This window comes from Lysobacter sp. HA18 (assembly GCF_054057595.1).
This window is the reverse complement of record NZ_JBSRZL010000001.1, coordinates 689220-745698: the sequence shown is the minus strand read 5'-3', so window position 1 is coordinate 745698 and position 56479 is coordinate 689220. Positions and strand designations below refer to the sequence as shown.

The 56479-nt window shown below is 66.7% G+C and carries 52 protein-coding genes, 4 pseudogenes and 1 riboswitch (2 of these 57 only partly in view); of the genes and pseudogenes, 25 read left to right on the top strand and 31 right to left on the bottom strand.

Annotated elements, in window-relative coordinates; translation table 11 throughout:
• On the bottom strand, window positions 1-1668 hold the 5' end (the start) of the coding sequence (locus tag ACVWWW_RS03710) for a PAS domain S-box protein (RefSeq protein WP_051235536.1). It extends 1992 nt beyond the left edge of the window; the window shows 1668 of its 3660 coding nt (coding positions 1-1668); its start codon is at window positions 1666-1668; its stop codon lies beyond the left edge, outside the window.
• Window positions 1669-1757: 89 nt separating this feature from the next.
• On the opposite strand from ACVWWW_RS03710, the gene queD reads away from it, so the two are divergent.
• Complete coding sequence (queD, locus tag ACVWWW_RS03705) at window positions 1758-2120, top strand: 6-carboxytetrahydropterin synthase QueD (protein WP_027083826.1); 363 nt, start codon at window positions 1758-1760, stop codon at window positions 2118-2120.
• A 193-nt stretch (window positions 2121-2313) separates the two neighbouring features.
• The gene (locus ACVWWW_RS03700; protein ID WP_081672277.1) at window positions 2314-2769 is read left to right on the top strand and encodes a phasin family protein; all 456 of its coding nucleotides are present in this window, start codon (window positions 2314-2316) and stop codon (window positions 2767-2769) included.
• Between the two features lie 242 nt (window positions 2770-3011).
• Here ACVWWW_RS03700 and ACVWWW_RS03695 read toward each other — a convergent pair.
• Window positions 3012-6168: pseudogene (locus ACVWWW_RS03695) on the bottom strand (multidrug efflux RND transporter permease subunit).
• Window positions 6169-6174: 6 nt separating this feature from the next.
• Window positions 6175-7359, bottom strand: coding sequence for an efflux RND transporter periplasmic adaptor subunit (locus tag ACVWWW_RS03690; RefSeq protein WP_036143192.1), 1185 nt, complete (start codon window positions 7357-7359; stop codon window positions 6175-6177).
• A 197-nt stretch (window positions 7360-7556) separates the two neighbouring features.
• Here ACVWWW_RS03690 and ACVWWW_RS03685 point away from each other — a divergent pair, with 197 nt between their 5' ends.
• The 3 genes from ACVWWW_RS03685 to btuB all read left to right on the top strand — a co-directional run bounded on the left by ACVWWW_RS03685 (window position 7557) and on the right by btuB (window position 10621).
• The gene (locus ACVWWW_RS03685) at window positions 7557-8045 is read left to right on the top strand and encodes a GAF domain-containing protein (RefSeq protein ID WP_027083828.1); all 489 of its coding nucleotides are present in this window, start codon (window positions 7557-7559) and stop codon (window positions 8043-8045) included.
• Window positions 8046-8048: 3 nt separating this feature from the next.
• Entirely contained in the window at window positions 8049-8414 is a 366-nt protein-coding gene (locus tag ACVWWW_RS03680; RefSeq protein WP_036143195.1) for a TfoX/Sxy family protein, read from the top strand.
• Between the two features lie 33 nt (window positions 8415-8447).
• Window positions 8448-8663, top strand: a riboswitch (cobalamin riboswitch).
• 125 nt (window positions 8664-8788) lie between these two features.
• Window positions 8789-10621, top strand: coding sequence for a TonB-dependent vitamin B12 receptor (gene btuB / locus ACVWWW_RS03675; RefSeq protein WP_027083829.1), 1833 nt, complete (start codon window positions 8789-8791; stop codon window positions 10619-10621).
• A gap of 36 nt (window positions 10622-10657) precedes the next feature.
• Here the strand turns inward: btuB and ACVWWW_RS03670 are convergent, their stop codons facing one another.
• The 3 genes from ACVWWW_RS03670 to ACVWWW_RS03660 all read right to left on the bottom strand — a co-directional run bounded on the left by ACVWWW_RS03670 (window position 10658) and on the right by ACVWWW_RS03660 (window position 13647).
• Window positions 10658-11155, bottom strand: coding sequence for a hypothetical protein (locus ACVWWW_RS03670; protein ID WP_051235538.1), 498 nt, complete (start codon window positions 11153-11155; stop codon window positions 10658-10660).
• 111 nt (window positions 11156-11266) lie between these two features.
• On the bottom strand, window positions 11267-11650 hold the full coding sequence (locus tag ACVWWW_RS03665; RefSeq protein WP_027083830.1) for a GtrA family protein: 384 nt from the start codon (window positions 11648-11650) through the stop codon (window positions 11267-11269).
• Window positions 11647-13647: a hypothetical protein gene (locus ACVWWW_RS03660; protein ID WP_027083831.1), complete on the bottom strand. Its 2001-nt coding sequence runs from the start codon at window positions 13645-13647 to the stop codon at window positions 11647-11649. Before ACVWWW_RS03660 ends, ACVWWW_RS03665 begins: the two co-directional genes overlap by 4 nt.
• Before the next feature lie 106 nt (window positions 13648-13753).
• On the opposite strand from ACVWWW_RS03660, the gene glmU reads away from it, so the two are divergent.
• The gene (glmU, locus tag ACVWWW_RS03655) at window positions 13754-15124 is read left to right on the top strand and encodes a bifunctional UDP-N-acetylglucosamine diphosphorylase/glucosamine-1-phosphate N-acetyltransferase GlmU (protein WP_027083832.1); all 1371 of its coding nucleotides are present in this window, start codon (window positions 13754-13756) and stop codon (window positions 15122-15124) included.
• Between the two features lie 5 nt (window positions 15125-15129).
• A complete protein-coding gene (locus tag ACVWWW_RS03650; RefSeq protein ID WP_036143385.1) occupies window positions 15130-15561 on the top strand; it encodes a GNAT family N-acetyltransferase in 432 nt (143 codons plus the stop codon).
• Here ACVWWW_RS03650 and ACVWWW_RS03645 read toward each other — a convergent pair whose 3' ends face one another.
• The 6 genes from ACVWWW_RS03645 to ACVWWW_RS03620 all read right to left on the bottom strand — a co-directional run bounded on the left by ACVWWW_RS03645 (window position 15562) and on the right by ACVWWW_RS03620 (window position 22886).
• Complete coding sequence (locus ACVWWW_RS03645; RefSeq protein WP_456998637.1) at window positions 15562-16872, bottom strand: sensor histidine kinase; 1311 nt, start codon at window positions 16870-16872, stop codon at window positions 15562-15564.
• 34 nt (window positions 16873-16906) lie between these two features.
• Entirely contained in the window at window positions 16907-18238 is a 1332-nt protein-coding gene (locus tag ACVWWW_RS03640; protein WP_027083835.1) for a sigma-54-dependent transcriptional regulator, read from the bottom strand.
• Between the two features lie 61 nt (window positions 18239-18299).
• Window positions 18300-19523, bottom strand: coding sequence for an FtsX-like permease family protein (locus ACVWWW_RS03635; RefSeq protein WP_027083836.1), 1224 nt, complete (start codon window positions 19521-19523; stop codon window positions 18300-18302).
• A 12-nt stretch (window positions 19524-19535) separates the two neighbouring features.
• Entirely contained in the window at window positions 19536-20846 is a 1311-nt protein-coding gene (locus tag ACVWWW_RS03630; protein ID WP_027083837.1) for an ABC transporter permease, read from the bottom strand.
• Window positions 20847-20856: 10 nt separating this feature from the next.
• Window positions 20857-21576 (bottom strand): ABC transporter ATP-binding protein, encoded by a 720-nt coding sequence (locus ACVWWW_RS03625; protein WP_027083838.1) that lies wholly within the window; start codon window positions 21574-21576, stop codon window positions 20857-20859.
• A 35-nt stretch (window positions 21577-21611) separates the two neighbouring features.
• Window positions 21612-22886 (bottom strand): HlyD family efflux transporter periplasmic adaptor subunit, encoded by a 1275-nt coding sequence (locus tag ACVWWW_RS03620; protein WP_027083839.1) that lies wholly within the window; start codon window positions 22884-22886, stop codon window positions 21612-21614.
• 176 nt (window positions 22887-23062) lie between these two features.
• On the opposite strand from ACVWWW_RS03620, the gene glmS reads away from it, so the two are divergent.
• The 5 genes from glmS (at window position 23063) to ACVWWW_RS03595 (ending at window position 28501) form a co-directional block, all read left to right on the top strand.
• Window positions 23063-24895 (top strand): glutamine--fructose-6-phosphate transaminase (isomerizing), encoded by a 1833-nt coding sequence (gene glmS / locus ACVWWW_RS03615; RefSeq protein WP_027083840.1) that lies wholly within the window; start codon window positions 23063-23065, stop codon window positions 24893-24895.
• A gap of 69 nt (window positions 24896-24964) precedes the next feature.
• Window positions 24965-25735, top strand: a complete 771-nt coding sequence (locus ACVWWW_RS03610) for a MerR family transcriptional regulator (protein WP_027083841.1) — start codon at window positions 24965-24967, stop codon at window positions 25733-25735.
• 107 nt (window positions 25736-25842) lie between these two features.
• Window positions 25843-26856: a hypothetical protein gene (locus ACVWWW_RS03605; RefSeq protein ID WP_027083842.1), complete on the top strand. Its 1014-nt coding sequence runs from the start codon at window positions 25843-25845 to the stop codon at window positions 26854-26856.
• A complete protein-coding gene (locus ACVWWW_RS03600; protein ID WP_027083843.1) occupies window positions 26856-27392 on the top strand; it encodes a hypothetical protein in 537 nt (178 codons plus the stop codon). The genes ACVWWW_RS03605 and ACVWWW_RS03600 overlap by 1 nt, the downstream gene beginning before the upstream one ends.
• Before the next feature lie 116 nt (window positions 27393-27508).
• The gene (locus tag ACVWWW_RS03595; RefSeq protein ID WP_036143198.1) at window positions 27509-28501 is read left to right on the top strand and encodes an aldo/keto reductase; all 993 of its coding nucleotides are present in this window, start codon (window positions 27509-27511) and stop codon (window positions 28499-28501) included.
• 84 nt (window positions 28502-28585) lie between these two features.
• Here ACVWWW_RS03595 and ACVWWW_RS03590 read toward each other — a convergent pair whose 3' ends face one another.
• Window positions 28586-29002 (bottom strand): VOC family protein, encoded by a 417-nt coding sequence (locus ACVWWW_RS03590; protein ID WP_027083845.1) that lies wholly within the window; start codon window positions 29000-29002, stop codon window positions 28586-28588.
• 240 nt (window positions 29003-29242) lie between these two features.
• Here ACVWWW_RS03590 and imuA point away from each other — a divergent pair, with 240 nt between their 5' ends.
• Genes imuA through ACVWWW_RS03575 form a run of 3 tightly spaced genes read left to right on the top strand, consistent with a single transcriptional unit; the run spans window position 29243 to window position 34433 of the window.
• Window positions 29243-29872 (top strand): translesion DNA synthesis-associated protein ImuA, encoded by a 630-nt coding sequence (imuA, locus tag ACVWWW_RS03585; protein WP_027083846.1) that lies wholly within the window; start codon window positions 29243-29245, stop codon window positions 29870-29872.
• A 1-nt stretch (window position 29873) separates the two neighbouring features.
• The gene (locus ACVWWW_RS03580; protein WP_027083847.1) at window positions 29874-31283 is read left to right on the top strand and encodes a Y-family DNA polymerase; all 1410 of its coding nucleotides are present in this window, start codon (window positions 29874-29876) and stop codon (window positions 31281-31283) included.
• Window positions 31284-31286: 3 nt separating this feature from the next.
• Window positions 31287-34433 carry an error-prone DNA polymerase gene (locus tag ACVWWW_RS03575; protein ID WP_027083848.1) on the top strand — a complete coding sequence of 1049 codons (3147 nt, stop codon included), beginning with the start codon at window positions 31287-31289 and terminating at the stop codon, window positions 34431-34433.
• Between the two features lie 80 nt (window positions 34434-34513).
• Here ACVWWW_RS03575 and ACVWWW_RS03570 read toward each other — a convergent pair whose 3' ends face one another.
• From ACVWWW_RS03570 to ACVWWW_RS03515, 12 genes and pseudogenes are all read right to left on the bottom strand, one after another.
• Complete coding sequence (locus tag ACVWWW_RS03570) at window positions 34514-34939, bottom strand: F0F1 ATP synthase subunit epsilon (protein WP_027083849.1); 426 nt, start codon at window positions 34937-34939, stop codon at window positions 34514-34516.
• A 66-nt stretch (window positions 34940-35005) separates the two neighbouring features.
• Window positions 35006-36427, bottom strand: coding sequence for a F0F1 ATP synthase subunit beta (gene atpD, locus ACVWWW_RS03565; RefSeq protein ID WP_027083850.1), 1422 nt, complete (start codon window positions 36425-36427; stop codon window positions 35006-35008).
• A gap of 68 nt (window positions 36428-36495) precedes the next feature.
• Window positions 36496-37359: a F0F1 ATP synthase subunit gamma gene (gene atpG / locus ACVWWW_RS03560; RefSeq protein ID WP_027083851.1), complete on the bottom strand. Its 864-nt coding sequence runs from the start codon at window positions 37357-37359 to the stop codon at window positions 36496-36498.
• A gap of 68 nt (window positions 37360-37427) precedes the next feature.
• The gene (gene atpA / locus ACVWWW_RS03555) at window positions 37428-38978 is read right to left on the bottom strand and encodes a F0F1 ATP synthase subunit alpha (protein ID WP_456998636.1); all 1551 of its coding nucleotides are present in this window, start codon (window positions 38976-38978) and stop codon (window positions 37428-37430) included.
• Window positions 38979-39030: 52 nt separating this feature from the next.
• Complete coding sequence (locus ACVWWW_RS03550) at window positions 39031-39558, bottom strand: F0F1 ATP synthase subunit delta (protein WP_027083853.1); 528 nt, start codon at window positions 39556-39558, stop codon at window positions 39031-39033.
• 13 nt (window positions 39559-39571) lie between these two features.
• A complete protein-coding gene (locus ACVWWW_RS03545; protein ID WP_027083854.1) occupies window positions 39572-40042 on the bottom strand; it encodes a F0F1 ATP synthase subunit B in 471 nt (156 codons plus the stop codon).
• Between the two features lie 86 nt (window positions 40043-40128).
• Entirely contained in the window at window positions 40129-40410 is a 282-nt protein-coding gene (gene atpE / locus ACVWWW_RS03540; protein ID WP_027083855.1) for a F0F1 ATP synthase subunit C, read from the bottom strand.
• Window positions 40411-40490: 80 nt separating this feature from the next.
• Window positions 40491-41324: a F0F1 ATP synthase subunit A gene (gene atpB / locus ACVWWW_RS03535; RefSeq protein ID WP_027083856.1), complete on the bottom strand. Its 834-nt coding sequence runs from the start codon at window positions 41322-41324 to the stop codon at window positions 40491-40493.
• Between the two features lie 9 nt (window positions 41325-41333).
• Window positions 41334-41702 carry a hypothetical protein gene (locus ACVWWW_RS03530; RefSeq protein ID WP_027083857.1) on the bottom strand — a complete coding sequence of 123 codons (369 nt, stop codon included), beginning with the start codon at window positions 41700-41702 and terminating at the stop codon, window positions 41334-41336.
• Window positions 41703-42124: 422 nt separating this feature from the next.
• Window positions 42125-43975 (bottom strand): dihydrolipoyl dehydrogenase, encoded by a 1851-nt coding sequence (lpdA, locus tag ACVWWW_RS03525; protein WP_027083858.1) that lies wholly within the window; start codon window positions 43973-43975, stop codon window positions 42125-42127.
• The gene (locus ACVWWW_RS03520) at window positions 43975-45102 is read right to left on the bottom strand and encodes a mechanosensitive ion channel domain-containing protein (protein ID WP_081672279.1); all 1128 of its coding nucleotides are present in this window, start codon (window positions 45100-45102) and stop codon (window positions 43975-43977) included. Before ACVWWW_RS03520 ends, lpdA begins: the two co-directional genes overlap by 1 nt.
• Window positions 45103-45104: 2 nt before the next feature.
• Window positions 45105-46563, bottom strand: a pseudogene (locus tag ACVWWW_RS03515) (dihydrolipoyllysine-residue acetyltransferase).
• Window positions 46564-46791: 228 nt separating this feature from the next.
• Between ACVWWW_RS03515 and ACVWWW_RS03510 the strand changes: the two are divergent.
• The 3 genes and pseudogenes from ACVWWW_RS03510 (at window position 46792) to ACVWWW_RS03500 (ending at window position 48592) form a co-directional block, all read left to right on the top strand.
• A complete protein-coding gene (locus ACVWWW_RS03510; RefSeq protein WP_027083860.1) occupies window positions 46792-47427 on the top strand; it encodes an OmpW family outer membrane protein in 636 nt (211 codons plus the stop codon).
• Between the two features lie 123 nt (window positions 47428-47550).
• Window positions 47551-47755, top strand: a pseudogene (locus tag ACVWWW_RS03505) (hypothetical protein).
• A 3-nt stretch (window positions 47756-47758) separates the two neighbouring features.
• Window positions 47759-48592 carry a DNA-formamidopyrimidine glycosylase family protein gene (locus tag ACVWWW_RS03500; protein ID WP_081672281.1) on the top strand — a complete coding sequence of 278 codons (834 nt, stop codon included), beginning with the start codon at window positions 47759-47761 and terminating at the stop codon, window positions 48590-48592.
• On the opposite strand, the gene ACVWWW_RS03495 is transcribed toward ACVWWW_RS03500, so the two are convergent.
• From ACVWWW_RS03495 to ACVWWW_RS03485, 3 genes are all read right to left on the bottom strand, one after another.
• The gene (locus tag ACVWWW_RS03495) at window positions 48490-49407 is read right to left on the bottom strand and encodes a hypothetical protein (RefSeq protein WP_456998635.1); all 918 of its coding nucleotides are present in this window, start codon (window positions 49405-49407) and stop codon (window positions 48490-48492) included. The two genes, ACVWWW_RS03500 and ACVWWW_RS03495, sit on opposite strands and share 103 nt — an antisense overlap.
• A gap of 74 nt (window positions 49408-49481) precedes the next feature.
• Entirely contained in the window at window positions 49482-50369 is an 888-nt protein-coding gene (locus ACVWWW_RS03490; protein ID WP_027083863.1) for a DMT family transporter, read from the bottom strand.
• A 35-nt stretch (window positions 50370-50404) separates the two neighbouring features.
• Window positions 50405-50995 (bottom strand): hypothetical protein, encoded by a 591-nt coding sequence (locus ACVWWW_RS03485; RefSeq protein ID WP_027083864.1) that lies wholly within the window; start codon window positions 50993-50995, stop codon window positions 50405-50407.
• 44 nt (window positions 50996-51039) lie between these two features.
• On the opposite strand from ACVWWW_RS03485, the gene ACVWWW_RS03480 reads away from it, so the two are divergent.
• The 4 genes from ACVWWW_RS03480 (at window position 51040) to ACVWWW_RS03465 (ending at window position 52797) form a co-directional block, all read left to right on the top strand.
• Window positions 51040-51522 carry a YajQ family cyclic di-GMP-binding protein gene (locus tag ACVWWW_RS03480; protein WP_027083865.1) on the top strand — a complete coding sequence of 161 codons (483 nt, stop codon included), beginning with the start codon at window positions 51040-51042 and terminating at the stop codon, window positions 51520-51522.
• Window positions 51523-52065 (top strand): DUF1415 domain-containing protein, encoded by a 543-nt coding sequence (locus ACVWWW_RS03475; protein ID WP_027083866.1) that lies wholly within the window; start codon window positions 51523-51525, stop codon window positions 52063-52065.
• 79 nt (window positions 52066-52144) lie between these two features.
• On the top strand, window positions 52145-52573 hold the full coding sequence (locus ACVWWW_RS03470; protein ID WP_027083867.1) for a DUF2178 domain-containing protein: 429 nt from the start codon (window positions 52145-52147) through the stop codon (window positions 52571-52573).
• Window positions 52573-52797 (top strand): helix-turn-helix transcriptional regulator, encoded by a 225-nt coding sequence (locus ACVWWW_RS03465; protein ID WP_027083868.1) that lies wholly within the window; start codon window positions 52573-52575, stop codon window positions 52795-52797. Before ACVWWW_RS03470 ends, ACVWWW_RS03465 begins: the two co-directional genes overlap by 1 nt.
• Before the next feature lie 13 nt (window positions 52798-52810).
• On the opposite strand, the gene ACVWWW_RS03460 is transcribed toward ACVWWW_RS03465, so the two are convergent.
• Both ACVWWW_RS03460 and ACVWWW_RS03455 read right to left on the bottom strand, forming a co-directional pair.
• Entirely contained in the window at window positions 52811-53512 is a 702-nt protein-coding gene (locus ACVWWW_RS03460) for a 16S rRNA pseudouridine(516) synthase (RefSeq protein WP_027083869.1), read from the bottom strand.
• Window positions 53509-54580, bottom strand: a pseudogene (locus ACVWWW_RS03455) (class I SAM-dependent methyltransferase). The gene ACVWWW_RS03460 and the pseudogene ACVWWW_RS03455 overlap by 4 nt, the downstream one beginning before the upstream one ends.
• A gap of 85 nt (window positions 54581-54665) precedes the next feature.
• On the opposite strand from ACVWWW_RS03455, the gene ACVWWW_RS03450 reads away from it, so the two are divergent.
• Complete coding sequence (locus ACVWWW_RS03450) at window positions 54666-54923, top strand: hypothetical protein (protein WP_027083871.1); 258 nt, start codon at window positions 54666-54668, stop codon at window positions 54921-54923.
• 10 nt (window positions 54924-54933) lie between these two features.
• Here ACVWWW_RS03450 and ACVWWW_RS03445 read toward each other — a convergent pair whose 3' ends face one another.
• Window positions 54934-55590 (bottom strand): M23 family metallopeptidase, encoded by a 657-nt coding sequence (locus tag ACVWWW_RS03445; RefSeq protein ID WP_036143204.1) that lies wholly within the window; start codon window positions 55588-55590, stop codon window positions 54934-54936.
• A gap of 116 nt (window positions 55591-55706) precedes the next feature.
• Here ACVWWW_RS03445 and ACVWWW_RS03440 point away from each other — a divergent pair, with 116 nt between their 5' ends.
• Complete coding sequence (locus ACVWWW_RS03440; protein WP_051235540.1) at window positions 55707-56063, top strand: DUF3247 family protein; 357 nt, start codon at window positions 55707-55709, stop codon at window positions 56061-56063.
• A 74-nt stretch (window positions 56064-56137) separates the two neighbouring features.
• Window positions 56138-56479, top strand: the 5' portion of a protein-coding gene (locus tag ACVWWW_RS03435; protein WP_027083873.1) for a PAS domain-containing protein. The gene runs 273 nt beyond the window's last position; only the first 342 of its 615 coding nucleotides appear in the window; its start codon is at window positions 56138-56140; its stop codon lies beyond the right edge, outside the window.

Here is a 56479-nt window from a genome sequence, read left to right as displayed (position 1 = left end):
GGCCGTGACATCGGCGCGCTTGCGATCGGTGATGTCGGTATGGGTTTGCATCACCGACTGCGGCTGGCCCATCGCATCGCGCGTGAGCACCCAGCGCGCGTGGATGATTCGCGGCGCACCGTCCTTGCGGTGGTGAACGACCTCGCCATCCCAGCGCCCGTGCTCGAGCAATACGCGGCCGATCTCGCCGAGCGCCAGCGGGAACTCGGTGCGCAGAAGATCGCGCGCGATGCGACCGATGGCTTCATCCTGCGAAAAACCGTAGAGGCGTGCGGAGCTGTCGTTCCAGTACGTGATGCGGCCATCGAGATCGCGGATCAGGATGGCGTCGCTGGTGAGGTCGAGCAGGCTCGCCTGTTCGGCAAGGCGCCGCGCATTGCGACGCTGCTCGGTAATGTCGTTGATGGTGCCGAGAACGGAAACCGGAACGCCGTCTTCGTAAACAGCACGACCGCGTGCTTCGACCCACAACTCGCTGCCGTCCGGGCGATTCACGCGGAACTGGCTTTCGAACAACGTGTGACGCTCGACCGCATCGGCCAGCGTTGCACGCACGCGTGGCAGATCTTCCTCGTGCAGCAGCGTCGCCGCGCCCGCACGCGTGTGCTCGATCGCGTTCTCGGCGATGCCGGTGATGCGCGCGCATTCGGGCGAAAACGCCATTGCGCCGGTCTGCAGGTCGATCTTCCACAGCCCGGTGTCGGATGCCTCGAGCGCAAGTCGCAGGCGCGTTTCGCTCAGGCGCAGCGCATGTTGCGCGCGGCGCTCGTCGGCGACGACTGCGAGCACCAGCGCCGAGGCCGCCATCACCGCGAGGAATATCTGCAGGTCGACGTAGCGTGCGTGCACGTCGAGCGTGGCGAACGGACCGTAACCAAACGTGGTGCCGACGACTGCGATCATCGAAATCAGGAAGCAGGCCGCGCTCGCACCGCGCAGTCGCAACGACAGCGCGGCCCAGATCAGCGGGCAGTACGCGATGAACGTGTACATGCGCTCGCCGTGGCGCATGAATACGAACGCGGCGATCGCGGCGGATATGACGAGGCAGGCCGCGAACTCGCCCCACCAGCGCGCGGTGCGCGGCCACGTGCCACGCGCCCAGGCCAGCACCATCGTGCCGACGATCAGCACGCCGGTGACGTCGCCCAGGTACCAGTGGCTCCACATCAGCCAGATGCGATCGGCGCCGAGGTGCAGCGGCGCCGCAATGGCGAGAGAGCCGACGGTCGATGAGATCGCGGCGATGGACGCGGCCACGACCGCGAACAGAAGGAAATCGCGGAACGATTCGAAGGATGCATTGAAGCGCGAGCGCTCGAGCGCGACCTGCCCGCTGTAGGTCGCCAGCGCGTTTCCGCCGGCGACGATCAGCAACACCCACCACGCGCTCGGCGAGTGGTTGAGCATCGCGCCGCCAAGGTAGCCGAGCACCACGCCGGGCCACAGATGTCGCCCGCGCAGAACGAACACTGCAAGTGCGACGCCCGCAGCGGGCCAGATCGGCGAGGCGACGCCGCGGGTCATGCCCCAGCGCAGGCCGACGAAGGCCAGCGGCGCGTAGATCGCGGCCAGCGCGAGGATATGGACGACCGTCGGCCAGAGCGGCCGCGGCGGGTGTGCCCGGGTGGGGTCGATCGCAGCGGTACTGGGGACGGAATCGGACACGTGGAATCGGTCGAAGCCGCAACGGCCGTACGTTAGCAGAGGGCCCCGCACGGTCCGCGAGCGCGAGGCTGGCCCTTACAATGACTGTGATGGACATCTTCAAAGTCTTCACCTTGGAAGCCGCGCACCGTCTCCCGAACGTGCCCGACGGGCACAAGTGCGCGCGCCTGCACGGCCATTCGTTCCGGGTGGAGGTCCACGTGTCCGGTGAGCCGGGCGCGGACACCGGCTGGGTGATGGACTTCGCCGATCTCAAATCGGCATTCCGTCCCCTGTACGACCAGCTCGACCACCAGTACCTCAACGAGATCGAGGGGCTGGAGAACCCGACCAGCGAGCGGCTCGCGTCATGGATCTGGGACCGGCTGAAGCCCGCGCTGCCGCTGCTGTCGGAAGTCGTGGTCCACGAGACCTGTACGTCCGGCTGCCGCTACCGGGGCCCGGCTGGCTGACGGCCGCGGCGTTTCCACGCCGCATCTCATGTTGTTTCCGTACCCAAGCGGCAGTGGCTGGCCGCCACGGCATGCTCACGTCCCTGAAACCGTGACAACGACCGATGAGCGGTTGTTGCACTGCACAACGGACAGGCCTATGCTGCAACGCACCATCAACGCTGTATCGGCCTTCAAGGCCAGGAGCCCGCCCATGTACGCACAGTTCAACGAGCAGTTCGCCGCGGCCACCCGTCAGTTCGCCGACACGGCCGCCCGCATCAACCGCCTGACCCTCGAGAATGCCGAGGCCATCTTCGGCCTGCAGCTCGCCGCCATCGAAGAGCGCAGCACCGCGACCTTCGCGTTCCTCGGCGAAGCCGCCCAGGTCCGTGACCTCGACGGCGCCAAGAACCTGTGGCCGAAGGGCGCGCAGATCGCCCGCGAGAACGTCGAGCGCGCGCTGACCACCGGTCAGGACGTCCTCGGCCGCGTCGCCAAGGTCAACGAGTCGGTTGCCCAGATCGCCAAGGGCCAGTTCGAGGCCGCGACCCGCACCGCGAACGACACCGTTCGCCAGGCGCAGGACCAGTTCTCGCAGGCCGCCAACGGCGCCGCCAAGGCGACCGAGCAGACGGTCAACGCCGCTGCCGGCAAGTCCGCGAAGTAAGTTTCTCTCTCCAGTTCCCACTGGAACCGAACCCGGCAGCTCGCGCTGCCGGGTTTTTTTATGTCTGCGTGTTGGTGATGTGCGCCCCAGACGTCCGGGCTGCATCGCGCGAAGTGCCGTGATCGACGCAGACGGGCTCGCGCGATAGCAACATCGCAACCCTGCTCGGCCGGCGTCGTCACGCCGCCAAAAAAGAAGCCCCCGCAATGCGGAGGCTTCGATTTGCAGCGGGTCGACTCGACTCAGAGCGGAATCTGTCGATGGATCTCGTTCGGGTCGAGCTTCGGCGGCTCGTCCAGCTTGTCGCCCAGCAGACGGCGCACGGCTACGTAGAACACCGGTATCAGCAGCAGGCCGAGGAACGTCGCGAACAGCATGCCGCCGATGACGCCGGTACCGATCGCGTGACGCGAGTTCGCGCCTGCGCCCGTCGAGATCGCGAGCGGCATTACGCCCATGATGAACGCGAACGACGTCATCAGGATCGGCCGCAGTCGCAGCTTCGCCGCTTCCACCACGGCTTGGCGCAGCGGCTTGCCGAGCTGACGCTCCGCGATGGCGAACTCGATGATCAGGATGGCGTTCTTCGCCGCAAGGCCGATGACGGTGATCAGGCCGATCTTGAAATAGATGTCGTTCGGCAAGCCACGCATCATCGACAAGACGATCGCGCCCAGCACGCCCAGCGGCACCACCAGCAACACCGACACCGGCACCGACCAGCTTTCGTACAGCGCCGCAAGGCACAGGAACACCACGACGATCGATAGCAGCATCAGCATCGTGGTCTGGCTGCCCGACAGGATTTCCTGATGCGACTGCCCGGCCCAGTCGTAGCCGAAGCCCGGCGGCAGGTCGTTGTTGACGATGCGCTCCATCGACGTCATCGCCTCGCCCGAACTCTTGCCCGGCGCCTGCGAGCCCACAATCTCCACCGCGGCGAAGCCGTTGTATCGCGTGAGCGACGGCGCGGCGACCGTCCATTTCGAGTGCACGACGTTCGACAGCGGCACCATGGCGGCGGTGCCATCGGCCGACGTCATGCCGGGTGCGGGCGTGTAGAAATGCGCCAGCGATTCGGGCCCGGTTCGATACGGCGCGTCGGCCTGCATGGTCACGTGCTTGACGCGGCCGCCCTGAACGAAGTCGTTGACGTACACCGGCGCGAGCATGATCTGGATCGCGCTGTAGATGTCACCGACCGACAGGCCCATCGCCTGCGCCTGCACGCGGTCGACGTCGAGCTTGAGCTGCGGTGACGGCTCGAGCGTATTCGGACGCACGCCGACCAGCGTCTTGTCCTGCCCCGCCTTCGCCAGCAACGTGCCCATCGCCTGCTGCAGCGCTTCACGGCCTTGGCCGCTGCGATCCTGCAGGTACATGTCGAAGCCGCCGAATGCACCGAGGCCGTTCACCGTCGGCAAGTTGATCACGAAGATCTGCGCGTCGCGGATCGGGAACAGGTGCATGTTCGCCTGCTGGATGAACTCCGTCGCCGTCGTCTTGCGTTCGTCCCACGGCTTGAGCTTGATGAACGCCATGCCGACGTTCTCGCCCTGGCCGATGAAGCTGAAACCGGCGACCTGCATCATTCCGGCGTAGCCGTCGATCTTGTTGACCGACTGGCGCACCTGCTCGAACACCGCTTCGGTACGACGCAGCGTCGCGCCCGGCGGCAGCTGCACGATCGCGAGTGCATAGCCCTGGTCTTCTTCCGGCAGGAACGAACCCGGCATGCGCCAGAACAGGAAGCCCGTGAGCACCGCCAGCAGCGCGAACACGCCCATCCATCGCGGCGTGTGCTGCACGGCGCTGCGGATGTGGCCGACGTACGTCGTCGCCATGCGGTCGTAGATGCGGTTGAAGCCGCGGAAGATCGGGTTGCGTGCGTCGTGATGCGCACTCGGCTTGAGCAGGTTCGCGCACAGCGCCGGCCGTGAAACCGAGTGCGAGGAACGCCGAGAACAGCATCGCCATTGCGATGGTCAGTGCGAACTGTCGATACACCGCACCTGCCGAACCGGCCTGCAATGCGCTGGGCACGAACACCGCGGCGAGCACCAGCGTGATCGCGATGACCGCGCCGGTGATCTGCTGCATCGCCTTGTAGGTGGCCTCGCGCGGCGGCAGGCCTTCCTCGGTCATGATGCGTTCGACGTTCTCGATCACCACGATCGCGTCGTCGACCACGATGCCGATCGCCAGCACCATGCCGAACAGCGAGAGCTGGTTGATGGTGAAGCCGAGGATCTTCATGCCCAGGAACGTGCCGAGCAGCGCGACCGGGATGACCAGCGTCGGGATCAGCGTCGCTCGGATGTTCTGCAGGAACAGCAGCATCACCAGGAAGACGAGCACCATCGCCTCGAGCAGCGTCTGCACGACTTCGTCGACCGACACCTGCACGAAGTCCGAGCTGTCATACGGCGAGAACCACTGCACGCCCTTCGGGAAGCTCGGCTGCAACTCGTCCATGCGCTTCTTGACGGCGGCGGCGACGGCGAGCGCGTTCTCGCCCGGTCCAAGCTGCACGGCGAAGCCGGCGGCCGGCTGGCCGTCCCACTTCAGATCGAAGCTGTGCGCCGAACCGGTGACCTCGACGCGCGCGACATCGCGAAGGCGCACGCTGGCGCCGTTCGGATCCGCGCGAAGCAGGATGTTCTCGAACTCCTGCGGCGTGGAGAAGCGACCTTCCGCCGCGACAGTCGCGGTGAACATCTGCGATGCCGGCGACGGCTCGCCACCGACCTGGCCCGCCGAGAACTGCACGTTCTGCGCGCGCACCGCGGCCAGCACCTCGCTCGCCGACAGGCCGTAGGCCTGCAGCTTGTCGGGGTTGAGCCAGATGTGCATCGCGTATTCGCCGCCGAACAGCTGCGTGCCGCCGACGCCGGGAACGCGCGAGATCTGGTCGAGCACGTTGGATGCGAGCAGGTCGGACAGCTGGTCCTTGCCGATCGCGGGATCCGTCGATCGCAGTGCGACAACCGACAGGAAGCCGGAGTTCGCCTTCGCCACCGTGATGCCATTACGCGTGACGTCCGCCGGCAGACGCGGCGTCGCCTGCGCGACCTTGTTCTGCACCTGCATCTGCGCGATGTCGGGATCGACGCCGGGCTTGAACGTCAGGTTCACCGACGCCGAACCCTGGCTCGACGACGCGCTGAAGTAGTCCAGCCCGTCGATGCCCGTGAGCTGCTGCTCGATGATCTGCGTGACCGCGCGCTCGACGGTCTGCGCATCCGCACCCGGATAACTCGCCGACACGCCGACCTGCGGCGGTGCGATGTTCGGGTACGACTCCACGCCGAGGCCGCGGATCGAGAGCAGGCCCGCGAGCACGACCATGATCGCGATCACCCACGCGAACACGGGGTGGTTGATGAAGTAGCGGGACATGGCGGATCAGCCCTTGCGCGCGACGGGCGCGGCAGGCGGCGCAGCACCCGCGGCAGGCGTTTCCGTCCACGGCACCGCCTTCACCGCGGCACCCGGCTGCGCCTTCTGCAGGCCCGAGACGATCACGCGATCGCCCGGTGCGAGGCCGCGATCGACGATCCACTTGCCGTCCTGCTGACGATCGGCGCCGACATCCTTGCGCGTGACCTTGTTGTCCACGCCGACGACATAGACGTACGCGCCCTGCGCATCACGCAGCACGCCGGCCTGCGGCACGAGGTACACGCCGTTCTGCAGGCCCAGCGTCGCGCGCACGCCGACGTAGGTGCCCGGCAGCAGGCGACGGTCGTGGTTCGGAATGCGTGCCCGCAGCGACACCGCGCCGGTGGCCGGGTCGACCACGCTGCCTTCGAAGTCCAGCGTGCCGCGTTCGGCATTCATCGAACCATCGGGCAGCACGATCTGCACGTCGCGATCGGCGGGCTCGCCGCTGGTCTGCGCGCGACGCAGCTGGTCGAGTTCGGCGACCGAGATCGAGAAGTTCGCGTACAGCGGATCGATCTGGTCGACCGTGGTGAGCAGCGTCGCCGTGCCCTGCCCGACCAGCGCGCCTTCCGTCACCTGCGCGCGACCCGCACGGCCGGAGATCGGTGCACGCACCGTCGAATAACCGAGGTTGATGCGCGTGCTCGACAACGCGGCGCGCGCCTGCTGCACGGCCGCCGCGGCGGAACGTTCGGCCGCGAGCGCGTTGTCGACATCGGACTTCGCGATGTACTGCGTCGGCGCGAGTCGGCGCGCGCGTTCGGCGGTCGCGTGCGCGTTGGTGTAGCTGGCTTCGGCCTGTGCGACCGCCGCCTGCGACTGGCCGGTCGCCGCGCGCAGTTCCGCCGGGTCGATCTCGAACAGCGCCTGGCCTTCGCGCACGTCCGCGCCTTCCTCGTACAGGCGACGCTGCACGATGCCCGGAACGCGGGCGCGCACGTCGGCGCTGCGGAACGGCGCGAGTCGACCGACCAGATCCTTGCTCAGCGGCAGCGCTTGCGGCGCGACTTCGACCACGCCCACTTCGGCCGGCGGCATCGCGCCGCCGGGGCCCGTGCCCTGCTGCTGTGCGTCGCCACCCTTGCAGGCAGCGAGGCCGAGCGACAGGACGCCGGCCGCGACGATGAGGCGCGTGTTGAAAGTCATGCGGGGGCTCCGAACGAGGCTGCAGGCCAATTTGTGCACTGCGGAGTATAGCTATGCCCGAAGCGGCTGCCCGGGCGGAAAGTCATGCGCGACCACCGCGACGACGCACGGTCGCCATCGGTCGTTGCATGGGCATGACACAGTCAACGCATGAAAGCGGCGCATCCGGCCGCGGGGCTGCGCGCTAGACTTCGCGCATGACCTTCGCCGCCTCCACGCTCGACGGCACCAAGCCCGAGCAGTACGCGCAATTGCTCGAGCAGGCGCACGGCCTGCTGCACGGCGAGCGCGATCGCATCGCCAACGCGGCCAACCTGTCGGCGCTCGTCTACAACGCGCTGCCTTCGCTCAACTGGGTCGGCTTTTATTTCTTCGACGGCACCGAACTCGTCGTCGGACCGTTCCAGGGCCTGCCGGCCTGCGTGCGCATTCCGCTCGACAAGGGCGTCTGCGGTGCCGCGGCGTCGACGCGCGAAACGCAGCGCGTGCCGGACGTGCATGCATTCCCCGGACACATCGCCTGCGATTCGGCATCGCGTTCGGAAGTCGTCGTCCCCCTGATCGCGCGCGACGGTTCGCTGATCGGCGTGTTCGATCTCGATAGCCCGGAACCCGATCGTTTCGACGCCGACGACCAGCGCGGCCTCGAAGCAATCGCGCACGCCTTCGTCGAATCCCTGGGCTGAGCCATGACCGACGCGCCGAAAATGCTCAACATCGGCGGCAAGTCGGCGGCGTGGCTGCGACAGGTGGGCCTGCGCACCTGGGATGACGTCAACGCGATCGGCGCGGTCGACGCTTACCTGCGCGTCAAGCGTGCGGGCTTCAAGCCCAGCCTCAATCTTCTGTATGCGCTGGAAGGCGCGCTGACCGGTTGCCACTGGCAGCAGGTCGACATCGAGCGCCGCGCGGAACTCACCGCGCTCGCGCAGGCCGGCGTCGCGCTGCTGCCGTCGTCGCGACGCGGCCCGCCGGCGTCCGAAGTCACGACCACGATGGGCGACGCTCACCAGCCCGAACCCGATGTCGAAGCGCCTGATGCGCTTTCGTTCTGAGCGACGCCGCGCGCGGCACCGTGCTTTCCCGTAGACTTCGCGCCGCTTTCGGGTGACCTGCGATTGGCAGGTTGAAACGGGAATCCGGTGACGCGCACTGCGCCAGCCCGGCACTGCCCCCGCAACGGTAAGCGAGTCGATCCGCGGCATCGGCCACTGTGACGTCACGTCACGGGAAGGCGCCAAGGAGGGATGCGAAGTCGGCATCCACTCGCGAGTCCGGAGACCGGCCCGATTGTCGACTGGTTGCGATGCGGAGGGCATTGCGGCGGCTCGCGTCGCCTTGCTGCGCGCCGTCGTCCCGCTTCCGCCTTCTCCTCGCGATTCCTTATGACCGCACGACGTGGGGTCGTGCACGCCGGAGAAGTACCGCAATGACGTATCGCCTCATCACCCTCGCCATCGCTTCGTCGCTGGCGACGCCCGCTTTCGCGGACGACGCGACCAAGCTCGACACTGTCGTGGTCACTGCCAACCGCGCGCCGGTCGCCGTGCGCGACGTGCTCGCGCCGGTCGAAGTCATCGATCGCGCCGAGATCGAACGCAGCCAGGCGCGTTCGCTGCCCGACCTGCTGCGCGGCCGCGCCGGCATTTCGATCGGCAACCAGGGCGGGCTAGGCAAGCTCACCACCATCTTCATGCGCGGCTCGGAATCCGACCACGTGCTGGTACTCGTCGACGGCGTGCGCATGGGTTCGGCGACGTCCGGCCTCGTCGCGTTCCAGGACATTCCGGTCGAGCTGATCGACCGCATCGAAATCGTGCGCGGCCCGCGCTCGAGCCTGTACGGCAGCGAGGCCATCGGCGGCGTCATCCAGATCTTCACCAAGCGCGACACCGGTGCGCTGACGCCGCGCATGTCGATCGGCGCAGGCAGCCGCGATACGTATGAAGCAAGCGCGGGCTTCGGTGGCCGCGTGGGGCGGGGCTGGTTCGGCGCGGATTATTCGCATCAGGAGACGCGCGGGTTTGACTCGTGTCGCGGCGCCGGATTTCCGGTGTTCGCCGGCTGCTTCGCCGATGAACCTGATCGCGACGGCTACACGCGCGATGCGCTGTCGCTGCGCGGCGGTATCGACATCGCCGAGGGCTGGAAGGCCGACGCGAACGCGCTTCGCGCCGAAGGCGACAACGAATACGACGGCTTCTACAACCGCTCGACCGTCGTGCAGCAGGTGGTCGGCGGTGGCGTAACCTGGACGCCGTCGAGCAATGCGTCGCTGCGCCTGCAGGCGGGCCGAAACCGCGACGCGTCGGACAACTTCTCCGGCACCACGTTCCAAGGCGACTTCGCGAGCAATCGCGACACCGCATCGCTGCAGGGCGACTTCACCGTCGCCGCCGGCCAGCGCATGAGCGCGGGGCTGGAATGGCAGCGCGACGAAGTGCAGAGCACGACCAGCTACGTCCTCAAGCAGCGCATCGATCGCGCGGGCTTCCTGCAGTACCAGGGCGACTTCGGCATGTTCGACCTCGAAGCAAGCGCGCGTCATGACGACAACGAGCAGTTCGGTGGCCACTCGACCGGCAACCTCGCCTTCGGCGTCGACTTCGCATCGCAGTGGCGCTTCACTGTTGGCGCCGGCACCGCGTTCAAGGCGCCGACGTTCAACGAGCTGTACTACCCGTTCGGATTCGGCAATCCGGATTTGCGTCCCGAGGGTTCACGCACGATCGAAACCGGCTTGGCATGGAACGCGGCGAACTCGGGTGCGCGCCTGGATCTCTACCAGACCAGCGTCGAAGAATTGATCTCATATAGCGCGAAGTCGCGCCGCCCCGAGAACATCGATCGCGCACGGCTGCGCGGCGCCGAGCTGAGCGGCAATACGACACTCGCGGGCTGGGTGGCGTCCGGCAGCATCAGCTGGGTCGACGCGAAGAATCGCAGCGAAGGCCTGTCCGGCTTCCTGCTCCCGCGCCGTGCACGTGAAAGCGCGCGGCTGGATCTGGACCACGACTTCGGCGCGTTCCGCTTCGGCGTCACCGGTGCGGGCGAAGGCGCACGCTACGACGATCTCGGCAATACGCGTCGCCTCGGCGCCTTCGCGACGTTCGACCTGCGCGCGGAATACGCGTTCACGCCCGCGCTGCGACTGCAGGCGCGGCTGGAGAACGTGTTCGATCGCGCGTACGAAACCGTCGAGTACTACCGTCAGTCCGGCCGCGGCTTGTTCGTGACCCTCCGCTACGCGCCCACGCTGTAACCGCGTCGCGACCGTCGGCAGATGCCGGCGGTCGCGTCAGTGTCGCCCGGGTGCAGGCACCAGTCGTGCGAGCCGTTCGTAGTCGATCGACAGGCCGGTCATGTCGGGTCGCACCGCCCGCAGGGTGCAGACCAGCTCGCCGTAACTGTCGGCGAGTTGTGCGAACAGCGTCGCGTATGCGGTGCGCCCGGCGTCGGCGATGCCGGCGTACGCACTGCGCCCGATGTCGATGAAGTAGCGGACGTCGACGCGTCGTCGCTCCGCAAGCGCGGGATACAGGCCCGCGATCAGCAGGCAGCGGTCGCCGACATCGCGCAATGAATCGTCGCGCGCGCGACCGGTGAGCGACTGCGCATGCAGCCATTCGATCGCCTGCGTGCGCGCGAGCAGGTGGCCGTCGCCCTGGTGCCTGAGCAGCACGAAGACGAGGTAGCTCTCGCGCGATTCGTCGAGCGCGCAACCGGCGCGCTCGCCCGCTTCGTGCACCAGCGTCTGCCACAACTCGGCAGGCGCGCCCCGACGCAATTCGACCATCCCCGGACCTCCGTCGCCAAAGACCCACAACCTGGCTATCGGCCCGCGCGGGGCCGACTGGAGATAAGAATTAACCGGCGTCCGGTGAACGCTTCGAAACCGCGACGGGCGTCAGCGGCGATAGACCCAGTGCCGCGACAGCAGGAAGCCGATCACGCCGAGGATGAACTCGACGCCGGGCTTCGCGATCCATGCCCAGTGCAGGCCGACGCCGCGATCGATCGCGCCCAGCGACCATGTGCTGACGATGGTGGTCGACACCCACATCACCATGTAGCGCGTGAATTGCGGGCCGCCCGGCGCGGTGTCGCCATCGCCGAAGGTGAAACGCCCGTTCATGCGAAAACCGAGCATCGCGCCGGCGATGCGGCCGATCACGTTTGCGACCTCGATGCTCATGCCGGCATGGCTCAGCGCGACCACCACGGCCCAGTCGACCAGCCACTGGATCAGGCCGATGGTGAGGTACGCGCGGCTTTGTCGGCTGAGGCTCATCGTGGACCGGGTTCGGGAAGGCGCCAGCACTCTACCGGGCCGACGGTCAGGATCGGGTGGGCGGCGGTGCGGGCAAGGCCCGCAAGGCGCGCGGGGGTTGCGTCTTGTTCACGCAGGAGCACGACGTCGATGCGGTTCCCGCGCAGCAGCTGGGCCCATGCGGCACCGGTCGGGTCGGCGTCCGCCTGCATCGCCGCCGTATTCAGGCGCGGCGAATACCAGAGCGTCGTGCGCCCGCGGCCGACGAGCTCGGCATGCGCTGCGCCGCCGAGGTCCAGCACCGTGGTGTCAGGCGCGAGCCTACGGAGTCGTGCAATGGCGAGACGCTCGGGCGCGTAGCGCGCAAACAGAGGCGCGTCGCGGCCGCCGGCGACGAGCGCGCGCTTGATGCCGCCGGTATGCAGGATCCATTGCGAGTTGGCTTGGAACGCGAGATCGAGCACGCATAGCGCGATACCCAACAACGCGACCCGGCGCGGCGGCATGACGCGCTGCATCGCGACGACCGCGATCGGAATCATCAACACGATCCCGGGCACGACGTACCGCGCGTAAGCGATCAGCACCATTGGCGCGGCGATAGCGAACAGCGCGCAGACGGCGAGCACGCGGGTGCGACGGTCGATCAATGCAGCGATCGCGGCGCCCGACAGTGCGATGAGCGCGAACCCGATGCCGCCGTTCCAGCCTTCGAGGTGCGCGCGCGTCATGAAGGTCATCGACCACGGAAGCGGCACGTCTGCGACCGTGTGCCAGCGTGGATCGTTGAAGTTGATCGGCGCGAAGCATGGCGAGCGGAAGATGTCGTTGAGTAGCGGCAACACCGGGTTGCCGCAGGTCAGCGTCGCGTAGGCGTAGCTCGATCCGGCGACTGCGAGGAAGGCGAGCGATGCGACGAGCACCGTCCCGAGGCGCATGTCCTTTCGACACCGCCATGCGGCGATCAGCACCAGTGGGGCCGCGGCGAGCAGATGGATGGACTTGAGGCCCGCGAGCAGGCCCGCGAGCATGGCGATTGCGATCAGTCCGCGCGCGCCGCTTTGCGGTTTTGTCGCGAGACATGCCAGCGCGAGCATCACCGCCATCGCCGGCAGCTCGGTCTGCATGCTGCCGGCGAGTGCCGCGATGGGCGGCAGCGTGGCGACCAGCGCGACCGTCAATGCACGCGTTGTCACGGTCGCACCGAGCAACGCCGCAAGCCGCGACGAACCGACGGCGATCGCGAGCAACCACATCGCATCGACGGCACCGCGCGCTTCCTGCCGCGCGATCACCTGCGCGATGCCCTGCAGCACATCGCCCGCCCACGGCGACAGCGCCCACACCTGCTGCGATGCGTCGAGCGTGTAGCGCCGGTGCTCCATCAACTGCCAAGGCAGGCCGAGGTGATAGGCGAGATCGTCGTACTGCAGCGTCGGCAGCCAGGTGCCCGCCAATGCGAGCCCGACGGCAAGCGCGGCGGCGGTCCAAGCACGTGGTGACTCGTCGACGGTCGAACGCCATGCGTCGCTCGTGACACGCAATACGCCGACCAGTGCGCGGCTGCCAAGCGCGACCAACCCGACGAACGCCACGACATACAACCAAAGCGAATGCATCGGTACCGGCAGCAACCAGCCGACGATCCCCGCTATCACCGCGGCGCCGACGCCGAAGGCAGTCGCGATGTCTTCGACGAACCACGTGCCGACCGCGATCGCACCTGCCGCCAGCAGCACGGTCGCGAGTACAGGCGCCGGCCCCGCGATCACGACCAGCGCAATCAACCCGATGAGCCCGACGCCATCCGCCGTACGGCGCCTCGCGACGCGCGCCACGCTCCATGCGATCGCCAGCCACAGCAGCGCAAGCACCAGCGATTCGCCGAACCGCGCAGTCGGGAGCGCCGTCCACATGCGGTGGCCGACGAAGCCCGCCACGCAGGCGAGCGCGCCCGCTTCGACGAGGCGTCGCTGGAGAAGGACGCCGGGCGTCGGGGGCGAAGGCGGTACGGACACGGGCGGGGATGGTAGAGGCTCGCCCGCTGCTTGGGCAGCCGCGCCTGCCGGCCGTCACCGGCGCGACCGTTAGAATCCTGCGTCCACCCTGCCGTCTGTGACCGCCATGTCCGCGCCCCTGCACGTCGTCATCCTCGCCGCCGGTGAAGGCAAGCGCATGAAATCCGCGCGCCCGAAGGTGCTGCAGCCGGTGGCGGGCATTCCGATGCTGCAGCATGTGGTCGACACCGCCCGCGTGCTCGAGCCGGCCGGCATCCACGTGGTCTACGGCCATCACGGGGAGCAGGTGCGCGCCGCATTCGACGGGCAGTCCGACCTCGACTGGGTCGAGCAGACCGAGCGCCTCGGCACCGGCCACGCCGTGCTGCAGGCGATTCCCGAAATCGACCAGGAAGCGCGCGTGCTCGTGCTGTATGGCGACGTCCCGTTGATCCGAACGCACACGCTGCAGACGCTGCTCGAAGCCGAAGGCCGCATCGCGATGCTGGCCGCCGAAGTCGACGACCCGAACGGCTACGGCCGCGTGATCCGTGACGCCGCGGGCAAGGTCGCGCGGATCGTCGAGCAGAAGGACGCGAGCGATGACGAACGCCAGATCACCACGATCAATACCGGCATCCTCGTCGCCGACGCCGCGCCGCTGCATCGCTGGCTGACGCACCTGACCAACGACAACGCGCAGGGCGAGTACTACCTCACCGACGTGTTCGCCGCGGCCGCGGACGAGTTCGGCCCCGCGGAGATCGTGCTGGTCGACGATCCGATCGAAGTCGAAGGCGCGAATGATCGCTGGCAACTCGCGCAGCTCGAGCGCGCCCTGCAGCGTCGTTGCGCGCATGCGCTGTGCGTGGCGGGCGCGACGCTCGCCGATCCGAATCGTTTCGACCAGCGCGGCACAGTGCGCGTGGGCATGGATGTGTCGATCGATGTCGACGTGATTCTCGAAGGCGAAGTGGAACTCGGCGACGGCGTGCGCATCGGGCCGTTCACGCGTTTGAAGGACGTCAAGCTCGGTGCCGGCACGGTGGTGCGCGCGCATTGCGATCTTGAAGGCGTGGTCGTCGATGGCGCCGCGCAGATCGGCCCGTACGCGCGACTTCGCCCCGGCACCGTGTTGGCCGACGGCGTGCACATCGGCAACTTCGTAGAGACCAAGGCGACAACCATGGGCATCGGCAGCAAGGCCAACCACCTCGCCTACGTCGGCGACTCGGTGGTCGGCAGCAAGGTCAACATCGGCGCGGGCACCATCACCTGCAATTACGACGGCGCGAACAAGCACCGCACCACGATCGAGGACGGCGCGTTCATCGGCTCGAACTCGTCGCTGGTGGCGCCAGTGGTGATCGGTGCCAACGCGACGATCGGTGCGGGCTCGGTGATCACCAAGGACGCACCGGCGGGCGAACTCACCGTCGGACGTGCGCGTCAGGCCACGCTGGAAGGCTGGCAGCGCCCGACCAAGACGCCGAAGTGAGCGACGTGTTCGTCGTCAGCACCGATCGTGCATCGGTCGATGTCGACCTGGTGCATCGCTGGCTGTCGACGCAGTCGTACTGGGCGCCCGGCATCCCGCGCGAGACCGTGCAGCGGTCGATCGACAATTCGCTGTGCTTTTCCGGACTGCTCGTTGGGCGGCAGGTTGCGTTCGCGCGCGTGGTCACCGACTTCGCGACGTTCGCCTATCTCGCCGACGTATTCGTGCTCGACGAGGTGCGCGGCCGCGGCTACGGCATGCAGCTGATGGACGCGGTGTTCGCGTATCCGCAACTGCAGGGCCTGCGCCGGTTCATGCTTGCCACCCGGGATGCGCATGCGCTGTACGCGCGCTACGGATTCACGCCGCCGGTGAAGCCGGCATCGCTGATGGAGCGGTACGCGCCCGACGTCTACGTAATGCCGAAGCCGGACTGATCAGGCCGGAAGTGTCATCGACACGCACAGCCCGCCGTCCTGACGATTGGCGAGCGACACGCGCCCGCCGTGCGCCTCGGCGATCTCGCGCACCAACGCCAGCCCCAGCCCTGTGCCGTTGCGCTTGGTCGAATAGAACGGCAGCAGCGCGTTGGCGAGCACGGCTTCGTTCATGCCCTGCCCGCGATCGAGCACGTCGATTCGCCACGCGTCGGGTAGGCGTCGCAACATCAGCTCGACACCGTCATGTGTCGAACCGGATTCGTGCGCGTTCTTGAGCAGGTTGAGCAGCGCCTGCTCCATCTGTGCGATGTCGATACGCGCCACGCCGTCGATGGTCGTCTCGCCCTTGAACGGCACCTGCGCCTGCAGCTGCGCGAGAAAGCGCGACCACTCGACCGTCTCCAGCCGCGGCGCAGGCAACTTCGCGAAGCGCGCGTACTCGCGTATGAAGCCTTCCAGATGCCGCGCACGTTCCTCGATGGTCGATAGTGCGATCGGCAGCCGCTCGTACTGTCCGCGACGCACGAGCTCAGCACCGGAATGCGCGAGCGATGCGATCGGCGCCAGCGAGTTGTTGAGCTCGTGCGAGATCACGCGGATGACCTTCTTCCACGTCTGCACTTCCTGGCGTCGCAGCTCGGCGGTGAGCTGTCGCAGCAGCACGAGTTCGTGTCGACCACCGTTGAGGCGGAAGTGACGACGCGAGAGGTGGTAGATGTCCTCCTCGTCGTCATCGCCGACGGTGAACATCGCGTCGCCGCCGCGCTCGAAAGCATCGCGCAGCGCTTCGGGTGATTCGGCAAGCAGGTCGTCGAACGTGCGACCTTCAAGGCGACGACCTTCGCCGAGCATGCGACGCGCGGCGAGGTTCGCATGCACGACATGGCCGGACGGCCCGACCAGCACCATCGACACCGGCGTGTTCTGCACCATGGTGTCGAGCAGCAGCTCGCGCTGCACGAGCGCGGCGCGTTGCTCGCGCAAAACATCACCGAGTGCATTGTGACTGTCGACGAGTTCCTGCAGCTCGCCGTCGCCGTTCCAGGTGATGCCGAAGCTGAAGTCGCCATCGCGATAGCTGGCCACTGTGCCCGCCAGCGCGCGGAACAGCGAACGCATCGGTGCCAGCACGCGACGCACGTGGTAGGCGAGCAACGGCAGGTCCACCAGCACGCCGAGCAGCATCGACACGCCGAACGCATGGAACACATAGCGATACAAAGCCAGCGCGATCGTCGAGGCGATCAGCGCGTGCAGCGCTGCGAGCAGCGTGAATGCGGCGGTCAGCGGGAGGCGACGCCGGCGCACTTCGCGCGCTCCAACAAGTCGTGGCAATGGCGGCTCATGGCCGCGCGATCCCCAGCCGCTCCATGCGCCGATACAGCGCCTGACGGCTCAGGCCGAGATCGGCCGCGGCCTGCGCGACGACGCCGGCATGCCGCGTCAACGCCGCTTCGATGCTGCCGCGGTCCGGCTCATCGCTCGTGGCGACGGCGACCGGCGTCGGCAATCCGAGATCACGCGCCTCGATCGCATCACCGCGCGACAGCAGCGCCGCACGCTGCACCACGTTACGGAGCTCGCGCACGTTCCCCGGCCATGCATGCGCGACCAGCGCGCGCTCGGCATCGGCCGCAAAACGCTTGCCGCGTGGCAGAAAGTGTCGCGCGAGCGGAATGATGTCGTCGGTGCGCTCGGCGAGCGCGGGCACGCGCACTTCGACGGCATTGAGGCGATAGAACAGGTCCTGCCGGAACTGGCCCGAAGCGATCATCGACGGCAGGTCCGCATTGGTCGCGCTGACCACGCGTACCTTGACCGTGCGCTCGCGATTGCCGCCGAGGCGTTCGAAACGCCCGGTCTCCAGCACGCGCAACAGCTTGACCTGCCCGGCCGGCGACAGCGTGCCGATCTCGTCGAGGAACAGCGTGCCGCCGTCGGCGGCTTCGAACTTGCCTTCGCGTGCTCGCGTGGCGCCGGTGTACGCGCCCGCTTCGGCGCCGAACAGTTCGGCTTCGATCAATTCGCCCGGCAGCGCGCCGCAGTTGAGTGCGACGAACGGGCCGTCCTTCACTGCCGAGTTCGCATGCACGATCTCCGCGAATTTTTCCTTGCCTGCGCCGTTCGGACCGGTGATCAGCACCGGCAATTCCGACCGCGCGACCTGGCAGGCCAACGACAACGCGGCCTCCGTCATCGCATCGGCGAACACGACGTCACGCAGGTCGAACTCGCGCGCGAGTGCTTCGCGACGTCGACGCTCGGACGACAGGCGACGACCGATCTCCTGCCGCGCCTGTGACAGCTCGAGCAGGTTGTTGACCGACGCCATCAAGCGCCGGTCGTCCCACGGCTTTCCGAGGTAATCCGCGGCGCCTGCACGCACCAGATCCACCGCGGCATCCAGATGCGTCCACGCCGTGAGCAGGATCACCGGCAGGTCCGGATGCCGCGCGCGGATCTCGGCGAACAGCGCGCGGCCCTCCTCGCCCGACGTGGTGTCGGCGTGGAAATTCATGTCCTGCACGACCAGGTCGACCATCTCGCGATCGAGCAGCGCGAGGCCATCCTGCGGCGACGACGCCGGCACCGTCTCGATGTCATGCAGCGAGAACAGCACCTCGAGCGCGGTCGCCACCGCGGGGTTGTCGTCGATGACGAGCACGCGGGCCATCAGTGCATCGCTTCCCGGTGCTCGCGTCGATCGTGGTCGGACATGGTTTCCCCTGCAGGCGTCAGGCGCTGCGCGTGGCGATCGCGGGTGGAACCGCGGCTGCGCGCGACGCCGGCCCGTACACCGCCAGTATGCCCAAGCCCCACAGCGTCAGCATGCCGTAGCCGAGATACGGCAGTGGCAGGCGCGGCAGCTCGAGCTTGCTCACCAGCACCTGGTTCAGCGCGAGCGCCAGCGCGACACCGATGACCACGCCGATCGTGGTGATCATCGCGTTCTCGACGAGGAAGTAACGCAGGATGTCGAGCTTCGTTGCGCCCAGCGCGCGGCGCACGCCGATCTGCTTGCGACGCTGCGTCACCCACAGGCTGGCGAGGCCGACGATGCCGCTGCCCGTGACCAGCAACAGGCCGATCGTGACCGCAATGAGCATGCCGGCGACGGCGTGCTCGCTCTGGTAGCGACGCGCGCGATATTCGTCAGTCGACCGGTTGCTGGTCATGACGCGGTCGTTGCGCAGCTTGCCGAGTACGTCTTCCGCCGCACGCATCACGCGATCACGCTGACCCGGTGCGGTGCGCACCGCGTAGCTGCCTTCGCTCACGAGATAACGCACCGGAAGCACAAAACCGCTGTAGGCGTTATCGGTGCGCTGCGCGAACGGCGACATCAGCTGGTCGATGACACCGACCACGCGCAGCGGCACCGCTTCACCACCTGCGCCCAGCGACACCGGGCGGCCGACGTACGACGTCGCGTCGGGCCACAGCTTCTTCGCCATCGTCTTGGTGACGATCACGCTGTCGGCGGCGAGCTGGCCGGTGTCCGGGTCCACGGTGCGCACGTCGTCCGGCGTGAAATCACGGCCTTCGATGATCTTGACGCCGAGCGTCTTGGTCAGCGAATCGGGCGTGAAGTAGGCGGCGCCCGCGGTGCCCGACGCATCGTCCTGCGGCGTGGTGGTGAGGCCCAGGCCCCAGCCGCTCTGCGTCATCGGGAACTGGTTGATCCACGCGGCGTCGACTACGCCCGGAATCGCGCGCAGCGTTTCGACGTCGCGCTTCTGCATCGCTTCCTTGTCGGTGGGCTTACCGATCGTCTGGAAGTCGATATAGAACGTGTTGGCTTCGTCGAGACCGGTGGGCCGGTTCGAACGCGCGACGCGATCGTTCACGATGTACAGCGCGTTGGCGATGATCGCGAGCGTGAGTGCGATCTGCGCGGCGATGAGCACGGCGCCGGTCTTGCTGCGCAGGAGCGCAGACAGAATTGGACGGATTTCCATGATGTTCTCCGCTTACTGCGACTTGAGCTGGACGGCGGGACGCACCTGGCAGGCACGCCAGGTGGGCAGCAGGCCGGCGAGCAGGCTGGCGGCCAGCGACAGGCCGATCGCCGTGCCGAACATCACCCAGTCCATGTGCGCCATCGCCTTGATCTGCGTGGACTGCCGCGACATCAGTGCGAGGATCGCGAACGTCAGCGCGACACCGAGACCACCACCGACCAGCCCGACCACGCCCGACTCGGTGAGGTACTGCTTGAACACTTCGATGCGCGGCGCACCCAGTGCACGACGCACGCCGATCTCGCCGCTGCGTGCGGTGAACTTGGCGAGCAGCAGGCCGATCACGTTGACCAGGCAGACCAGCAGGAAGCCGAACGCGAGCCAGGTCTGCAGGCGGCTGTCGTCGCTGACGACTTCCTGCTTGTCCAGCCATTCGGTGACGTTGTAGATGCGATTGTTGAGCGGGCGCTCGAAACGGCCGAGCTTCTTCTGCTCACGCGAGTAGTCGTCGAGATACTGCTTGTAGCTGGCGCGATCACCGGCGCTCGCGAGCTCGGCCCAGAACTGCACCCACACGCATTCCGAATCCATCAGGCCCTGGTAGCCGGGCTTGATCTCGCCGTTGGAATTGCATTCGACGCTGCCGTTCGGATCCATTTCCTTGCTGATCGCGTTGTTGAACGGGATGAACACGTCCTCGAACGCCAGCGTATTGCCGCCCACGAGCCGGTAGAACTTCGGCAGCGGCTCCCAGCGGTCGATGACGCCGGTGACGCGGTAGTCGCGGTTGTCGAAATGGATGGTGCGGCCGATGGCATTCGCCTCGCCGAACACGCGGCCGGCCAGCGACTTGGAGATCACCGCGACGTCGCCACCGCGGCTGTCGTCGCTCGCGCTCCATGCACCGCCGGCGGCGAACGGCACGTCGAACATGCCGAAGAAGTCGTTGTTGACCGCCACGCCTTCGACGAGTTCGGGACGCGCGTCCGGCTTGTCGCTGGCGACCGCGCCGCCGATACCGAGCACCGCCGTCGAATGCGGCGTCTTGCCCGATGCGCGCAGCGCCATCGCATCGCGATAGGTGAGCTGCGTGGGCGGATCCTTGCTGGGGTTGGGCTGCTGCAGCGGCGCGTTGTCGAGCAGCGGCACGATCAGGCGCGCGGACTTCTGCGGGATGGGATCGCCGCTCATCGCATACAGCAGCGTGAGCGACGACATGCTCGCAGCGACGCCGACGGCGAGCGTCAGCACCATCAATGCGGTGAGCACGGGGTTGCGCCGCAGGTTGCGGACGCCGAGCTTCAGGTAATAACTGAACATGGCGATGTCCTCAGGCGGAAGCCTGCATGTCCGGATGCGTGACCGCGTGCAGCGCGGACGCCGCGCTGATGTCGGTCACCAGTCCGTCCATGATGTGGATGTTGCGCTGCGCACGCGCGGCGAGTTCCGGATCGTGCGTGACCATCACGATCGTGGTGCCCTTCGCGTTGATCTCCTCGAGCAGTTCCATGACGCCGCGCGCCATCTGCGAATCGAGGTTGCCGGTCGGTTCGTCGGCGAGCAGCAGGCGCGGGCTGCCGGCGAGCGCACGCGCGATCGCGACGCGCTGCTGCTGGCCACCCGAGAGTTCCGCCGGGAAATGCTTCATACGCGACGACAGCCCGACCTGACCCAGCGCTTCTTCGATGCGCTTCTTGCGATCGGCCGACGAGAGCTTGCGATAACGCAGCGGCACGTCGACGTTGTCGAACAGGTTGAGGTCGGGAATCAGGTTGAAGCCCTGGAAGATGAAACCGATCTTCTCGTTGCGCAGCTTGCTGCGCTGGCCGTCGTTGAGGCCGCGCGTGTCGACGCCGTCGAGCTTGTAATCACCGCCGGTGAAATCCTCGAGCAGGCCGGCGATGTTGAGGAAGGTCGTCTTGCCCGAACCCGACGGGCCGGTCACCGCGACGAACTCCCCTTCGCGGACGTGGATGTCGAGCCCGCGCAGCGCATGCGTCTCGATCATGTGGGTGCGGTAGACCTTGCTGAGCTGGCTCATGTGGAGCATCGGGACGTCCTCGACTGCGGGATTCGGAAAAGGAATTAGTTGGAGATGGAGATTTTTTCGGCGTCGCCGAACAGGTCGCTGCCGGCGACCACGATGCGGTCGCCCGGCTTGGCGCCGTCGAGCAGTTCGACGGCGGAAATGCTGGTGGCGCCGACGCGGATCGGGCGCTTGGTCGCACTGTTGCCGTCGACGAAATAGGCATAGCGACCGGCGGCGGCATCGACGAACGGGCCACGCTCGACCATCACCACGTTCGGGCGCTCCTCGATCAACACGCGTGCGTTGACGCGCTGGTTCTGGCGCAGGCCCGGCGGCTGCTTGCCGTCGACGAAGCGCACGCGTGCCAGCACTTGGCGGTTCACGACTTCCGGCGAGATCGACGAGATCGTCGCGTTCGCGGTGTTCGCGCCGACCTGCACCTGCGCGGTCATGCCGAGGCCGAGGTCTTCGGCATAGGTTTCCGGCACTTCGAGTTCGACTTCGAGGCGCGACAGATCGACGACGGTGAGCAGCGCAGCGTTCGCGGGCACGACCGCGCGATCAGCAACCAGCGTCGTGCCGATCACGCCATCGATCGGCGCGCGCACTTCGAGCTCATCGACGCGACGCTGCGCTTCGATCACGACCAGTCGCTGGCGCTGCGCTTCCTGCGCGCTGGTCTGAACGCTGAAGCCGGCGCTGGTGCCGGTGAGCTGCGCGGCCTGGATCGCGTTACGCGAGCGGATCTGCGCGGTCTTGAGCGCGTCCTGCGCGCGCAGGTAGTCGATCTCGGCCAGCGCGCCGCCCTTGAAGCCGCGCTCGATGCGCTGCAGGTCGCGTTCGGCGGACTGCAGCGCAATCTGCGCTTCGTCGGCTTCCTTGCGTGCGTCCAGCCGCGAACGCGACGCCGCGATGCGCGCGGTGCCGGTCTGCGATTCGAGCTGCTGCAGCGTCGAACGCTCGCGCGCCAGTTCGCTTTCGAGTTCGGGCGACACCAGCCGGGCGAGCACGTCGCCCTTCTTCACCTTGTCGCCCGCGTGCTTCTCGAACACGACCGTGGATGCCACCGGCGCGTACAGCGTCGGGCTGACCGCGGCCACCACGCGACCGTTGACCTGCGCGTCGCGCACCAGCGTGCCGCGGGTGACCTCGGCGATGCGCAGGCGCTGCACGTCGATCGACCGCGAGCCGGTGAAGCGCGCCGCGACGCCGAAAGCGAGCACGAGCGCGACCACGGCGACGCCGCCGACGAGGTACAGGCGGCGCCGGCCGCGGCCGGGTTCGGTGGTGGAAACCTGCACGTCCTGTGCGGAGGTGTCGCGAATGGCCATGGGATCGACAAAAAAAGGAAGGGCTTTGCCAGCGGCTTTAAGCAGGCATCGTGCCAACCGTAAGCCCTTGATCCGAAACGCTGGATTCCGAACGGACGCCGTCCGCGGACAGCGTCCGCGTCCGCCGGACGGACACCCGGCCGCTACACTAGGCACCTTCTTCGAGGAGCTTCCCCATGTGCGGCATCGTCGGCGCGATCGCGGATCGCGATGTGGTTCCGGTCCTGATCGACGGCCTGAAGCGGCTCGAATACCGCGGTTATGACTCCGCTGGCATCGCGGTGATCGACGGCGACGACGTGCGCCGCGTGCGCCGTACCGGTCGCGTCGCCGAAATGGAGAACGCCGCCGCGCAGGAGAACTTCCACGCGCGGCTCGGCATCGGGCATACGCGCTGGGCCACGCATGGCGGCGTCACCGAGACCAATGCGCATCCGCACATCTCGTTCGGTGAGCTGGCGGTGGTGCACAACGGCATCATCGAGAACCACGAGCAGCAGCGCGATCGCCTGCGCGCGGCCGGCTACGTGTTCGAGTCGCAGACCGATACCGAGGTCATCGCGCACCTGATCCACTTCCACCAGCAGAGCGGCCTCGACCTGCTGGCGGCCACGCAGACCGCCGTGCGCGAACTCGAAGGCGCGTACGCGATCGCCGTGGTGAGCAAGCGCGATCCGGGCAGGCTGGTCGCCGCGCGCGTGGGCTGCCCGCTGCTGGTCGGCCTGGGCGACGGCGAGAACTTCGTCGCCAGCGATGTGTCCGCGATCATCCAGGCCACGCGCCGCGTGATCTTCCTGGAAGAAGGCGATACCGCCGACGTCACCCGCGAATTCGTGCATGTGTTCGATGCCGAAGGCGCGCCGGTCGATCGCGGCGTGCATGTGTCGGACGTTTCGCTGGCGTCGCTGGAGCTGGGCCCGTACCGCCACTTCATGCAGAAGGAAATCCACGAACAGCCGCGTGCGGTCGCCGACACCATCGAAGCACTGATGGACAACGGCGCGTTCACCGCGGAGCTGTTCGGTAGCGATGCCGCCGAGGTACTACGCGATGTGGAAGGCGTGCAGATCCTCGCCTGCGGTACCAGCTACTACGCCGGCCTGACCGCGCGTTACTGGATCGAAGCGATCGCCAAGGTGCCGTGCACCGTCGAGATCGCGAGCGAATATCGCTATCGCGACGCGCATGCGAACCCGAAGAATCTCATCGTCACCATTTCGCAGTCGGGCGAAACGCTCGACACGATGGAAGCGCTGAAGTACGCGAAGAGCCTCGGTCACGCGAAGACGCTGTCGATCTGCAACGTGCCCGAGAGCGCGATCCCGCGCGCCAGCCGCCTCGTGTACTACACGCGCGCCGGTGCGGAGATCGGCGTGGCGTCGACCAAGGCGTTCACCACGCAGCTGGTCGCGCTGTTCACGCTGACCTGCACGCTGGCCAAGCTTCAGGGCCGCCTCGATGCGACGCAGGAAGCGGCGTACATCGATGCGCTACGCCAGCTGCCGGGCACCGTGCAGCACGCACTGAACCTGGAGCCGCAGGTCGCGGTGTGGTCGGAGCGTTTCGCACCGAAGCAGCATGCGCTGTTCCTCGGCCGCGGCATGCACTACCCGATCGCGCTGGAAGGCGCGCTCAAGCTCAAGGAAATCTCGTACATCCACGCCGAGGCGTATCCAGCCGGCGAACTCAAGCACGGGCCGCTCGCGCTGGTCGACGAGGCGATGCCGGTCGTCGTCATCGCGCCGAACGATTCGCTGCTGGAAAAGGTGAAGTCGAACATCCAGGAAGTGCGTGCGCGTGGCGGCGAGATGTTCGTGTTCGCCGATGCCGACAGCCACTTCGGTGAGTCCGAGCAGGTGCACGTGATCCGCACGCCGCGCAATGTCGGCGTGCTGTCGCCGATCGTCCACGCGATTCCGGTGCAGTTGCTCGCCTACCACGCGGCGCTCGCACGCGGCACCGATGTCGACAAACCGCGCAACCTCGCCAAATCGGTCACCGTCGAATAATCGACGCGCGGCGCTTGACCCTCACGTCGCGTCAGGCCGCAGGCTGTGCGGGACGGATGAGGTGATGCGATGCGTTACACGGTCAGGCAACTCGCGAAGGTTTCGGGCGTCAGCGTTCGCACGCTGCACCACTACCATGCGATCGGGCTGCTGGTGCCGGCCGAAGTCGGCGGCAACGGCTACCGCTATTACGGCCGCGCCGAACTGCTGCGCCTGCAGCAGGTGCTGTTCTTCCGCGAGCTCGGTTTCGAGCTCGCGCGCATCGCGGCGGTACTCGACGACCCGGCCTTCGACCTGAAGGCCGCGCTGCTCGAGCATCGCGCGCGCTTCGAAGAACGCCTCGGGCAGTTGCATCGCCTCATCCGCACCATCGACCACACGGTCGCCACTCTGGATGAGGACACGACGATGAACGGACAGACGCTGTTCGACGGTTTCGACGCGGAAAAGCAGGCCGCCTACGAGGCGGAGGTCAAAGCGAAATACGGCGAGGACGGCGAGCGCGGCATCGAGCACGCGCGTCGCACGATGTCCACGTGGTCGGCCGACGACAAGGCCGGCTTCGTTGCCGAACTGCGCGATATCGAAAGCGCGCTCGCGGCAGCGATGGCCGAAGGCGATGCGGTCGACACGCCGCGCGTGCAGCAGCTGATCGCGCGCCATCGCGACTGGGTCGGCCGCAGCTGGCCGCGTCCGCCCGATGCAGCGGCCTATGCCGGGCTCGCCGACTTCTACGTCGGCCATCCGGACTTCGTCGCGCGGTACGAAGCCATCGCGCCCGGTTTCGCCGAATGGCTGGCGGCCGCGATGCGCGCGTTCGCGGCGACGCGGCTGGCATAGACGTTCATGCCGCAGTGCGGCTTTCCTCCTGCAATCGGCTGAAGGAAAATGCGGGCGGGCTTGGGGAAGCCCGCCGACACGCTCGGCTCATTCATCAGGGGAACTCAATGGTTCGTCGCATTTGCCTGGCCCTCGGGCTGGCAGCGTTTTCGTTCGCGTCGTCGGCAAAGCAGGCGCCGCCGCCGATGCCGGTCGCCGATTCGCTTCCGGTCGAAGTCGTGCTGCATCAGAAGGAACTGGACGTCGTCGTGCCGGACACCGCTGCGGCGGTGGGCGCTCAATTCGGACTGATCGGCGCACTGATCGGCGCGGGTATCCAGAACGCGGAAGCCAAGAAGGCGGAGGAACAGGTGGTTCCGCTTCGCGATCTCCTGCTCGACTACCACTTTGCACCGCGCGTGGAATCGGTCGTGCGCGAACGGTTGGCGTCGCCGGGGCTGACGCCCCATCCCACGATCAGCGTCATGCCGACGGTGTGGGACGCGGTGGACGCGTCGCAGGACAAGTCGACGATGCCACCCAGCGCTCTGGTGCTCTCACCGCGCTACAGCGTCGACAACACCTTCAAGCAGATGAGCGTCACGTTGAACGCGCAGCTCGTCGACCGCACGGTGAAGTCCAACGGCAAGGTCAAGACCAGCACGCGCTTCAACCGCACGTATGCGTTCCGGTTTCCGCTGACGCCGGGCGCCGACGGCACGTCGGATCGGGATCGCTGGGTGCATCTGGGATCAGCACAGCTTGCCGCCATGCTCGACATGGGCGTCGACCAGGTCGTCGACATGCTCGTGCAGGACTTCTCCGCCGAAGGTCGCGCGCAGTGGGATCAGAAGCCGGCGCGGCAGTCGACGATCGTGCATGGCGTGGGCTTCGATGGTCTGCCAGTGCGCAAGTCGGACGATTACGTATGGGTGCGCCAAGGCCGCGGCGCCATGCAGTCGATCCAGGGTTTCCGTCCGGTGAGCGAGGAACTGCGGCTGGCGGTCGCAGCGCCGGCGGCGGATGCGAACACGGCGACGGTCGCGCCGGCGGCGGCTGAAGTGCCGGTTGCTGTCCCGGCCGCATCCGCGGCTCCGGCCGCGCCGGTAGACGCTGCACCCGCGTCGTCGGGCGCGCACTGATGCTTCGCGGCGCCCTTCTGGCGGCGGGCATGGTGCTCGCCACGGGCTGTGCATCAACTGTCATTCACCAGACGATGGACGCCAACCGCCTCGCTCCGTCGCCGGCGGGCCGCGCGGCGCGGGCAACGGCGTTGCGATGCCCGCATCGGCTGGACGGTGTGGAGGATGCGCGCGACGGCGGCAGCCAGTCCGGCGGCCTCGGTCGAAAGGCGTTCGAATTCGCCAATGCAGCGGATGTCGTACGCGCCCGGTTCGTTGCCGCCGGGTTCGAGACGTCGGGTGACGCGCCGCCTTTGCGCATCCGCATCCGTCAGCTGTATCTCGGCCAGAACACGACCACCAAGGTACCGGTGGCGGTGTACGAGGTCGTGCCGGCAAATGGCGGGAGCTTCATCGTTCGAGCGCAGCCGGCTTCCATGAACTGGGCGGGGTCGATCGACGAAGCGTACGGCGCGTATAGCGCTGCAATGGTCGACGCTCAACGCCAGGTCATCGATCGACTCAACCTGAGTTGCAACACTTCGGCAGTCCGATGAAATCGGCGACCGGGCCTTGCGGGCCCGGTCGTCGCTCTGACGCTCGGCTACCAGCAATGCGCGTCGCCGCCGGCTAACGTCATGTTCGCTACGCTCTCTTTTTTCTGGAGGCTGCGATGACGAACTTTCCCCGCCGCACCCTCGGCCAGGGCCTGACCGTTTCGGCGATCGGGCTCGGCTGCATGGGCATGTCCGACTTCTACGGCCCGAGCGAGGAAGCGACCAACCTCGCGGTGTTGAACCACGCACTCGATCGCGGCATCTGCTTCCTCGACACCGCGGACATGTACGGCGTCGGTGAGAACGAGCGGCTGCTGTCGAAGGTGCTGAAGACGCGTCGCGACGACGTGGTGCTGGCGACCAAGTTCGGCAACATGCGCGCGCCCGACGGTGCGCATCTCGGCGTCAACGGCCGGCCGGAGTACGTCGCAAGCGCGTGTGATGCGAGCCTCGAGCGGCTTGGCGTCGAGACGATCGATCTGTACTACCAGCATCGCGTCGATCCGAACGTGCCGATCGAAGACACCGTCGGCGCGATGAAGCGCCTGGTCGACGCCGGCAAGGTGCGCCATCTCGGGCTGTCGGAAGCGTCGGCCGCGACAATCCGCCGCGCACACGCCGTGCATCCGATCAGCGCGCTGCAGAGCGAATACTCGCTGTGGACGCGTGACATCGAGACCGACATCCTGCCGACCTGCCGCGAACTCGGCATCGGCGTCGTGCCCTACAGCCCGCTCGGCCGTGGCTTCCTTACCGGCGTGCTGCCGAATGCGCAGGAACTCGCTGCCAACGACGCGCGCCGCAACCATCCGCGTTTCCAGGATGCGAACGTCACGCGCAACCAGGCGCTGGTCGATGCGGTGAAAGATCTCGCGCAGACGCGTGGCTGCACGCCCGCGCAACTCGCGCTCGCCTGGCTGCTCGCGCAGGGCGAGGACATCGTGCCGATTCCCGGCACGCGCAAGATCGAGCGCCTCGATGAAAACGCGCAGGCCGCATACATCACGCTGGATGCGAATGAAGTCGCACGCATCGACGCGGTGCTGGATGCGCATCCGGTGGCAGGTACGCGCTATCCGGCGGATGGGATGACGAAGGTGAATATCTGAGTATCGGGCGCGAGCTGCCGCGTCATGGCAGCTCGATCCTCGACTCCGATCGAAGCGCGTTCCACATCGGACGTGCTTCGACGCTCAGGACGTCGCAGCACCCTTGAGCTCGATCGAATTGCCGTCGGGATCACTCAGGTAAAGCGAAGGCCCATCGCCTTCCGCACCGAAATTCGTTGACATGGCCTCCGGTACGTCGACGCCGTGCGCTGCAAGGTGTGCGCGGATCGCTGCTTCGTCGAACGGTTCGACGCGCAGACAGATGTGATCGACATTGCGACCAGTCGTGCCGGCGGCATTGCCACCACGACGTCCAAGCCGGCCCGCGACATCGACCAGATCGATCATCGACGCACCGGTTCGCAGATGCACGAGCCCGAGATCGATGCGTTCGCGCGCGATCGTGCAACCGAGCACGTCGACGTAGAAGCGTCGACTGCGTTCGAGGTCGGTAACGCGCAGCACCACGTGGTCGACGCGCTGGATATCGAAAGGACGCATGGCGATCTCCCTTGCCTGAGCATGAGCTTGGCGCGATGCGTTGCCGGGAAAGTGCATGCGCTTGGGCTGCCGTGTTGCGCGGTCGCATTGGATGCGAACCCACGGCCGGACACTGCGGCCGTCTCAGAGCGCTAGTGAGACGACCGGCGGGCTAGCCGCCTCGTCACGCCGTTAGTAATATTACTAACAGCATGAACTTTTCAGCCTCATCCCGCCTGCATCTCGATCGGAGAGACCGTGATGGGTGAGGTGCATGCGCTGGATCGCCTGCTCCGCGAACGCCCGATCTGGCGCGGGCGAACAGGGTCGCCACCCGCGCAGGACGGTGTTTCCACCGGCCTTGCAGCGCTCGATGCGGTGCTTCCGGCCGGCGGCTGGCTGCCTTCCGGCCTCAATGAAGTGCTGCTGCCCGCTGACGGCGTCGGCGAGCTGGAGCTGGTCTGGCCGGCGCTCGCGCGCCTGGCGCAGCCACGCGCGCCCGTCGTGCTGGTCGCCCCGCCCTACATCCCGTATCCACCGGCCTGGCATGCAGCGGGCGTACGGCTCGATTCGCTCTACATCGTGCAAGCCAATTCGCGGGATGCGCTCTGGGCGACCGAGCAATGCCTGCGTTCGGGCGCCTGCGCGGCGGTGCTGTGCTGGACTGCGACGGACGACGATCGCCTGGTGCGTCGCCTGCAGGTCGCGGCCGAAACCGGGCGTTGCACGGGCTTCGCATTCCGGCCGATCCGTGTGGCGCGCAATCCATCCCCTGCTCCGCTACGCATCGCGATCGAGACAGCGCCGACGCGACGCCTGCGCGTCCTCAAGTGCCGTGGCTCGAATCCGCCGCCGTGGCCGATCGCGTTCCCGCGCGACGGGAGCGCCTGAGATGCAATGGGCCTGCCTGTTCCTGCCGCAGCTCGCGCTCGACGACGTGCTGCGTCGCATGGAGGATCCACTCGCACCGACCGCACTCGTGCACGGGCCGCGGCAGCGTCGCATCCTGCATTCGGTCAATCCGGGCGCACGCGCCCTTGGCCTGCGCCCGGGCATGACGCTGGCGGCCGCGCAGGCGTTCGGCATCGCCTACCGTGCGATCGATTTCGACGCCGATGCGGCCGATCGATGCCGTCGTCTTCTCGCCGCCTGGGCATACAGCTACAGCTCGCTGGTCAGCCTCGACCTGCCGCATTCCGTCGTGCTCGAGATCGGCCGCAGCCGACGCCTGTTCGGTGCATGGACCCAGCTCGTCCCCCGCATGCGCGAGGAATTGCGGGCGATGGGTTTCCGGCATCGTGTTGTGATCGCACCGAATCCCTGGGCTGCGCGTGCGCTCGCAAACGTGCAGGACGAATTGATTGTCGACGAGGGTGGCCTGCGTGCACGACTGGGTGAATTACCGATCGCGCGCACCGGCTTGCCGCACGACGTATGCACCGCGCTCGCCCGCATGGGCCTTCGTCGATGGCGCGAACTAAAAGGCCTGCCGCGATCATCGATCGCGCGACGTTTTTCGACTGCCGTTTTGGATCACATCGACCGGCTCGAAACAGGCACACCGGCATCGTTGACCTGGCATCGCCCAGCCGATCGCTTCGAAGCGCGAATCGAGTTCGAGTACGACGTCGAATCCAGCCAGGCACTCCTGTTTCCGTTGCGTCGCCTGACTGCGGATCTCTCGACGTTCCTGCGCAGCCGCGACGGCGGTGTGCAGCGTTTCAGCCTTTGGCTCGAACACGAGCGCAAGCCCGACAGTGAAGTCGTCATTGGCCTGCTGACACCCGAACGTGAAGCCGCGGCGCTGTTCGAACTCTCGCGTGGCAGGCTCGAACAGATACACGTCCCCGCGCCAGTACGCGGACTGCGGCTGTGTACGGCTGAACTTCCGCCGTTCGTGCCGGAAGCCGGTGATCTGTTCGATGCCCGCACGCATCAGCACCTGCCATGGCCGCAATTACGCGAACGGCTACGCGCACGCCTTGGCGACACTGCCGTGCGGCCGCCAAGCTGGCGTGCGGATCATCGCCCCGAATGTGTCGTGCTCGACGAAGGTCTTGCACGCTCGCTACCGCAGTCGATGCCGTTGCGTCCCGGCTGGTTGCTGCCTATGCCTGTGGCCTGCCGTGAGCACATCGACGCCGTGCGTTCGGGGCCCGAGCGCATCGAAACAGGCTGGTGGGACGACAACGACATACGTCGCGACTATTTCGTCGTCGATACCTTGGCCGGGCAACGGCTCTGGGCGTTCCGCGATGCCTGCGCCGATACGGACTTCATTCTGCATGGCCTGTTCGGTTGAGCCATGGCGCTGCCGACGCTCGACGCGCTGCCGGCTTACGCCGAGTTGCACTGCCTCTCCGACTTCAGCTTCCAGCGCGGCGCCTCCAACGCGCGTGAGCTGTTTCAACGCGCGAAACGCCAAGGTTATGCAGCACTCGCCATTACCGATGAGTGCACGCTCGCCGGCATCGTGCGTGCCCTGCAGGCATCCAAGGATGTCGACCTGCCGTTGATCGTGGGCAGTGAGATGTCGATCGAAGATGGGCCGCGTTGCGTGCTTCTCGTCGAATCGAAAGCAGGTTACGTCGCGCTGTGTTCGCTCATCACCGTGGCCCGTCGACGTGCCGAGAAGGGGCACTACCGCCTGCTCGCCAGCGACTTCGATCGTCCGCTCGATGGGCTGCTTGCACTCTGGCTGCCCGGTGCCGAGTCCAATGTCGCGCAAGGGCGCTGGCTCGCCGAACGGTTCCCGTCGCGGTGCTGGATCGCGGTCGAGCTTCATCGCGGCCCCGACGATGCCGCACGAACACGGCAACTGCAGGAAATAGGCAAGAAACTCGCCTTGCCCTGCGTGGCCAGCGGCGATGTACACATGCATATCCGCGGCCGTCGCACGTTGCAGAACGTAATGACCGCCATACGTCTGCGCACTTCGCTGCGCGAAGCCGGCTACGCGTTGTTTCCCAACAGCGAGCGCCACCTTCGCGACCGGACGACGCTGGCGTCGCTTTATCCACGCGAGCTTCTCGACGAGACCATTCGCATCGCATCGCGCTGTACGTTCGACCTCAAGCACGAACTCACTTACGAGTACCCGCACGAGGTGATCGGTGATGGCCACACCGCATCGAGCTGGTTGCGCAAGCTTGTCGATGACGGCATCGAAGCCCGCTGGAATGCACTGCCGGCCACCGAAGTACAGAAAGCCGAAGCGCGCCGGCTTCTCGAAAAGGAACTCGAGCTGATCGAAGAACTCGGATTCGAGAAATTCTTCCTTACTGTCCACGACGTCGTCCGCTTCGCGCGCGAACGCGGAATCCTCTGCCAGGGACGCGGCTCGGCCGCCAATTCCGCGGTCTGCTATGCGCTCGGCATCACCGAGTTGCGGCCGGGCCACGCCAATCTTCTGCTCGAGCGCTTCATTTCTAGGAACCGAAAAAACGAACCGCCGGACATCGACGTCGATTTCGAACACGAGCGACGCGAGGAGGTTCTGCAATACGTCTTCCAACGCTATGGGCGCGAACGCGCCGCACTGGCGACCGTCGTCATCGCCTATCGCGGTCGCAGTGCGGTACGCGACGTCGGACGTGCGCTCGGCATGCCGGAGGACCAGATCTCCGAACTCGCACGCAGCCTCGACCGTTGGAGCGGCGAAGCGCCGGCTGCGCAGTATTTGCGCGAGCGTGGCTTCGACCCCGATGCGCCATTGATGCGTCGGCTGGTGCGTCTTTCCGAACAGCTCATCGGTTTCCCGCGCCATCTGTCACAGCATCCCGGTGGCTTCCTGATTTCGGAGCAACCGCTGTCCACCCTCGTTCCGGTCGAAAACGCCGCGATGGACGACCGCACCGTCGTGCAGTGGGACAAGGACGATATCGAATACATGGGCATGCTCAAGGTCGACTGTCTCGCACTCGGCATGCTCACCTGTATCCGCAAGACACTAAACCTGCTTGCCGATACCGGCCGTCGAAGAATCACGCCGGCCGACCTCATGCTCGATGACGAGCGCACCGATCGAGGACAGAAGGTCTTCGAGATGATCCAACGCGCTGACAGCATCGGCGTGTTCCAGATCGAATCGCGTGCGCAGATGTCGATGGCGCCGCGCATGAAGCCGGCCTGTTTCTATGACTTGGTCATCCAGATCGCGATCGTCAGGCCCGGGCCGATCCAGGGCGACATGGTCCAGCCCTATCTGGAATGCCGGCGCATGGGCACCCCTGCAAAAAGTCCGAAGCCCGAGCTCGACGCCGTGCTGGAACGCACGATGGGCGTCCCGCTTTTCCAGGAACAGGTCATGCAGATCGCGATGACCGCCGCCAGCTACTCCGGCGAAGATGCCGATGCATTAAGACGCTCGATGGCCGCCTGGAAACGCAACGGCTCGGTGTTGACGCATCGCAATCGGCTGATCGGCGGCATGTTGAAGAACGGCTATCCACTGGATTTTGCCGAACGCATCTTCAAGCAGATCGAAGGCTTCGGCAGCTACGGTTTCCCTGAATCACACGCGGCCAGCTTCGCCATCCTCTGCTGGCAAAGCGCATGGCTCAAATGCCACGAGCCCGTCGCCTTTGCTGCCGCGCTGCTCAACTCGCAGCCGATGGGTTTCTATTCACCGAGCCAGATCGTGCAGGACCTGCGACGTCATGGCGTGGAGATTCGCCCCGTCGACATCCGATACAGCGACTGGGACTGTTCGCTCGAATTCCGTGGCGCGCCGGATGATCTTTCACACCAACCCTCGCTGCGCCTCGGCCTGTGCCTGATCAAAGGTTTCGACGAAAAATGCGCCCGTCGCATCGAAGCGGCGCGTAGCGAAAGAATGTTCACCGATGCCACCGACCTCTGTCTGCGTGCGTCGCTCGATGGACGCGAACGCGATCTGCTCGCCGACGCCGGCGCACTCCGCGGCCTGCTCGGCCATCGACACAAGGCGCGCTGGCAGGTGATGGGTGTCGAAGCACAGCGTCCGCTCTTCGACATGCCAACGGTGGAACCGAACGTCGCGCTCGCCATGCCGCATATCGACGACGAGATCCGTACCGACTACGAAACGATCGGCCTCACGCTCAACCGGCATCCCCTGTCGCGACTTCGCAGCGTGCTGATGCGAAAGGGATGCCCGCGCTCGCGCGAACTCGCCACGCTGCCGAATGATTGCGCCGTCGCCTTCGCCGGTCTTGTTACGCTCCGCCAGCGTCCGCAGACGGCGAGCGGCATCACGTTCCTCACGCTCGAAGATGAGGATGGAATGGTCAACGTCGTCGTACAGCGCCGTATCGCCGAGCGTGATCGCCGGGCGCTGATGGAGTCGAAGCTGATGCGGGTGCGTGGACGTCTCGAATCGAAGGACGGCGTGCGACATCTCATCGCGACGCGACTGGAAAACCTCAACGAATTGCTCGGCTCTCTCCTGGTGCGCTCGCGCGACTTCCAGTGATGCGCGAACCCTCACCAATCGATCCCCACAAACAAAAACGCCGGCCAGGGCCGGCGTCTTCGCACACGACGCGCGAAACCTCAGTGCTTGAGGTTCTTGCGCAGACGCTCCAGCGCCGACAGCTGCGCGATCGACATCGCGAGCTGGTTCTGCGCTTCCTCGAGCGACATTTTCGGATCCTTCTGCGCGAGGATGCGTTCGGCTTCGTCCTTCGCCGCGCGCACCGCCGCCTCGTCAATCTCGTCGGCACGGACGGCCGTATCAGCCAGGACCGTCACCACGCTCGGCTGCACCTCGAGGATGCCGCCGGAGATCGCGAAGTCGAGCTTCTCGCCCCCCGGCAGGGACACGACGACCTTGCCCGGCTTCAGGCGTGTGATCAGCGGCGCGTGCTTAGGCGCGATGCCGAGCTCGCCGAGTTCGCCGGTCGCGACAACCAGTTCGGCGTCGCCACTGTAGATCTCACGCTCGGCGCTGACGATGTCGCAACGGATGGTGGATGCCATGGTGTTCTCGTTTCGTTCGGAGGGCGTCGGCGCCGACTCGCATCGGCGCCGTGTCGATCAGTCGGCTCAGCCGGCGATCTTCTTGGCCTTCTCGAAGGCTTCCTCGATGCCGCCGACCATGTAGAACGCCTGCTCCGGCAGGTGATCCGCTTCGCCTTCGACGATCATCTTGAAGCCGCGGATCGTGTCCTTCAGCGAGACGTACTTGCCCGGCGAACCGGTGAAGACTTCCGCCACGTGGAACGGCTGCGAGAAGAAGCGCTCGATCTTGCGCGCGCGCGACACGGCCTGCTTGTCTTCTTCCGACAGCTCGTCCATGCCGAGGATCGCGATGATGTCCTTGAGCTCCTTGTACTTCTGGAGCGTCGACTGCACTTTGCGCGCGACGTCGTAGTGCTCGTTGCCGATGACGTTCGGATCGAGCTGGCGCGACGTCGAGTCGAGCGGGTCGACCGCCGGGTAAATGCCCAGCGAAGCGATGTTTCGCGACAGAACGACGGTGGCGTCGAGGTGGGCGAACGTGGTCGCCGGCGACGGGTCGGTCAGGTCGTCCGCGGGCACGTACACGGCCTGGATCGAGGTGATCGAACCGGTCTTCGTCGAGGTGATGCGCTCCTGCAGCACGCCCATTTCCTCGGCGAGCGTCGGCTGGTAGCCGACGGCCGACGGCATGCGGCCGAGCAGCGCCGACACTTCGGTACCGGCCAGCGTGTAGCGGTAGATGTTGTCGACGAACAGCAGCACGTCCTTGCCCTTGCCCGACTCGTCCTTCTCGTCGCGGAAGTACTCGGCCATGGTCAGGCCGGTCAGCGCGACGCGCAGGCGGTTACCCGGCGGCTCGTTCATCTGGCCGTACACCATCGCGACCTTGTCGAGGACGTTGGAGTCCTTCATCTCGTGGTAGAAGTCGTTGCCCTCGCGGGTACGCTCGCCCACGCCGGCGAACACGGACAGACCCGCGTGCGCCTTCGCGATGTTGTTGATGAGTTCCATCATGTTGACGGTCTTGCCGACGCCGGCGCCGCCGAACAGGCCGACCTTGCCGCCCTTCGCGAACGGGCACATCAGGTCGATGACCTTGATGCCGGTTTCGAGCAGGTCGTTGCCCGAGGACTGGTCCTCGTACGACGGCGCAGCGCGGTGGATTTCCCAATGCGCCGACGCTTCGACCGGGCCGGCCTCGTCGATCGGGCGACCGAGCACGTCCATGATGCGGCCGAGCGTACCGGCGCCGACCGGCACCGAAATCGCGCTGCCGGTGTTCGTTGCGACCAGGTTGCGCTTCAGGCCGTCGGTCGAGCCGAGTGCGATCGTGCGCACCACGCCGTCGCCGAGCTGCTGCTGGACTTCGAGCGTGATCGCGGTGCCTTCGACCTTCAGCGCGTCATACACGCGCGGCACTGCATCGCGCGGGAACTCGACGTCGACGACCGCGCCGATGATCTGGACGATGGTGCCCGTGGTGCTGGGAGTGACCTGAGCGTTCATGGTTGTTTCCTTGGCAAATCGATTCGTTGGATGCGAGCGCGGATGACGCGCTCAGCGGGTTGCGGCGTTTAGACCGCCGCGGCGCCGCCGACGATCTCCGAGATTTCCTGGGTGATCGCGGCCTGGCGGGCCTTGTTGTAGACGAGCTGCAGCGTGCCGATCAGCTTGCTCGCGTTGTCCGATGCGGCCTTCATCGCGACCATGCGCGCCGCATGTTCCGACGCCACGTTCTCGAGCACGGCCTGGTAGACCAGCGACTCGATGTAGCGCGAGAGCACGTGCTCGAGCACCGTCGGCGCGTCGGGTTCGTAGATGTAGTCCCAGTCGTGCTGCGCGACCTTCGTCGTCGACGCCGGCAGCGGCAGCAGCTGGTCGAACGTGGCCTGCTGAGTCATCGTGTTGACGAAGTGGTTGTAGCAGACGAACACGCGGTCGACCGAGCCGGCCTCGTACGCGTCCAGCACCACCTTCACCACGCCCACGACCTGCTCGAGCTTCGGGATATCACCCATGTGGGTGACCGAGCCGATCAGGTTGACCTTCAGGCGACGGAAGAACACCGACGCCTTCTGGCCGATCGTGACGACGTCGATTTCGACGCCCTGCTCGTGCCAGCGGCGGAACTCGCCGACCAGCTTGCGGAACATGTTGTTGTTGAGGCCGCCGGCGAGGCCGCGATCGCTCGACACGATCACGTACGCGACGCGCTTCACGTTCGCACGCTCGACCATGTACGGATGCTGGTAGTCGCCGCTCGCCTGCGCGAGGTGGCCGATCACCTGCTTCATGACCCGCGCGTACGGGCGCGAGGTCTTCATGCGGTCCTGCGCCTTGCGGATCTTCGAGGCGGAGACCATTTCAAGCGCGCGCGTCACCTTGCGGGTGTTCTGCACGCTCTTGATCTTCGATTTGATTTCGCGTCCGCCTGCCATCTCTCGCTCGCTTGTGTGCTGCTAACCGGGATCGGGCGCGATTCACCGCGCCCGGATGACGGCTGGGCTTACCAGCTGCCCGTCTGCTTGAACTCGGCGATCACCTGCTTGAAGGTGTTCTCGATCGAGTCGTCCCACGCGCCGGTCTGCGTGATGCGGTCGGCAAGCTCGCCCTGCGTGTTGGTGAAGTGCGAATGCAGGCCGGCTTCGAACGCGCCGATCTTCGACACCGGCACGTCGTCCATGTAGCCCTTGTCGACCGCATAGATCGACAGCGCCTGCAGGGAGATCGACAGCGGTGCGTACTGCTTCTGCTTCATCAGCTCGGTGACGCGCTGGCCGCGCTCGAGCTGCTTGCGGGTTGCTTCATCGAGATCGGACGCGAACTGCGCGAACGCCGCGAGTTCACGGTACTGCGCAAGCGCGATGCGGATGCCGCCCGACAGCTTCTTGATGATCTTGGTCTGCGCAGCGCCACCGACGCGCGACACCGAGATACCCGCGTTCACGGCCGGGCGGATGCCGGCGTTGAACAGGTCGGTCTCGAGGAAGATCTGGCCGTCGGTGATCGAGATGACGTTCGTCGGGACGAACGCGGACACGTCGCCCGCCTGCGTCTCGATGATCGGCAGCGCGGTCAGCGAACCGGTCTGGCCCTTGACGCTACCGTTGGTGAACTTCTCGACGTACTCCTCGGACACGCGCGAGGCGCGCTCGAGCAGGCGGGAGTGCAGGTAGAACACGTCGCCCGGATACGCTTCGCGGCCCGGCGGACGGCGCAGCAGCAGCGAGATCTGGCGGTACGCGACGGCGTGCTTGGACAGGTCGTCGTAAATGATCAGCGCGCCGTCCTGGCCGCGGTCGAGGAAGTACTCGCCCATGGCGCAGCCGGCGTACGGCGCGATGTACTGCATCGCGGCCGATTCCGACGCGGTCGCAGCAACGACGATCGTGTGCGCGAGCGCGCCCTGCTCTTCCAGGCGACGCACGACGTTCGCGACGGTCGAGTTCTTCTGGCCGATCGCGACGTAGATGCACTTAATGCCGGTGCCCTTCTGCGCGATGATCGCGTCGACGGCCATCGCGGTCTTGCCGGTCTGGCGGTCGCCGATGATCAGCTCGCGCTGGCCGCGGCCGATCGGGATCATGGCGTCGACCGACTTGTAGCCCGTCTGCACCGGCTGATCGACCGACTTGCGCCAGATCACGCCCGGGGCAACGCGCTCGACCGGTGCCGACAGGCTGTGGCCCAGCGGACCCTTGCCATCGATCGGCTCGCCGAGTGCATTGAGCACGCGACCGAGCAGCTGGTCGCCTATCGGCACTTCGAGGATGCGGCCGGTGGTCTTGGCCACGGCGCCTTCGCGCAGGTGCTCGTAGTCACCGAGGACGACGGCGCCGACGGAGTCGCGCTCGAGGTTCAGCGCGAGGGCGAAGGTATTGCCCGGCAGCTCGATCATTTCGCCCTGCATCACGTCGGCCAGGCCGAAGATGCGGACGATGCCGTCGGAGACCGACGTGACCGTGCCTTCGTTGCGGGCTTCGGCGGCCAGACCGACCTGCTCGATGCGGGTCTTGATCAGTTCGCTGATTTCGGACGGGTTGAGCGTGTTCTGCATGGGAGTTTCCCTGGTTCCGACGCGGACGCCGGGAGTAGATGAATTCGTGGGCTTACGCGGCGAGCGCCGACTGCAGGCGCTCGAGCTTGCCCTTGACCGATCCGTCGATGACGACGTCGCCGGCATCGATCACCGCGCCGCCGATCAGCGACGTGTCGATCGCCGATTCCAGCTCGACCTCGCGACCGAAACGGCGCTTGAGGCCATCGCGGATCGCGGCGAGCTCGGCGTCGCTGAGCTGCGATGCGGAGGTCACGCGCGCCTTGACGACGCGCTCGGCCTCGGCGCGCAGCTGCTCGAACAGGCCGGCGATCTCGGGCAGCAGTTCGAGTCGGCGGTTGTCGGCCAGCATCGTCACGAAACGCTGCACCGAGGCATCGGCACCGTCGATCGCAAGCAGGCTCGACGCGTTGTCGGAGGTCAGCTGCGGATGCTTCAGCACCGCCTGCGCCTGCGGGTCGGCGGCGACGCGCGCAGCGAAGGCCAGCGCCTGCGACCACGCGGTGACACGGCCATCGTCCCGCGCGGCGTTGAACGCGGCGCGGGCGTAGGGACGGGCAAGGGTCAGTGCCTGGCTCATCAATGCATCTCCGTCAGAGCTGGGCGGCCAGCTCGTCGAGCAGCGCGCGGTGGGCGTTCGGGTCGATCTCGCGACGCAGCACCTTCTCGGCACCCGCGACGGCGAGCGACGCGACCTGCGAACGCAGCTCCTCGCGGGCACGGTTCGCGGCGGCGTCGATCTCGGCCTGCGCGGCATCCTTCTGGCGATTGGCCGTGGCCACCGCTTCGGACTGCGCCTGCTCGAGGATCTGGCTCGCGCGCTGGTGCGCCTGCTCGATGATCTCGTTGGCCTTGCTGCGCGCTTCGCGGATCGCCACGTCGGCGTTCTGCTGCGCTTCTTCCAGCTTCTTCTGGCTGTTGTCGGCCGCGGCGAGGCCTTCAGCGATCTTGCGCTGACGCTCCTCGATGGCCGCGTTCAACGGCGGCCAGATGAACTTCATGGTGACCCAGATCAGCACCGCGAAGGTGAGCATCTGGCCAAAGAAGGTCATGTTGATATTCATGACAGCTCCGGTGATCGCGAGTCGGGCGTTTGGGCCCGGTCAGCCGCCCGCGAGTGCGGGCGGCCTTGAAGCAGGACAGCGGGCGATCAGCCAGCGTTCGCGGCGGCCTGGACGGCGCCGAGGAGCGGGTTGCCGAACGCGAACAGCAGGCCGACGGCGAGCGCGATGATGAACGCGGCGTCGATCAGGCCGGCGAGCAGGAACATACGGCCCTGCAGCATCGGGACCAGCTCCGGCTGACGCGCGGCCGACTCGAGGAACTTCGAGCCCATCAGCGCGATGCCGAGGCAGGCGCCGATCGCGCCCAGGCCGACCATCATGCCGATCGCGATCGCGGTCATGCCCTGCAGATGAGCGATGAATTCCATGGTGTTTCTCCTGCGGATTTAAGTGAAGTTTGAAGGGTGGAACGAAAGGGTGGAGCGGTACCGCGACAGCGGAATCGGGATCAATGGCTCTCGTACGCGCCGGCGATGTAGACGACGGTGAGAATCATGAAAATGAAGGCCTGCAGCAGCACGATCAGGATGTGGAACAGTGCCCAGGCGACGTTGAAGGCCACGCCCGGCAGGAAGGTGTAGAGGCTGCCACCGAGCAGGCCGGCGATCAGCATGAAGACGAGCTCGCCGCCGTACATGTTGCCGAACAGTCGCATCGCGAGGCTGACCGGCTTGACGCAGTACTCGATCAGGTTGAGGCCGAGGTTCGCTGGCGCGAGGACGATCTTGGCGACGGTGCCGTGCGCGTGGAACGGCGCGGTCAGCAACTCCTTGCCGAAACCGCCGATGCCCTTCGCCTTCATCGAGTGGTAAAGGATGATGAAGAACACCGGCACCGAGAGGCCGAACGTGGTGTTGAGGTCGGCGGTCGGCACCCAGCGGAAGAAGGTGTGGTGCGCGGCTTCAGCGCCGGATACGGTCTTGACCGCGAAGCCCGGCGCATCGAGCGGCAGCAGGTCCATGCAGTTCATCATCACGACCCACACGAAGATCGTGAGCGCGAGCGGCGTGATCGAGCGGCGATCGCCGTGGAACGTGTCCTTCACTTGGCCGTCGACGAATTCGAGGATGAGCTCGACGAACGCCTGACCCTTGGACGGAACGCCGGCGGTCGCGCGGCGCGCCGCCATGCCGAACCACAGGACGAAGATCAGGCCCAGCACCAGCGAGACGACCCACGTGTCGATGTGGAAGCCGCCACCGCCCAGCTGGATGGTGTTCTGGGTCAGGTGATGCTGGATGTACTCGTTCAGGCCGCCGCCGGAACCGGTCTGCTCGCTCACTGAAGACACCTATCGATTCAGAAGTTGGGCCGGGACGGCCGCCACTGTCGCCACCAGTACGCCCACCAGAAGTGCGAGCGTAGGCAGGCGCCAGACGGCGAGGCCGAGGATGATCACGATGGCGACCGTGGCCCACTTGGCCGCCATGCCCAACAGGAGTCGCGCCATCGCGAGACCGGCGGTGCCGATCCCGCCGCCAAGGGCGATCAGCATCGACACCAGCGCCGCCGCGACGACCGCGCCGCCACCCACCGCCGTCGCGAGCGCATCGCGCACACCGAAGGGGAGGAAAGCCAGCGTGGCCAACGCCGTCGCGCCGGCTTGCCAGACGATCGCGCGCGACGCCAGCCGGCGGCCTGCGGACAATGGATCGTGCACGCGGGATCGTCGGTCTGGAGGACGGCGCGAAAGCGCCCTGTGGAGCCCCAAAAGTATAAAGGGCGTGAGTTTTCCGGGCAACCGGCGGAGCCACGCCGGGTCGGTCGGCCGCTTCAGCTAGCCGACCCTGACGGTCCGGGACTGGCCTCGCTCTAGGTCCGCGTCGGTCGACGACAGATCGCGTGCCACGTCAGGGTCTACGCCCGCTTGGGCGCGCCCAACCAGCAAACTACCGCCGCCTGCGACCGCTCATCGCCATCGCGCGACGCGGCGGAACCTTTCGAAGAAGGCCCGGTCGTACTCCATGTCCGCGCCGGCCATGACGCCTCTCCTCGTCGACGGTGGCTTCGCGAACGCCCCGGCTCCGGCCGGGGCTTTTTATTTGTGCAGCCGGCGCATGCAACTGCGCATGCGCGACGACCTCACTTCTTCTTCGGAATGTAGAGGTCGGTGATCGTGCCTTCGAACACTTCGGCCGCCATGCCCACCGACTCGCTGAGCGTCGGATGCGGATGGATCGTCATGCCGATGTCGGCGACTTCCGCGCCCATCTCGATGGCAAGCCCCACTTCCGCGATCAGATCACCCGCGTGCACGCCGACGATGCCGCCGCCGATGACGCGATGCGTGGCTTCGTCGAACACGAGCTTGGTGAAGCCTTCGGTGCGACCGATGCCGATCGCGCGACCGCTCGCGGCCCACGGGAACTTGCCGACGCCGACCTTCAGGCCCTTCGCCTTGGCTTCGGTTTCAGTGACGCCGACCCATGCGATTTCCGGGTCGGTGTAAGCGACCGACGGAATCACGCGCGCCACCCATTCGCGCTTCTCGCCCGACGCGACTTCGGCCGCGAGCTTGCCTTCGTGCGTCGCCTTGTGTGCGAGCATCGGATTACCGACGACGTCACCGATCGCGAAGATGTGCGGCACGTTCGTACGCATCTGCCGGTCGACGGGAATGAAGCCGCGATCGGTGACCTGCACGCCCGCTGCTTCTGCACCGATCTTCGCGCCGTTCGGAACGCGGCCCACTGCAACGAGCACGCGATCGAACGACGTCGGCGACGGTGCGCCTTCGCCTTCGAACGTCACCTTGATGCCGGACTTCGATGCTTCGACGCCGGATGCCTTGACGTTGAGATGCACGGTGACGCCCTGCTTCTTCAGGCGATCGGCGAGCGGCTTGACGAGGTCGATGTCAGCGCCCGGCATCAGCTGCGCACCGAGTTCGACGACGGTGACCTGCGAACCGAGTGCGCGATACACCGTCGCCATCTCGAGACCGATGATGCCGCCGCCGACGACCAGCAACGTCTTCGGAATATCCGCGAGATCGAGCGCGTCGGTCGAATCCATGACGCGCTTGTCGTCCCACGGGAAGTTCGGCAGCTTCACCGCCTGCGAGCCCGCGGCGATGATGCATTGCTCGAAGCGGATCAGCTGCGTGCCCGCCTCGCCCTGCACTTCGACTTCGTTCGGCGACACGAAGCGACCGGTGCCCTGCACCACGCGCACCTTGCGCTGCTTGGCCATGCCGCTCAGGCCCTTGGTGAGCTGGCCGACGACCTTGTCCTTGTACGTGCGCAGCGCATCGAGCTGAATCTTCGGCGCGCCGAAATCGATGCCGTAGTCCTTTGCATGCTGCGCTTCGTCGATTACCGCCGCCGCATGCAGCAGCGCCTTCGAAGGAATGCAGCCGACGTTGAGGCAGACGCCGCCGAGCGATGCGTACCGCTCGACGAGCACGGTGTCGAGGCCGAGGTCGGCCGCGCGGAATGCCGCGGTGTAACCGCCGGGACCCGCACCGAGCACGAGCATGCGGCATTCGACATCGGCCTTGCGACCGCTTGCGGCTGCGGCCTTCGGCGCAGGCGCCGACGGTTGCGGCGCAGGCGCAGGCTGCTTCGCATCGCCGTAGCCTTTCGCTTCCGCGCTTGATGGCGATGCGGCCACTGGATCGCGTGCTGAAGGCGCTGCTTGCGGTGTCGGTGCAGCAGCGCTCGACGGCGCAGCCGGCTTCGCGTCACCCGCACCTTCCGCGTCGAGCACGACAATCACCGCGCCTTCCGACACCTTGTCGCCGACCTTGACGCGCAGCTCGCGCACCACGCCGTCGGCGGCCGACGGAACTTCCATCGTCGCCTTGTCGGATTCGAGGGTGACCAGGCCCTGGTCCTTCGCTACGCGATCGCCGACGGCGACCAGCACCTCGATCACGGGTACGTCATCGAAGCCGCCGATGTCGGGGACTTTCACTTCGATCGGGGTCGCCATCACTTCTCCTCCGGGGTCGGTCCGGCGCCCGCGGGGGCGGCCGGTGGATCTTCATGGATCTCGCGTTCGACGTCGCGTAGCGCGTCGTTCTCGGCGAGCGCCGTGCGCTCGTTCGCCGTCGGCAGCGGCGCTGCAGGCACTGCGTTGTCCGTTTCCGGAATCACGCGGCCGCTCATCATTGCCATCGCCTCGACGCCTTCGTGTCCGAACAGGCTGCGCACGTGCAGGTCGCGCTGCGGGAACGGAATCTCGATGCCGTATCGCTGCAGTGCAGTGTGCAATGCCCAGTTGTAGGCCGCTTTCACCGTCGACGGCCGGCGCGTGGCTTCGGCGTTGAGCCAGACGATCAGCTGGAACTCGAGGCGGCTTTCAGCGAACTCGACCAACCACACCTGCGGGCCGCGCGGACCTTCTTTTGCGAGCGTAAAGGGCACCTCGCACGCAGCTTCGAGCGCGGCCTTCTTCACGACTTCCTTGTCAGTGCCGTAGGCGACACCGAACGGAATACGCATGCGGCGCGACGCTTCCAGCAGCGTCCAGTTGACCACGCGGCCGCTCACGAACTCTGCGTTGGGCACGAGGATGTTGAGGTTGTCGTTGGTGCTGATGCGCGTCGCGCGGATCTTGATGTCCCGCACCACCCCGTGCACGCCGGATTCGAGTTCCACGAAATCGCCGATCTTGATCGAACGATCGAACAGCAGGATCAGGCCGGACAGGAAATTGTTGAAGATGGCCTGCAGGCCGAAGCCCAGTCCCACACCGATCGCACCCGCGAACACGGTGAACTTCGACACCGGGATGCCGGCGACTTCCAGCGCGATGAGCACGCCGAAGAACAGCAGCGCGTAACGCACGACGCGACTGATCGTGTAGATCGATGCGGCGTTGACACCTTCGCGTTCGCCGTAACGCGTGAGTGCTCGGCCGATGAAGCGTGACGCCGCGAAGAAGAGGATGAGCAGCACGATCGCCGACGCGAGGTCGCCGACCGTGAGGTCGAGCCCCGCGACGCGCACGAGTTCGTAGTCGAGAAACGGCTGCACGCCCTGCCAGCCGTCCTGCGCGGCATCGCGCACGCGCGCGCCGGCTGCGTGCAGGTCGCGCGCCGTCTGCGCGTGCGGCATCGTCAGAGCAGCACGCGCCGCATGTCGGCCATGAGCTGCGCGAGATATGCGGTGAAGCGCGCGGCCGATGCGCCATCGATCACGCGGTGGTCGTAGCTCAGCGACAACGGCAGGATCAGGCGCGGCTGGAACTGCGAGCCGTCCCACACCGGCCTCATCGCGGACTTCGACACTCCGAGGATCGCGACTTCCGGCGCGTTGACGATCGGCGTGAAGCTGGTGCCGCCGATGCCACCAAGCGAGCTGATCGAGAAGCAGCCGCCGGTCATGTCGGCGGGGCCGAGCTTGCCGTCGCGCGCCTTCTTCGCGAGCTCGCTGGTTTCCTGCGCGAGTTCGACGACGCCCTTTTTGTCGACGTCGCGGATCACCGGCACCACGAGGCCATTCGGCGTGTCCGCGGCGAAGCCGACGTGGAAATACTTCTTCAGCACCAGCTTCTCGCCGCTCGCATCGAGCGATGCATTGAAGTCCGGATACTTCTTGAGCGCGGCGACCACGGCCTTCATCAGGAACGCGAGCATCGTCACCTTGACGCCGCTCTTCTCGTTTTCCTTGTTGAGCGCGACGCGCAGTTCTTCGAGCTGCGTGATGTCGGCATCGTCGTGCTGCGTGACGTGCGGGATCATCGCCCAGTTGCGTGCCAGGTTCGCGCCGGAAAGCTTCTTGATGCGCGAGAGTTCACGCACTTCGATCTCGCCGAACTTCGCGAAGTCGACCTTCGGCCACGGCAGCAGGTTGAGGCCACCACCGAGCGATGCACCGCCCGCCGACGGCGCGGCGGTCGCGCCCGACATCACCTGCTTGACGTGCTGCTGCACGTCTTCCTTGGTGATGCGGCCACCCTTCGCGCTGCCACTCACGCGTGCGAGGTCGACACCGAGTTCGCGCGCGAACAGGCGCACTGCGGGGCTCGCGTAGGGCACGGCATCGGGCATCAGCTCGCCGGCGTCGAACGTCACCGGCGGCGTACGCGGTTCGGCAGGCGGCATCGGCGCAGTGGTCGTCGTCGGCGCTGCACCCGGAACGGAACCGCCGTGCGCGGCGATGTCGCGCTTGGTGAGGTTGTCGACATCGCCCGACACCGCGACCGGCTCGACGCGGTTCGGGCGTTTCGGCGGGACGCGGCTGCGACGAAGACGTCGCGACCTGCGCGGTATCGGCGCCCGGCTGCGCACCGTTCGACGACGGACCGGACGTCGCTGCGGCGGGTGCGGCTGCGTCGGCCGGCTCGATCATCGCGACCAGTGCGCCTTCGGCGAGCTTGTCGCCGACCTTGACCTTGAGCTCGCGCACCACGCCGGCGAACGGCGCGGGCACTTCCATCGTGGCCTTGTCGGACTCGAGCGTGACGAGGCCCTGGTCGGCTTTCACCGTGTCGCCCACGGACACGAGCACCTCGATGACGGGGACGTCGTCGTAGTTGCCGATGTCGGGGACGCGCGCTTCCTTCAGGTCAGCCATGCAGGACTCCGCAATGAATATTGCCAAACCACCATTCTCGCCTCTGGCGACGATTGCGCCAACCGCGCCTCGACATTACATCGACGCGCGACTACCGAACGCGATGTTTCGTGCGCGTGGAAGCGACCGTCCGCGGGGCAAGGAAGGTTCAGTCGCACGAGGTTAGGTTGCATGCACCGGTCGGTGGCGCCGACCGTTCCCTGCAAACGATTACAAGGAGGCCACTCCATGAAACAGCATCTCACCCTCGCCCTTCTGGGCACTCTCGCCGTCGCTCCCTGCGCCTTTGCTCAGGACGCCGGCACCGGTTCCGCCAGCGGCAAGCACGTCGCCATCGTCGGCGGCGTCGCTCTGAACAATCCGACGGGCGATGCCAACGTCGGGGCGGCACGAACCAATCTGGACGGCGAGGCCGTCGGCACGCTGGGCGCCAGCTGGTTCATCAACGACAACATCGCGATCGAAGGCTGGGGTGCCAGCAAGGCCGGTTATCGCATGACCACGGCCAACGGCAAGGTCGGCAGCGTCGATGCGCAGCCGTATGCACTGAGCGGCCAGTACCACTTCGGCTCGCCGGACAAGACGGTGCGTCCGTTCGTGGGCCTGGGCTACTACCAGATGAACTACGACGACGAATCCGCACAGGCCGGCGCGGCCCTGTCGGGCCATCGCATCGGCGTGGACACCGCGCAGGGCCCGATGGCCACGGTGGGCGCGGACCTCAACCTCGGCGAGCACTGGTTCGCGCGCGGTGACGTGCGCTACCTGCACGGCAACTCGGATCTTTCGGTCGACGGCGTCAAGGCCGGCGAAGTGAAGGCGAATCCGGTGGTGGTCGGCGTCGGTATCGGTACGCGCTGGTAACAACAGCTCGCGACAGCGGGAACGGAGCGGGCCCTTCGGGGCCCGTTCTGTTTGGCGCGCATGGATTCACGCGTCGTCCGTCGCGCGGCCGCTAGCCTGCAGGTCGACCACGGGAGTGCCGCGATGACGACGAAACTCGACGGGCCGTTGCGTCGCGAACTCGACGTCGGCGGACAGGCCTACACGCTCACCATCGACAAGGATGGCCTGCGACTTGTGCAGAAGGGCCGTCGCAAGGGTCTCGACCTGCAATGGAAGGCGCTGCTCAGCGGTGACGCCGGGGCTCGCCGCCGCGCTGCAGGGCAGCGTCGCGAACCTCAGGAACTGAGCGATGCCCGAAGGCCCCTCACTCGTCATCCTGCGCGAAGCCACCGAGTCACTGGTCGGGCTCAAGGTGCTCGAAGCCACCGGCAACACCAAGCAACCGCTCGAACGCCTGCCCGGGTCGCGGCTGCGCGCGATCCGTACCTGGGGCAAGCATTTCCTGCTGGATTTCGGCGATTTCTCCATCCGCATCCACATGCTGATGTTCGGCAGCTATGCGATCGACGAACGCAAGGAAGACAAGACGCCGCGGCTGTCGCTGCGCTTCACCCGCAAGCGCGAGCTGAACTTCTACTCGTGCTCGGTGCGCTACATCGAGGAGCCGCTGGATGAGGCCTACGACTTCACCGCCGATGTCATGGCGGACGAATGGGACCCGAAGGCCGCGCGTCGCAAGCTCAAGGACATGCCGAACACGATCTGCGCGGATGCGCTGCTCGAGCAGGACGTATTCGCCGGCGTCGGCAACATCATCAAGAACGAGGTGCTCCACCGCATCCGCGTGCATCCCGCGACGCGCGTGGGCGACCTGCCGCCGCGCAAGCTCGGCGACATGATCCGCGAGGCGCGCACCTACAGCTTCGACTTCTACGAATGGAAGAAGGAGTTCACCCTGCGCAAGCACTGGCAGGTGCACGCGAAGAAGACCTGCCCGCGCGATGACACACCGCTGAGCTTCGAGCGCCATCTCGGCGTCAAGAAACGCCGCGCGTTCTGGTGCGATACCTGCCAGAAGCTCTACGGCGACACGGTGTACGTGCCGTCGCCACCGACGAAACCGGCTTCGAAGCGGTCGACGAAGTCCGCCCCGAAGCCGGCCAAACGCGTCAGTCGCCGATGATGCGCAGACCGAAGATCAGCTGAGCCGACTGCACGCCACGCACCGAGCCGCTCACGTTGAGACGCACCGTCGTCGGCTTCTTGAAGAACTCGTTCACCTGCGCATCGGTCAGGCCGAAACGTGTCGGTCAGCGTACGGCGATTGATGAAGCCCGCGATGCAGACCGCCGAATCACGATAGCGCTCGCTGATCGTGGTGCCAGGCGGCAGCGGCACCTGGTACATCTCCGACGACGTCATGCTCGAGGTCAGGTGACCGTTGAACGGCAGGCCCGTGGTCGGATCGATCAATGACGGATCCGCGAGCACCGGGTTCTCGATGGTGAGCGTCGGGTTGTAGCGCAGCTGCGACACGGCGTTCGTCGCGCCGGGATTCGTGTAGGTGACGTTGATGAACGGCGAGAACCAGTAGCACATCAGCGACTTGGTGGCCTTGCCCGGCAGCGCGATGTGCGCGATGTCGGTGAGTGCGAAATTCGTGTTGACCGTGGTGCTGGTGATGGGCGTGCACGGATCGGTGCTGGCCGGGTCACACGCGGTATCGAGCGTGACCACGCCCTGCGTCAGGCCGAGCCACGTGAGGTTGCGACCGAACGAATCGACATCGCCGACGTCATCGACGGTGACCGCGGCTGCCGACATCGTCGGCGTGGCGACGCTCTTGTTGCCGCGCGTCATGCGCAGTGCCTGCTTGCTGGGCAGCAGGTCCAGGCCGCGCGGTTCTACTGACCGGCGTGTTGCGGCGCCCGCCTGCTGCGCGGCGAGCACACCCGCGAGTACGAGTGCCAGCGAAACCGTTGTCGTGATGCGAGCCATTACATCCCCTCCGTGAGTTGTGGTGCGCGGAGGATGGACCTGTGACGGCGCGCACAAGAGGCCGCCTGTCGGCTTCACGGGGTCGTAACGATTTCGACCTCGCTGGCGCGCACGCGTTCGCGTCGCAGCAGGTAGAGCCCGCTGCCGACGATGATCGCGGCGCCGAGCCAGGTCATCGCATCGGGCAGCACGCCCCAGATCGCGACGTCGAGCAGTACGCCCCAGACGAGTGCGGTGTATTCCAGTGGCGCGATGAGCGAGGCCTCGCCGAGCCGGAATGCTTCGGTGACCGCGTACTGGCCGATGCTGCCCGCCACGCCGACACCGACGATGACCGCGACGTCCGCGCCGCGCACGGGATGCCAGTCGGGCAATGCGAACGCACCTGCGCCGACCGCCATCAACACGAGCAGCCAGACCATCATCGCCTGCGTGCTGTCGGTGCGCGCCAGAATGCGCACGCTGATCGCGCTGACGGCGTACATCGTCGCGGCGAGCAATACCGCAAGCGCCGCAGTGCTGACGAGGCCGTCGCCGGTCGGCCGCAGCAGCACCAGCGTTCCGAGCAGGCCGATCGCGATCGCCGTCCAGCGTCGCGGCCCGACCTTCTCGCGCAGGATAGGCACGGACAACGCGGTGACGATCAGCGGCGCAACGAAGAAGATCGAATACGCCGTCGACAGCGGCAATGTTTTCAGCGCATAGACGAACGACGCCATCATCGCCACGCCCATCGCGCCACGCAGCAGATGCAGCGGCCAGCGCACGCGTAGAAGCGGCGCGACGCCGCCTCGATGCAGCGCCCACGCCAGCACGAACGGCAGCGACGCCGCGCCGCGCAAGGCCGCGACTTCGAACGCCGGGTAATGCGCGCTGAGATGCTTCAGGCCCGCGTCCATCAGCGAAAAGCTGGCGACGGCGGCCAGCATCATCAACATGGCACGGGACGGGCGGCTCGACATCGACGACTCCGGAGACGAAGCCGCACGATGCGTGGCTAGGTGCCGGCGCGCAACCTCGCGAAGCGCCGCAGCCGCGCACGCAGCACCAGCGCATGCGCGAGCGGATAACCGCCGAGCAGCCCGCCGAGCATCGGCAACGTGGTGTGCATCGATGCGGGCAGCACCGTCAGCCCGCCGGCGGCCGACAGCAGCGCACGTGCGAGCACGGCGGTCGCAAGCAGCGCCATGAAGAGCCGATGCGGACGTGCTTCGACGAAGCGCCCACCGCGGCGCAGCTCGGTGGTGAAAGCCGCACCCGCGCCGAGCACGAGCCCGACGCCGAGTCCCGCCGCGAGCGCGGTCACCGAATCCGGATGACGCCACGCCGCGATGGCGAACGCGACCAGCAGCGCGACGACGAGCAACACCGCCCGCAGCACCAGCGGCGGGCCGAACACGGGCTGCCAGACCGGGCGACGGAACGGGCGTCGCACCAGCCCGACCACGCCGAGCACGACGCCCAGCGCCATCACCGCGACCAGCAGCGCGAGTGCGATCAGCAGCGGCACGGCGGCGCGATGACGGCGGGAAACGGGGCGATCGGTCGTGTCATCGCGCGAGCATTGCGCAGCGGCCGTCGTCGCCACGCGACCGCTGCGCTAACCTGTCGCCGTTTTCACGGGAATCCGCCATGCCTTCGTTCGATATCGTTTCGGAAGTCGACGCCCACGAGCTCACCAATGCCGTCGACCAGGCCAACCGCGAGCTGACGACGCGCTTCGACTTCAAGGGCGTCGATGCGACGTTCGAGCTCGACGACCAGAACATCAACATGTCCGCGCCGAGCGACTTCCAGCTCAAGCAGCTCAGCGACATCCTGCGTGCGCGGCTGATCGCGCGCGGCATCGACGCGCGCTGCCTGGAGTTCAAGGACGTGCTGGTGAACGTGGCCGGTGCGCGTCAGACGGTGGCGGTCAAGCAAGGCATCGAGCGCGAACTGGCGAAGAAGATCCAGACGACGATCAAGGACGCCAAGCTCAAGGTCGACAGCCAGATCAACGGCGAGAAGCTGCGCGTGACCGGCAAGAAGCGCGACGACCTGCAGGCGGCGATGGCGCTGCTGCGCGCCGCCGAGTTCGAACGCCCGCTGCAGTTCGACAACTTCCGCGACTGAGTGGACGTCGAGCCCGTCGAGATCGCCGCGACGCGCCGCTGGCTGGAGCGCGCGGTGATCGGGCTGAATCTCTGCCCGTTCGCGAAGGCGGTGCACGTCAAACGGCAGATCCGGTTCGTGCTGAGCGATGCGCGCGATACCGACGCGCTGCGCGGCGAACTCGAACGCGAACTGCAGCATCTGCACGCCACGCCCGCCGACGAGATCGACACCACGCTGATCGTGCATCCGCGGGTGCTGCAGGATTTCCTCGACTACAACACCTTCCTCGCCGTCGCCGACCGCACCGTGCGCAGGCTCGGTCTGGAAGGCGAGATCCAGGTCGCGAGCTTCCATCCGGATTACGTGTTCGCCGGCGAGCCGGACGACGACGCATCCAACTGCACCAACCGCACGCCCTACCCCACGCTGCACCTGCTACGCGAGGCGAGCATCGATCGCGCGGTCGCGGCGTATCCCGATCCGGACGTCATCGTCGAGCGGAACATCGCGACGATGCGGCGGCTGGGCGTCGACGGTTTCCGCCGGCTGCTGGCGCCGTGATGTAAATTTTTCTTGACATCGCTCGGCGATCCGCTCAACCTCCACATGTAAGGTTTTTCATACATTAGGAGACGCCGCCATGCCGATGTCGTTCCGCGAGAAAAGCCAGTGGGTCGTGCTCATCGCGCTGCTGCTGGTCTACGTGCCCTACTTCGTCCGCGCGCTGCCGGGGCATGGCGCGGACGTGGCGCCGTCCGACGTGGCCCGGTTCGTCGGCGCGGTCATCGCCATGGTGCTGTTGCAGGTGGTCGGCCACGTCATGCTCACCGTCGCCAACCGTCGCGATCTGGCCCACGGCGTGCAGCGTGACGAGCGCGATCGCCTGATCGACCAGCGCGCCGGGCGCATCGCCCTGCATGTGCTGTCGGTCGGCGTGTTCGCCACGCTGTGCGCCGCGCTGCTGGTGCGGGGCAACTTCGTCGTCGTGCACGTGCTGTTCGGCTTCTGGGTGCTGTCGCAGGCCGTCGAACTGACGACGCGAATCGCGCTCTATCGCCGGGGGGCGTGATGGGCAAATCGACGCGACGCCTGACCAATCGCCTGAAGCAATTGCGGCTGGACGCGGGGATCACCCAGCAGGATCTCGCGGACGCCGCGGGCATCACGCGGCAAACCGTCATCGCCATCGAAGGCGAAAAGTATTCGCCGTCGCTGGAAGTCGCGTTCCTGATCGCGGAAGCGCTCGGCGCGGCGATCGACGACGTGTTCCAGCTGCAGGCGCGCGCCGGCTAAGCAGGTCGCCGCATCAACGGACGAAGACCGCGTCGATATCGGCAGTCGTCATCTCGCGCCATTGGCCGGACGGCAGGTCGCCGAGATCCAGCGTACCGATGCGCGCGCGATGCAGCGCGTCGACGTGATTGCCGACCGCCGCGAACATGCGGCGCACCTGGTGGTAGCGGCCTTCGGTGATGGTCAGACACGCATGGCGTGCATCGATCACCTCGAGCGTGGCCGGTGCCAGCGGCGTGGTTTCGTTCTCCAGCATCATCGTGCCGCTGGCGAATAACGCGGCTTCGTCGCCGCGAAGATTGCTGGCGAGCGTCGCCTCGTACACCTTGGGCACGTGGTGCCTGGGCGAAATGATCCGGTGCAGCAGCGCGCCGTCGTCGGTCATCAGCAGCAGACCGCTGGTATCGCGGTCGAGTCGGCCGACGGTGGACAGGATCGGATCGCGCAGGCGGAAGCGCGGGGGCAGCAGGTCGTAGACGAGACGGCCGGCGTCCTTGGTCGAACAGGTGTAGCCGGCGGGCTTGTGCAACATCAGCGCGAGACCGGGCGGCGGATCCAGCGGTTCGCCGTCGAAGCGGACGTCGCGCGCATCACGCACGTCGTCAGCGTAGAGCACGTCGCCGGTTGCGTCGGTGATGCGGCCCTCGCGGAACATCTGCTGCACCTGACGGCGCGAGCCGTAGCCGAGGTTGGCGATGAGTCGCAGCAGTTTCATCGACGCGCCTCGAACGCCTTGAAGCCGCGCGCGTCGGCGAGCACGCGCACCTCGCGGAACACGCTGGTGAGCGTGGCTTCGTACGGCAGGTGGCGGTTGGCGACCATGAAGAAACGTCCGCCGGGATTCAATGCACCCGCGGCGACTTCGATGAAGCGTCGGCCGAGATCGGGACGATCCATGCGGTCGTCGGCATGGAAACGGCGGATTGCTGACGATCACGTCGAAGCGCCCGTCGATGCCGGCGGTGACGTCGGCCCAATGCGTGTCGATGGCGACACGCGGTGCGAAGCGCGCGAGGTTGTGTGCGAGCAGCGGCAACGCGCGACGTTGTGCCTCGAACGCATCGAGCGTGATCACGCCGGGATTACGCGACAGCAGTTCGATCGCCAGGTAACCCCAGCCTGCGCCGAGATCCGCGGCGCGTCCGGCGAGATCCGCCGGCAGATGCGCGGCCAGCAATGCCGATGCCGGATCCACGCGATCCCATGCGAACAGGCCGGGCCGACTGAGCACATCACCGCCGAGGATCGCGCGCTGCGCATCGAGCGCCAGCCAATCATCGACCACCGACGACACGGCGCGACCCGGCTCGGTCCACACCACACGACACTTGTGCTTGCTGAGCACGCTGACTTCGCCGCCGACCGCGGCGAGGTCGTCCTGCATCGAACGCGCGCCGGCGTTGTTGGCGGCGCAGGCGACGACGCGACCGGTGTCGCCGGCGAGTTTCATCGCGCGCGCCAGCATTGCGCGCGCCTGTTCGCGCTGGCGTGGCGGAAGCACGAGAACCAATGGAAACGTGGCAGGCGGCATGAACTCCTCCGCAGCAATGTTGAAACCATTGCGCTCCAGCGCCGCGGCCGGCGGGCGGTAGTCCTGCTCGCAGGCGATGCCGGCGTGGGCCCAGCGCTGCAAGGCCGGGCCCGGCCGCGCGCCGAGGAAGACGGCACCGGTCGGCGGCGGCAACTGGCCGTCGTCGAAGGGAAGGAACAGGGCGTCGAGGGCCGGATCGGTCTGCACGGCGTGTCGGATTGCGGGGGCGCGACAGTCTAGGGCCTCGCCCATTGCCGCGGCCGCAACGCTCGCTTCATCGCATGCGAACACGAGTCGGACCAGTCTGGTCGCAACCCATCCATCCGGAGGCGACATGATCCGTGCACTCTTCGTCGGCGGCGTAGTGGACAACAGCGAGATGGACCTGGACGGTCCGCAGCCACCGAAGCATTACCCGGAGAACACGGGTGGAGGCGCGTCGCGTTACAGCCTTCGGCAGGTGGGAACGACCGAAGACCGCGTCGTCTATGCGGTGTACGGCGCGCCGGACGTCGACGATGGCTTCGTCCAGCGTGTCGCCGACGAACGCGATTACGCGCGACGCTTCGCCGCGCAGGCGCAAACGGTGCACTGAGCCTGCGGCGTTACTGCGCCAGCAGCGGATACGGATTGATCGGCGTCGACTTCCACCACTGCTTCTCGGGGCCGAGGTCGCCGACACTGAAGTGCAGGTGCGGCGCTTCGGGGCTGGCGTCGCCCGTGCTGCCGACATAGCCGATCACCTGGCCCTGCTTGAGCGCCTGCCCTTCGGCGAGGCCGGGCGCATAGCCCTGCAGGTGCGCGTAGTAGTAGACGCGCTGCCCGTCGGGGCCGAACTCGTAGATCGTCAGACCGCCGAGCTTGCTGGTGAACAGCTTGGCGACGGTGCCGTCGATCGCGGCGAATACCGGCGTTCCGGCCGGGGCCATGATGTCGATGGCCTCGTGCACGCGGCCCGCGGCGCGGCTCTGCGTGTAGGTATCGACGAGTTGCGTGCGCGCGACGCCTGCCACCGGAATGATCAGTCCGCTGCCGGTGACGACGGGCGTAGCCGCTGGCGCAATCGGCGCGACGGCTGACAGCCCAGGCGTCGGCGCGACCGGCGCTGAGGGCGTGGTCGTTGCAGGCGTCGCGGTGCCGGTCGGCGTCGACACAGCAACAGGCGTCACCGGGCACGGCGCGGCGTTGGAACGCGCGTAGTACCAGGCAACGTTCGCGCCGAGCAGCGCGCCGATGGCGAACACGAGCAGGTAACGAAGCATGTGGAGCCTCCTGCCGCTGATCGTGCACAGCGGCTGTTCGCACCCGCGTGAAGCCGCTTCGTTCACCGCGGTTTGGCGCGCCGCCGCCGAGCATGGCGACCTTCAGGAGACCGCCCATGCGCATCGCACCCCGCGTCTACACCGCCCAGTACGACATCGATCGCCTGCAGGCGATGATCTTCGAGCTGCCCAACGACGAGCACGTGCAGCTCACGCTCGACGACGGCCGCGTGCTCAGCGGCGTGATCGCGGGGCGTCCGATGACGATGCAGTTCTTCGATCCGAACGGCGTGGAAGGTACGAACGGCACCGTGCGCCTCGAACAACCCGCACTCGAGCATCCCGAGCAGGCGCGATGGGTGGATCTGTTCCTCGACCAGATCGTCGAAGTGCGACATCTCGATCGACACGAACTCGCTGCGCGACCGGCCGCTGGCGCAAGCGACAGCGTGCACTCGTCGCGAACGGAATGAACAGGGAACGTTGACGCCTGCTTCACGGAACGACGCAAATCCTCGCCGCCCCCTGTAGGTCCAAGAGGCGCGGGATGCTCATGCAGATCCACCGCTCCCCGGCGTCGCGCAACAACGCGCACGTCCATCTCCATACGATGCTCGATCTACTGCCGGCGGGTGCGTGCATCTGCGACGCGCACGGCCGCATCACCCACTGCACGGCGAAGGCGATCGCGCTCTGGGGTTGCCAACCCGACCTCGAAGACGACGCACCGCGCTGGAGCGGCGCCATGCAGCTGTTCGACGAAGACGGCCGACCGATGTCGCACTGCTCATCGCCGCTCGCGCGCGCCGTGCATGACGGCGTGCCGCACCACGGGCGTCGCGTGCAGCTCGCGCGGCCCGATGGCACGCGTCGCCATGCACTGAGCTAT

Excerpts from the sequence above, each read along its gene's own strand:
- atpG (WP_027083851.1), bottom strand. The coding sequence starts at position 37,359 with ATGGCAGGCGGACGCGAAATCAAATCGAAGATCAAGAGCGTGCAGAAC.
- ACVWWW_RS03635 (WP_027083836.1), bottom strand. The coding sequence starts at position 19,523 with ATGGAAATCCGTCCAATTCTGTCTGCGCTCCTGCGCAGCAAGACCGGC.
- ACVWWW_RS03630 (WP_027083837.1), bottom strand. The coding sequence starts at position 20,846 with ATGTTCAGTTATTACCTGAAGCTCGGCGTCCGCAACCTGCGGCGCAAC.
- imuA (WP_027083846.1), top strand. The coding sequence starts at position 29,243 with ATGGGTGAGGTGCATGCGCTGGATCGCCTGCTCCGCGAACGCCCGATC.
- glmU (WP_027083832.1), top strand. The coding sequence starts at position 13,754 with ATGTCCGCGCCCCTGCACGTCGTCATCCTCGCCGCCGGTGAAGGCAAG.
- queD (WP_027083826.1), top strand. The coding sequence starts at position 1,758 with ATGGACATCTTCAAAGTCTTCACCTTGGAAGCCGCGCACCGTCTCCCG.
- ACVWWW_RS03590 (WP_027083845.1), bottom strand. The coding sequence starts at position 29,002 with ATGCGTCCTTTCGATATCCAGCGCGTCGACCACGTGGTGCTGCGCGTT.
- ACVWWW_RS03595 (WP_036143198.1), top strand. The coding sequence starts at position 27,509 with ATGACGAACTTTCCCCGCCGCACCCTCGGCCAGGGCCTGACCGTTTCG.
- ACVWWW_RS03600 (WP_027083843.1), top strand. The coding sequence starts at position 26,856 with ATGCTTCGCGGCGCCCTTCTGGCGGCGGGCATGGTGCTCGCCACGGGC.
- ACVWWW_RS03500 (WP_081672281.1), top strand. The coding sequence starts at position 47,759 with ATGCCCGAAGGCCCCTCACTCGTCATCCTGCGCGAAGCCACCGAGTCA.
- ACVWWW_RS03665 (WP_027083830.1), bottom strand. The coding sequence starts at position 11,650 with ATGAGCCTCAGCCGACAAAGCCGCGCGTACCTCACCATCGGCCTGATC.
- btuB (WP_027083829.1), top strand. The coding sequence starts at position 8,789 with ATGACGTATCGCCTCATCACCCTCGCCATCGCTTCGTCGCTGGCGACG.
- ACVWWW_RS03570 (WP_027083849.1), bottom strand. The coding sequence starts at position 34,939 with ATGGCATCCACCATCCGTTGCGACATCGTCAGCGCCGAGCGTGAGATC.
- ACVWWW_RS03520 (WP_081672279.1), bottom strand. The coding sequence starts at position 45,102 with ATGCCGCACGCGCAGACGGCGCGCGACCTGCACGCAGCCGGCGCGCGC.
- ACVWWW_RS03690 (WP_036143192.1), bottom strand. The coding sequence starts at position 7,359 with ATGACTTTCAACACGCGCCTCATCGTCGCGGCCGGCGTCCTGTCGCTC.
- ACVWWW_RS03610 (WP_027083841.1), top strand. The coding sequence starts at position 24,965 with ATGCGTTACACGGTCAGGCAACTCGCGAAGGTTTCGGGCGTCAGCGTT.
- ACVWWW_RS03605 (WP_027083842.1), top strand. The coding sequence starts at position 25,843 with ATGGTTCGTCGCATTTGCCTGGCCCTCGGGCTGGCAGCGTTTTCGTTC.
- glmS (WP_027083840.1), top strand. The coding sequence starts at position 23,063 with ATGTGCGGCATCGTCGGCGCGATCGCGGATCGCGATGTGGTTCCGGTC.
- atpA (WP_456998636.1), bottom strand. The coding sequence starts at position 38,978 with ATGCAGAACACGCTCAACCCGTCCGAAATCAGCGAACTGATCAAGACC.
- ACVWWW_RS03620 (WP_027083839.1), bottom strand. The coding sequence starts at position 22,886 with ATGGCCATTCGCGACACCTCCGCACAGGACGTGCAGGTTTCCACCACC.
- ACVWWW_RS03465 (WP_027083868.1), top strand. The coding sequence starts at position 52,573 with ATGGGCAAATCGACGCGACGCCTGACCAATCGCCTGAAGCAATTGCGG.
- ACVWWW_RS03440 (WP_051235540.1), top strand. The coding sequence starts at position 55,707 with ATGCGCATCGCACCCCGCGTCTACACCGCCCAGTACGACATCGATCGC.
- ACVWWW_RS03700 (WP_081672277.1), top strand. The coding sequence starts at position 2,314 with ATGTACGCACAGTTCAACGAGCAGTTCGCCGCGGCCACCCGTCAGTTC.
- ACVWWW_RS03510 (WP_027083860.1), top strand. The coding sequence starts at position 46,792 with ATGAAACAGCATCTCACCCTCGCCCTTCTGGGCACTCTCGCCGTCGCT.
- ACVWWW_RS03495 (WP_456998635.1), bottom strand. The coding sequence starts at position 49,407 with ATGGCTCGCATCACGACAACGGTTTCGCTGGCACTCGTACTCGCGGGT.
- ACVWWW_RS03670 (WP_051235538.1), bottom strand. The coding sequence starts at position 11,155 with ATGGTCGAATTGCGTCGGGGCGCGCCTGCCGAGTTGTGGCAGACGCTG.
- lpdA (WP_027083858.1), bottom strand. The coding sequence starts at position 43,975 with ATGGCGACCCCGATCGAAGTGAAAGTCCCCGACATCGGCGGCTTCGAT.
- ACVWWW_RS03640 (WP_027083835.1), bottom strand. The coding sequence starts at position 18,238 with ATGGCCCGCGTGCTCGTCATCGACGACAACCCCGCGGTGGCGACCGCG.
- atpD (WP_027083850.1), bottom strand. The coding sequence starts at position 36,427 with ATGAACGCTCAGGTCACTCCCAGCACCACGGGCACCATCGTCCAGATC.
- ACVWWW_RS03680 (WP_036143195.1), top strand. The coding sequence starts at position 8,049 with ATGACCGACGCGCCGAAAATGCTCAACATCGGCGGCAAGTCGGCGGCG.
- atpE (WP_027083855.1), bottom strand. The coding sequence starts at position 40,410 with ATGGAATTCATCGCTCATCTGCAGGGCATGACCGCGATCGCGATCGGC.
- ACVWWW_RS03625 (WP_027083838.1), bottom strand. The coding sequence starts at position 21,576 with ATGCTCCACATGAGCCAGCTCAGCAAGGTCTACCGCACCCACATGATC.
- ACVWWW_RS03685 (WP_027083828.1), top strand. The coding sequence starts at position 7,557 with ATGACCTTCGCCGCCTCCACGCTCGACGGCACCAAGCCCGAGCAGTAC.
- ACVWWW_RS03470 (WP_027083867.1), top strand. The coding sequence starts at position 52,145 with ATGCCGATGTCGTTCCGCGAGAAAAGCCAGTGGGTCGTGCTCATCGCG.
- ACVWWW_RS03580 (WP_027083847.1), top strand. The coding sequence starts at position 29,874 with ATGCAATGGGCCTGCCTGTTCCTGCCGCAGCTCGCGCTCGACGACGTG.
- ACVWWW_RS03490 (WP_027083863.1), bottom strand. The coding sequence starts at position 50,369 with ATGTCGAGCCGCCCGTCCCGTGCCATGTTGATGATGCTGGCCGCCGTC.
- ACVWWW_RS03545 (WP_027083854.1), bottom strand. The coding sequence starts at position 40,042 with ATGAATATCAACATGACCTTCTTTGGCCAGATGCTCACCTTCGCGGTG.
- ACVWWW_RS03460 (WP_027083869.1), bottom strand. The coding sequence starts at position 53,512 with ATGAAACTGCTGCGACTCATCGCCAACCTCGGCTACGGCTCGCGCCGT.
- ACVWWW_RS03480 (WP_027083865.1), top strand. The coding sequence starts at position 51,040 with ATGCCTTCGTTCGATATCGTTTCGGAAGTCGACGCCCACGAGCTCACC.
- ACVWWW_RS03445 (WP_036143204.1), bottom strand. The coding sequence starts at position 55,590 with ATGCTTCGTTACCTGCTCGTGTTCGCCATCGGCGCGCTGCTCGGCGCG.
- ACVWWW_RS03575 (WP_027083848.1), top strand. The coding sequence starts at position 31,287 with ATGGCGCTGCCGACGCTCGACGCGCTGCCGGCTTACGCCGAGTTGCAC.
- ACVWWW_RS03550 (WP_027083853.1), bottom strand. The coding sequence starts at position 39,558 with ATGAGCCAGGCACTGACCCTTGCCCGTCCCTACGCCCGCGCCGCGTTC.